This window comes from Streptomyces canus 299MFChir4.1 (genome assembly GCF_000383615.1).
GTDB classification, from domain to species: Bacteria; Actinomycetota; Actinomycetes; order Streptomycetales; family Streptomycetaceae; genus Streptomyces; species Streptomyces canus_C.
Window position 1 is genome coordinate 1 of record NZ_KB911626.1, and the last position, 52,256, is coordinate 52,256.

Below are 52,256 nucleotides of genomic sequence, written 5' to 3' on the forward strand. Positions count from 1 at the left end.
CATACCCGCCACCCGCTCCCGGCGCGGGCCTCGTCGGCGCCGCCCGGTCAAACTCCGTGCCGATAAGGCGTACTTCTCCGCCCACCACCTCTCCTGGCTGCGAGAACGGGGACTGGTCCCGCGCATCGCCCGGCCGGGAATCGAGTCCGGCGAACGACTCGGCCGGCACCGCTGGAAGATCGAGAGGTCGATCGCCTGGCTGTTCGGCTACCGACGTCTCACCGTCCGATACGAGCGAAAGGGCTCCCACTTCCTCGCCTTCCTCGGTCTGGCGGCCGCCCTGATCTGCTACAAGAAACTTGCGAAGCTCACCACATGAGGCTCACCACATGAGACACCCTCTTAACTGACAGTCAAATGACCGACTGCTGGCGAGGAATTCGGGTTGTCGGGGCTCCCGATTCCCGCGTTCGGAAAGAAACGAACGCGGGAAGGGGAAGGAAGCCAATGGCCTGTGACTTACCCGATCACGATCCCGACGGCGGCAGCGAATTCCGTCGGCTGCTCAAGGTGACCGAAGTGGCCACTGTCCTTGAGTTCGACCAACTGTGCACGGGGGATGGAGGATTGCAGCACCTCTGCCCACCGGGGTCCGCAAATGAAGTCGTGGGTGCCGACGATGACGACTGTCGGTGCCTTGATCTCGCCGAGCTGATCACGCAGGTCGAACGCTTCCGGGGTCTGAGGCACCAGCCACGCACGGATCCCGGCGATCAGGTCGACGAACTCCGTCTTTCGGCCGGGGAAGTCAGCGAAGTAGCACGGAAGCGCATCGCGCAGTGCGGAGGTCATCGTCTCGTCGTCGGTCGCGGACGTGAGCCGCTCGAAGGCAGCCGGCATACCGGGGTCGATGGCCGCGTATGCGGCCACACCCGCCATGGCCTGCGCAAAGAACTCCTGGTCGGTCACCGCGGTCGTGTCGTACAGGATCAGGCCCGCCACCCGATCCGGATACTCCAGGGCGTAGCGCTGCATCACGAAGCCGCCGTGCGAGTGCCCGAGGAGGTGCACCTTGGGTTCGGCGAGGTCGTCGACGATGGCGGCGAGGAAGGTCACGTAGGTCTTGAGGTCGTAGTTCTCCAGGCGCCCCGAATCACCGGTGCCGACCGGCTCCAGGTAGACCATGGTGTAGTGCCGCTCCAGCGCAGGCATCCGCAGGTACCACCAGGCGGTGCCGGGACCGCCTGAGTGGGCCACGCAGACGGGGCCTTGGCCCGCGACGTGGTAGACCTGCCGGACGCCACCCACCGAGATCTCGTGGGTACGCAGAGTGGGGTCGGTATTCAACTCGTTCTCCTCTTCCGATGGTGCTGACCCGACCTGATGCACGTGCCACTGGAAAAGTTCGCTCGGGCTCAGGATTTTTCTGCGTCGGACGGAGTCGCGTGGAAGAGCGTGACGGAGCGGACGCGTCCTTTGTCCAGGGTCTGCAGCCACACCGCGTGCGGTGGGCAGTGGTCGGGGTCCGAGCCGAGGCTGAGGAGATCGAATTCCCAGATCAGTACATCGTCGCAGGCTACGACCTCAATCGGGCCGGGCCGGACCCCTGCGGCCAGGTCGCTCTCCATTGTCTGTTCGGCCAGCGCGGTGTCGCCGCGCACGGCCGCAGCCGGCACGATCAACTGGGTGTCGGGCCACCACAGTTCACGGACTACCTGGTGGAAGTCGCCGCGCGCGGTGGCTCGCATGGCGTCAGCGGCCTCGCGTGTGCGGGCCGCGGTCGTCGTCGACGCATCGGCGTACGCCATGTCGGCTGTGGCGCGCAGCGCGGTCGCCAGCTTGCGGTGGGCGTGGTGCAGTCGGCTGCGTACGGTCCCGACGGGAACACCGCACACGGTGGCGATGTCCGCGTATGAGCGAATGCTGCTGAAGTGACGGAGCAGGGCGATCAGACGGTCCTTCTCCGACAGCGTTGCCATGGCATGCCACACCCAGTCCCGCAACACCGTCCGCTCCAGCAGAGCTTCAGCGCCGAAGGCCTCATCAGCAGGCAGGAACCACTCGGGTTCGGCGACTGGCACGACCCGCCGCGAACGCACCTGCATACGGCAGTTGTTGCGCACGATGGCACGCAGCCACCCACCGATCGCGGTCGGATCGCGTACGTCACCGATCGACACGAGAGCGGTCACCATCGCGTCCTGCACAGCGTCTTCGGCATCCGGCCCGGCACCGAGCACGCTCAGCGCCACTGCCCGCATGCCGGCCTCATGCCGGGCCAGCAGTGCACCGAGTGCACCGACCTCGCCTCGCAGAGCTCTGCCGACGAGTTCGCTGTCGTCCATCGCCCGATCATATTGAGCGGCGTCCGTCGAAGTGCCGCCCTGTCCGCCCGACTGGAACATCGGCGAGCACGGGCGCCGCCGCGCGCCGCGCCCGACAAAGACGTCGACAACGATGAGGAACTGCGGCTCCTCGCCGCACCCTGCCCAGCGAGTCCCCCGGCCTGGCACACGACAGGTCGGGGGGCACCTGACCTGGCACAGTACTCTGACGCGTCGTCAGGAAGCTGTCGCCTCGATGATGGAGTAGGGGGAGGGTGTGGCGACAATCCGGTCCAGGGTGAAACCGTTCGCGCCGAGCAGTTGCGCGTACTCTTCCGCGGTACGTTCCCGGCCGGGCAGCATGCCCAGCATGGTCAGGTCGACCATCTTCATGTGATGGGGCGCGTCACCCGGCGGGATGACGCCCTCCACGACGAGCAGCCGGGCGGCGGGGCCAGCGGCGCGGCAGACCGTCCGCAGGATCTTGGCCGCGGACTCGTCGTCCCAGTCGTGCAGGATCTGACTCATCAGATAGATGTCGGCCGTCGGCACCGCCTCGAAGAAGTCGCCCCCGACAGCATCGACACGGTCGGCCAGCCCGCGCTCCGCCATCGCCGCCGTCGCGTGCGGGACGACCTCGGGCAGGTCGAAGACGATGCCGTGCCGGTCCGGACGCGCGGCGATCAGCTCGGCGAGCAGGCTGCCGTCCGAGCCGCCGATATCCGCCACGGTCTGGCCCGGGGGAAGGTCGTAACCGTCGAACATTCCCCGGCGCATCGAGCCCGTGAGGTCTGTCATCGCACGTGCCATCTGCTCGGTTCGTTCGGGCTTCTCGCCCAGCCACTCGAAAGCGGGCATGCCGAAGTACCGGTTCGCACCGGGCTCACCCGTGCGCACGGTGTGAAGGAGTTCGCCGAACGGGCCGTAATGCGTCTCCATCCACATCTCGGCGACATTGGCGAGCGTCGCCGGGTGCCTCCGGGAAAGCAGGGCACCCAGTGGGGTGGTCTCCACGAACTCCCCGTCCGTGCGGAACAGGCCGAGCATGGCGAGCGTACGGACGAGCCGGCTCAGCTGCTGCGGCCTGGCACCACTGCGTTCGGCCAGTTCACCCACGCTGAGCGGACCGTCCTCGAGCATCGTGCAGATGTCGAGCTTCGTGACCACGTACAGGGCCTGGGACACCTGGAATCCGCCCAGCAACTGTGTCATGACGAGGGAGGGGGCGGGCGCGGGGCCAGGTGCTGTCTCGGACATGCTGTTCGCCTTTCACAGATCATCGCTTGCCCTGCAAGCATCTGCGCAAGACGTTCATGTGACGTAGATGCGGCGTATACGCATGCTCACTGCCGGGCGAGAAGCCGGGCCAGTTCGGCGCCGAGTTGCGAGGCTCCGGGATCGTCACTCGTCGCCACCCCTTCCAGTGCCTGCCGGTACACGTCCTCCGCTTGCCGTGCGCGGCCGGCGCGTTGATACGCGTCACCGAGGGCGCGCAATGTTCCGGCCTCCCGGAAATGCGCCCCGTGCCGGCGGTAGATCGCGGCCGCTCGCCGGTAGCTGTCGGCCGCGTCGTCAATACGTTCCTGCCGTGCCTGGATGAAGCCGAGCGTGTCCCACGTGTCCGCCAGGGCATAGGGGCTCAGGTGCGCGTCCAGGGCGAGGGCTTGGCGAACGTGGTCGGCTGCTTCCTCCAGTCGGCCGAGCTGGGCGCACAGCCAGCTCACCGAGTTGAGTGCGCCGGCCCGCCGAGCGGGGTCGGTTCCCGGTGGGTAGAGGGCCAGAGTCTCGTGTGCGTGTTCCAGGGCTGCGACGTGGTCACCCTGCTCGGTCAGCAGGTAGCCGATCCGGGAACGGGTGACGGCGGCATCCTCCCGGGCACCGGTCTCCGTGAAGATCGCGAGTGCGCGACGCAGGTGGGCGCGGGCCGCCTGATGACGTCCCATGTTCGCGTCGGCCAGGGCGAGCCCCCACAGTGCGCGGCCTTCGGCCGCTGGGTCACCGCTGCGGATGGCGGTGGCCACACCGGTCTGCTGGGAGACCTGCAAGTGGTGCCACATCCCTTGCCGGTTGAGGTGGTCGCGGAGCAGCGCGGCGAGCTGCCAGGCGTGCCGGTCGAACTGTTCCCGGTCGGTCAGGTCGAGGGCGGCCAGCAGGGCGGTGTACTCGCTCTGGTACCAGTCCGCGGGCTCGGGGGCTTCGCAGATCACGCCGTCCATGGGACGCTCGGGCAGGATCTGGTGCCGGATCGCGAAGAGTTGATGCGCCGCCAAGCGCGTCGTGTGGACGTAGTGGTCGAGCAGGCGGTGGACGACCGCTCGTCGCTCTTGCTCGTCGTCCTGGTCCCGGCTCCGGTCCTGCCCGAACGCCCGGACGAGGTCGTGCATCGCGTACCGGCCCGGCCGCTCCTCGATGAGCAGGGCCGCCGCGGCGAGCTCGTCGAGGAGGATACGTGTCTCGGTCCTTGTCAGGGCCAGCATGCTCGCGGCGGCGTCGACGCTCAGGCGGGGGCCCGGATGCAGGCAAAGCCGCCGGAACGCCTCAGCAGGGCGTGCGCCGAGTGCGCGGTAGGACCAGGAGAGCACGACGCTGACGTCGACCGACGCGTCGGGGGTCCGGAACGCGGCCAAGGTGCCGTGCGCGGTGTTCAGCTCGTCTGCCATCACGCCGAGGGGAATGTGCTCGGCCACCACCGCGCGGGCGGCCACCACTGCCAGGGCCAGCGGGAGCCGTCCGCTGCGCTCGACGATGTCACGGGTGGCACGGGGCTCGGCCCGGACGCGGTCTGGGCCGACCCTGGCGGCGAACAGCGCTACCGCCTCGTCGTGTCCGGGTGGCAGCAAGGTCAGCAGCCGCGCGCCGTCGCGCACCAGCAGGCCGCTGAGCGTGCCCCTGCTGGTCACGATCGCCAGGCAGTGTCCGGTGCCGGGCAGGAGTTCCCTGACCTGGTCCGTGGTGGCGGCATTGTCCAGCAGGATGATCATCCGGCGGTCGGCGACGAGACTGCGGAATAGACCGGCACGGACCCCGGGATGGTCCGGCACGTCGGCGGCGGCCACACCGAGGGCCTGCAGAAATCCGCCGAGGACGTCGGCGGGTGCGGCAGGATCGCGGCCTGGCCCGTATCCGCGGAGATCGGCGTAGCTGCCCGTCGGCGTAGGCCGGTGCGACGCGGTGGGCCCAGCGCAGCGCCAGCGTGGTCTTGCCCACGCCGCCCATGCCCGAGATCACCGCGATCACCGGCCCCGGACCGTCGGCGGCCAGCAGAGCGTCGGCGCGCCGTAACGCCTCGTCGCGGCCGACGAACACGGCTGGTGACGCGGGCAGCAGGGCCGGACGGCCGACAGGTGAGGAGGCGGCGCCCACCAGGTCTGGATCGCCTCGGACGAGCCGCAGGTAGCACTGCTGCAGCTCAGGACCGGGGTCCACCCCCAATTCGTCGGCGAGCAGCCGGCGGCACTGCTGGTATGTGGCGATCGCGTCGGCCTGGCGCCCACAGCGGTACAGGGCGGTCATGAGCAGTTGCCGCAGATGCTCATTCAGCGGATGGGCGAGGACCAGGGAGTGCAGTTCCGCCACCACTGAGTGGTGGCGGTCCAGCTCCAGATCGAGTGCGAGACGTGTGGTGAGCGCCGACAACTGCCGCTGGGCCAGCGCGCTACGATGCGGTCCGCGCCGGGCCCGGCGACGTCGGCGAGCGCCGGTCCGCGCCACAGTCCCAGCGCCTCACGCAGCCGATCAGCGGCGGCCACCCGGTCGCCCGCTGCCCGCGCCCGGTCCGCGTCCGCCACGAGTCGCTCGAAGACCTGCAAGTCGAGTACACCAGCGGCGATCTCCGCGAAGTACCCGCCGGAGGACGACTGGATCGCGACTCCGGCCGCCGGGTCGGATCCCAGTGTCCGGCGCAGCTGGTGCACGTACGACCGGATAACGGCCACCGCGCTTGGCGGGGCCTCCTCGCCCCACAGCTCATCGGCGAGCTCCCGCACCGAGGCCGGAGTACCGCGGCGCAGGACGAGTGCGCTCAGCAAGGCACGCCGCTGGGGCGGCCCTGCGGATACCTCTGTCTCCCCACGCCTGAGGAGAAGCGGGCCGAGCACACCGACGCGCAGACGCTCACTCATCATCACTCCCGGGATGCAGCCTGGTGGAAGCGTGCCGTGAGGATATAGCGGGCCATGCGCATCGCTTTCAGTGGGCGGACAAGGTGTCTTGGACATGGAGTTCGCGCAGGTACGCAGTCTCTGCATACCGAAGTGACCACGTATGACCGCAGCCGAGCATGCGTGCACACGTCCGGACCGTGTGCACGCTTCGGTCGGTATCGCGCAGCGCGGCCTTCAGCGGACATGGTGGGGCACGAGTCCTTCGACCAGCCCCTACCCACGACGGCGCTGCTGAGGGCGAGTTGCCCAGCCCTGAGCAGCATCCCGGCCGAACGTCGGTCTCAACACCCGGACGCTTCTTGCCGTGTGGCGCGGGGCGGTTCACCGGACGCTCCCTCGTGCTCCACGCGCGCCGCAATGGGCCCAGTACCGCCGCGTTCCACAGGTCTGCGGTCCGCATCACGGATGCATCGGCATCTCTGGTGTGCCACCACACGGAGCAAAAATCCAGTCTTAATGCAAGCTGAAAGAAAAGTCTGCGCACCACCTTGACCGCCCCTGACGCGGCGGGCATGGTTCCGGAGAGCGCTCTCCCACTCATTCTGTGTGAAGGAGTCTCGCCATGTCTGCTGTCGGCACACCCAGCAGCGTCAGTCCTCCGCAAACCCGGCCGGCGCAGCGTCATGGGCGTGTTGGTCCCCGAACAGGTCATGTCCCTCTTGGCCGCGCCGTGAGGACACGGCGGTCACCGAGGCGGTCTACGGCGCCCGTTGGCCGAGCCCCGCCACCAGCCCGCAGTGGATCTACGACGATCTCGGTACCCCGCCTCACCCAGCCGGATCGAGCCGCCCCGCGAGGCCGCTCGTGCCGGGTTCCTCTGAGCGAAAAACGTCGACGACAACTCCCCCTGCAGGACGACCGCGCACCGACCCGGCGGGGCCATCCCGCGGTGGTCCGGCAGCGTCGCCCCGTCGGCTCTCCCCCCCACCCAGTAGGAGCAGATGTGTCCACAGCCGCCCCGTACCGCAGACCAGCAGGCCGCCGCGCCGTCCCCGCGCTCGCCCTCGGTGCACTGATCGCGTCATCACTCGTCTTCGTCGCTCCACCGGCCCAGGCGGCCGAGACCCTGCTCTCCCAGGGCCGGCCCGCCACCGCCTCGTCCCAGGAAGGCGACGGATACAGCCCCTCGGCGGCCGTCGACGGCAACCTCACCGGCACCCGCTGGGCCAGTAACTGGAGCGATCCGCAGTGGTTGCAGGTCGACCTCGGACAGCGGTCCGACCTCAGCCGGGTAGTGCTGACCTGGGAAGGCGCGTACGGCAAGAGTTACCAGGTCCAGGCATCCGACAACGGCACCGACTGGCGGACCTTGAAGACCGTGACCGGCGGCGACGGCGGCACGGACGACGTCGCCGTCTCCGGCTCCGGCCGCTACGTCCGCATGCTGGGCACGGAGCGTTCCGGCGCCTACGGCTACTCCCTATGGGAGTTCCAGGTGTACGGGAGCACGGACGGCACACCACCCGCCTCAGGCGCGGTCGCCGTCACCGGCTCGCAGGGCAACTGGCAACTGACCGTCGGCGGCCAGCCGTACACCGTCAAGGGGCTGACCTGGGGACCCGCCATCGCCGACGCCCCGAAGTACATGCCCGACGTCAAGTCCATGGGCGTCAACACGATCCGCACCTGGGGCACCGACGCCTCCACCAAGCCACTCCTCGACACCGCGGCGCAGCACGGTATCCGCGTCGTGAACGGCTTCTGGCTGCAGCCCGGTGGCGGCCCCGGCTCCGGCGGCTGCGTCAACTACGTCACCGACACCACGTACAAGAACAACATGCTCACCGAGTTCGCCAGGTGGGTGGAGGCGTACAAGAGCCATCCGGCGACGCTCATGTGGAACGTCGGCAACGAGTCGGTTCTCGGCCTGCAGAACTGCTTCAGCGGGGCGGAGCTGGAGACCCAGCGCAATGCCTACACCAGCTTCGTCAACGACGTCGCCAAAAGGATCCACGGCATCGATCCCGACCACCCTGTCACCTCCACCGACGCCTGGACGGGAGCATGGCCGTACTACAAGCGCAACGCGCCCGACCTGGACCTGTACTCGATGAACTCCTATGGCAACGTCTGCGGCGTCCGGGGCGATTGGGAGCAGGGCGGCTACACCAAGCCGTACATCATCACCGAAGGCGGACCGGCAGGCGAGTGGGAGGTGCCCGACGACGCCAACGGGGTTCCCGACGAGCCGACCGACGTGCAGAAGGCCGAGGGGTACACGAAGGCGTGGAACTGCGTCGCCGGACACCGGGGCGTCGCGCTCGGTGCCACCCTCTTCCACTACGGCATCGAGCACGACTTCGGCGGGATCTGGTTCAACCTTGTCCCCGACGGGCTGAAGAGGCTCTCCTACTACGCCATCAAGAGGGCGTACACCGGAACGGCCGGCAACGACAACACCCCGCCCGTCATCTCGAACATGAACGTCAACCCCGCCTCATCCGCCCCGGCGGGCGGTGAGTTCACCGTCCGGGCGGACGTGCGTGACCCCGACGGCGACCCGGTCACGTACAAGATCTTCCTCAGCGGCAACTACGCGAGCGGTGACAAGCGCCTGGTCGAGGCCAAGTGGCGATCCACCGGGACCGGGACCTTCGCCGTGACGGCGCCCGAGAAGCTCGGTGTCTGGAAGGTGTACATCCAGGCCGAGGACGGCCGCGGCAACGCCGGCATCGAGACGAAGTCGGTCAAGGTCGTCGCCCCGCCGGTCACCGGCACGAACATGGCGCTGAACAAGCCCACCACAGCCTCCTCCTTCCAGCCCTCGTACGGCGACTGCCCGTGCGAACCCGCCAAGGCGACGGACGGCCGGGCCGACACCCGATGGGCCAGCGACTGGAGCGACCCGCAGTGGATCAGGGTCGACCTCGGCGCCGCCACCCCCATCCGCACGCTCCAACTGGTCTGGGATCCCGCCTACGCCAAGTCCTACGAGGTCCAACTCTCGGACGACGGCACCACCTGGCGCACCGTCCACTCCACGACCACCGGCAACGGTGACGTCGACACCGTCGACGTCGGGGCGACCGCACGATACGTACGACTCAACCTGACGGCGCGTGGCACCGGCTGGGGCTACTCGCTGCACGAGTTCGGCATCTACAGCTGACGACGGCGAAGGGCGCCCGGCGGCGCCCTCTCGCACCACCCCCACTCGGCACCTCGGCGGGCAAGGAGGCCCCATGAGACCACGTTCGAAACTCCCCGCGCTGCTGCTCGGCACCGCACTCCTCGCAAGCGTCCTCGGAATCGGTACCGTCGCCACGGCGGCCGGCCCCGGCGACGCCCCGGCCGCCTCGGCCGGCGGTCACACCGGGCACACGATGGCAGTGTCGACCCAGGCGTCCGGCGACGACCCCGACGGCGACGGGTACATCCCAGCCGTACCCCCGGTCACCGGCGTGACCCCGTCCGATGCCACCCCGCCGGCGCGCTACCACAAGGAGTTCCAGGCCAACTGCGCTGTCACGCACACCGCGCCGGACGACCCGATCGTGTATCCGGGGCAACCCGGAAAGTCCCACGACCACACCTTCATGGGGAACACGACGACGCACGCAGGCAGCACGACGGCGAGCCTCTACGGAGGCAACACCACCTGCCTGGCCCCGGCCGACGCCTCCGCGTACTGGATGCCGTCCCTGTACAACGGGGACAAGAAGATCCTTCCGGTCGGGCCGCAGGTCATCTACTACAAGGCAGGCGTCACCGACTACACCAGCGTGCGGCCCTTCCCCAGGGGACTGCGGTTCGTGGTCGGCGACCCCATGCAGAGCGCCCAGGAGTTCCGCAGCCACAAGGGTTTCGTCGAGGGCTGGGAGTGCGGTGACAGCTTCTTCAACGTCGACTTCCCGGCGAGCTGCCCGAGTCGTCCCGAGGTCCAGCTCAACATCCGCTTCCAGGCGCCCAGTTGCTGGGACGGCCGGTACCTCGACACCCCCGACCACAGGAGCCACATGGCCTACCCGATCGTCAAGCCCGGCACCAACGACAACATGTGCCCGGCCTCTCACCCCGTCGCCCTGCCGATGATCGAGTTCAAAATGGCCTTCCCGGTCAACGGCGACATGAGCCAGGTCCGCCTGGCCAGCGGACGCGGGTACTCCTTCCACTACGACTTCTTCAACGCGTGGGAGGAGCGGACCCTCAGCGCGTTGGTCGACCACTGCATCGTGGGCGGCCTCCAGTGCGACGCGCGCGGCTACGACCAGAACCACCCGGAGCGCGGCGCGGTGCTGAACGAGGACTACCGACTGCCCTGACCCGGCGAGCGCTCACGAGCGCGACGGCATTCGCGTGGCGCGGGTGCCGTCGTGCTCCTTCCGCTGCCGGCCGGGACCAGGAAGGACCCCAGCGGTGTGCCACCGCGGGTGGACACGCGATGCCCTGCCCCTGCCGGCCACGTCGGCCGAACCGGCTGGGCGCCCAACCGCCACGAGGGTGCCGGTCAGCCGGATTCGCGTACGACCAGCACCGGCTCGAAGAGGAGGGCGCGGGGTTCGGTGCGGGGACTCTGGACCTGCTCGTCCAGCATCCTGGCCATGGCCGCCGCCATCTCCTCCACCGGCTGGCGAACGGTGGTCAGAGGCGGGCGGCACGTCACGGCGATGCTGGAGTCGTCGAACCCGACGACGGCGACATCCTCCGGTATGCGCCTGCCCAGTTCTCGAAGAACCTGGCAGGCGCCCTGTGCCATCAGGTCGTTGGCGGCGAACACGCCGTCCACCGAGGACTGGTCCCGCAACAGCGCGACCATGGCAGCCGCCCCACTGTCCAGAGTGAAGACACCCTCGGCCGTCGCAGGGCTGCCATGCCCGGCGTGAGCCAGGGCATCACGGAATCCGGCGAGGCGTTGCCGGCCGGCCCTCAGATCCGCGGGTCCGCCGATCGCCGCGATACGTCGGCAGCCGCGAGCCAGGAGACGCTCTCCGGCCAGACGTCCCCCCGCATAATGATCCAGATCGACGTAACTGACCGGTGACGTCCGGGCGGGGCGGGCGAACAGCACCGTGGGGACGTGGGCGGCAAGGAGCATGCGCGGCAAGGGGTCGTCCGATTGCACGGAGACCACCAGCGCGCCGTCCGCGCTGCCTTGCCGCACATAGTCGACCACCTGCTTCCTGGCCGCCTCCGACTCAGCGAACAACAGCACCGGTTGGATCATGCGCGCCCGGAGATACCCGACGACGCCGTTGACGACGCGACCGAAGAAAGGGTCGGCGAACACGCGGCCGGCGAAGGCGTCGCCCGCACCGGAGATGATCAGGGCCACGGCTCCGATGCGCCGGGTGACCAGTGCCCTCGCCGCGCGGTTCGGCGTGTAGCCCGTCCGTTCGATCGCACTGCGGACCAGGTCCTGGATGTCGGGATCGACGTTGCGCACGCCGTTCACGACCCGCGACACGGTGGCGCGGGAGACCCCGGCCTCCCGTGCGACATCCTCCAGCGTCGGGGCCTGCCTGTTCATGGGAAAACTTTAGCGTCGGGCACTGCAGGGCACATGCTCCGAGCGCAAGTCTGAAACTCCCGAGGTTGGACTCGTGCTGACCGCTGACAACGCGCGGTCAGGTGACAACAATCGCCTCTTCGCGGCCGCACGCGAAGACACTCGGACCGCCCACGCCTCGGCCGAGTCCGGCCACGGCGTCCGTTACGCCGCAGCGGCAGCCCTGGTGGATGAGTTGGTGCAGTGGGCTTGATCCGCTTTGACGGACATCCTTCCGGGGCGGAACCCCTGATCTCGGATGTCCGTCAAAGCGGATCAAGCCCACTGGCCGCCTCATGACCAGGGCTACGCGGAGATCGCTGCTGCACCACTCGGCGGGACATCATCACTGGCGCAGGTGATCGACGCGGTGCGCCACCTCGTCGACAACGGCATCAAGTGGCGGGCGATGCCAGGCGACTTTCCGACCTGGCCGCAGGTACGACCGGCTCGGGCAGTGGGCAGCAGGAACCGCCAACGGCACCTGTACCGAAGGAAACTCAGACCGATCCCGCGTGCGGCAGATCGCGGACCCGGGTGACTGCGGAGCTCGTGACCCGGATGGGGAGGACCCTCAGGGCGGGCGTAGCGTGGGCCGACTCGAACGTTTGATGTGCTGGAGGGAACGTAGATGGTTCAGGCGTATTCGGTCGAAAGGGCGGGCGGACCGGTGGTGCCGCGCGAGGTGGAGACTCGGCCGCTGGGCCCGCTCGAGGTCGATGTGGCGGTGACCCACTGCGGGGTCTGCCGCTCGGACATCACCCTGATCGACGACGAGTACGGGTATGCCGCCTTTCCGCTGGTCGCCGGGCACGAGGCAGTTGGCGTGGTAACCGCGATCGGCGAGGCCGTGCCGGAGGGCCGCCTCAGCGTCGGGCAACGGGTCGGCGTGGGCGCCATCGCCGGGTCGTGTTTTGCCTGTGAGTGGTGTCTCACCGGGCAGCACGGCATGTGCCCGGACAGGGATGACCCAGTCACGCGCGGTCTCGGCGGCGGGTTCGCCCAGCAGATTCGGGCCGGCGACTGGCGACACGTTCCGGCAATCCCAGAGGCGATCAGCTCCGAGCACGCAGGCCCGTTGTTGTGTGGCGGGGCCACCGTCTTCGCTCCGCTGCTGCGCTACGGGGTCAAGCCGATTGACCGAGTCGCCGTCGTCGGCATCGGCGGCCTTGGCCACCTGGCGATCCAGTTCCTGGCGGCCTGGGGCTGCCACGTCACGGCGATTTCTGCCACGAACTCGAAAGAAGCCGACACGCGCCGCCTCGGCGCGCACCACTTCATCAACTCTGACAGCGATGAGTTGGAGCAGGCAAAAGGTGAATTCGACTTCATTTTGTCGACCGTCTCCGCTGACCTCCCCTGGGAAAGCTACCTCGCCGCGTTGCGCCCTCGCGGTATTTTCTGTTCAGTCGGTGTACCTCCGAGCGACATGTCGCTGAACTCGGTCGACCTCGTGTCTCGCGAGTTGAGCGTCGTCGGCGCCATCGCCAGTTCGGTTCATGTCACACGGCAGATGCTTGACTTCGCCGCTCGGCACGAGATCCGCCCGCAGATCGAGGTCTTCCCGGTCAATCGAATGGACGAAGCCCTGGAACAGGTCCGCAGTAACCGAATCCGCTACCGCGCCGTCATCGAGCTCTGACCTCCCATTTCATTCGCCGCGCCGTCCGGATCTTGGTCGGCGACGCGAAAGCGCCTCCTGCGCCGAAATGAGGAGGCCGGCCCAATACGACGCGGGCACGGGCCCTTGATGAAAACTCAAGGGTTTCCGTCTCACCGCTCGCGTGGTGCGTCGCCTCAGGGTCAGCAGCTCGCCGCGCACGCCCTGGCAGCCGACCGGGGTACGCAAGGGCACAGAACGTGCTGCTCGTCGAGACCGCAAGGGCGCCGCGGGCAGGGGGATATCCGTGCGGTCGCCGCCGTGATGCCTTTGTGGGCAGCACCTGATCCGCATGTCCTGGAGGAATTCCGCGCATTGGGAGGGGCGACAATTCTCGGCTCGATCCGGGTAACCCGCCTGACGCCTCTCGGCAGGGGCGTTCTCAAATCCTCAGGATCCAGTGCCTCGTGTGTCCAGGATCAAGGGCCAAGGTCCCACCAGTCTCAACCCCCTGGGACCAACCCAGGCGCCGCGGGCTGGACCGCGTCCGCGGCGTCGTCAGTGGCGTCCGGTGCCCGTTACAGCCAACCTCGGCGGGCGGCCTGCCAAGCCAACTGCATGCGGGTCCCCGCTCCGGCGAGTGCCATCATGCGCTGGATGTGCCGTTGTACCGTACGGCGGCTCAGGCCCAGTTGGGTGGCCATTGCCTTGTCGGTGACCCCCACCACCAGGAGGGCGAGCAGGCGCCGGTCGAAAGCGGACAGCGGGTCCGGCCCGCCGGCCCCGTCCGTACCGGTGACCGTGCTGGATTCGTCGATGGCCAGGGGGACGGCGTCCTCCCAGTAGCGTTCGAAAAGGGCGATGAGGGCGGCGACCAGACTGCTGTCGCGCAAGAGGGCCGCGGTCGGTTCGTCGGGATTGCCCTGCGGGCCGCCGGGCACGAGTGGGCAGACCGCGATGGCGCGGTCCGCGATCGCCAGGCGCAGCGGCAGGTGCGGGACCGCGCGGGCGACCTCCCCGGCGCGCATCCCTGCAACAACGTTGTCAACAGCCTCTTCGTCATCGAAGAAGGCCTTCTCGTACAGCACCCGGTAGTGCACGCCGCGACCCAGGGCCTCAAATTCCGAGTCATTGCTGCCCGAGGGCATGGCGACGTACTGGGCCTTGCAGAACCAGAGCATCTCGTGCTGGGCACTCGCCTGGATCTGTCGCAGGTGCTGGCGCAGCGCTTCGGCGCCCGTGATGACCTCGATCAGCTCGCTGGCGTCCCGCCGACGCATCGTGTCGCGGTAGGTCTGCAGCAGATTGGTGACTTCGGCCCGGGCGACGTCGAGTGCGTCGGCGTTCTGTCTGAGCCGGGGCAGCAGCGCCACATCGGGGGGAGTGGCGCGGAAGTGCCGCGGCAGCGTGTCGGTGTGGCTCGCCATTCCCTTGGCGGCCAGCGCATCGAGGACCGCCGCAGCCTCGACCAGGCTCAGACCGGTATGCGAGGCAACATCCTCGGCTGAGGCCTGGCTGACCGTCATGAGATGCCGGTAGACGGACTCCTCGGCGCCCGACACCCCTGCAGGCCCCAGCGTCATGGCATCCTCCCCGCGACCGGCCGACTTCGATGGTTGAACACCGTACTGCACGGTTGTTACTGCAGGGTGAGGGTGAGGGTGAGCGGGGCTGTCCTTCGCCCGCCCACCCTTCTCTGAACCCCAGGAGGACTGTGTCCTACGTGGTGAGGCGGACGAGGTGCTTCTAGCAGCAGAGGGCAGCGGCCGAGAAATGCCACGTACTTGCGGGGATAACGTTCGTAGCGGGACCGGGTCTGCGGTCCGGGACGGACTGTCCGCCCACTGGAGTCGGGCCATGCGGGCCTGGGCTGCCGAGCAGGACTGGCTGACACTGGAGCGGCTGTCGGCCTGCGCACCCGAACTCAATCCGGTCGAACCGCTGTGGTTGGCCGTTAAGACCCGCGAGCTGGCCAACCTCGTCGGCGACCACCTCGCCGACGTCGCCGACGCGGCCGAACGCGGCATCCATAATCCATCCCTAACCACCACAGAACTTGCGAAAAGCCCAGTAGGGCACATTTCCTTAGCCCGAGTTGGCCAAGGTGGCATCATGGATCGACGGTTCATGCTGTAAGGAGCGTTCCATAGTGAAAGCCACATCATCTTCGACTGATCTGAACATTGACTGGCTGTTCATAGGGGGTGCCCGTGTGAGCCCTCGCTCGGCCGAGCGCATCACGGTGACCTCTCCGAACACAAGCGCAGTGATCGGTTCTGTACCGCATTCAGGTGTCGAAGATGTCGATGCGGCTGTCGGTGCTGCGCGTGCCGCGTTCGATGACCCGGAGGGCTGGACTAAGTGGGCCCCCGCACGGCGGGCGCGCGCGATGCGCCGTTTCGCCGACTCCATCGAGAGGAGGGTGCCGGAGTTCGCTCGCCGTATCAGTAGTCAGAACGGCATGCCCCTGACCACCGCCCTTGCCACTGACGGCCGTACGCCTGTCGACGTTCTGCGCCTGTTTGCGGATTTCGCCGACCAGCTCGTGGACGATGAGGAGAGGAGATCTTTTACCGGTGGCAGGACCGTGGTGCGCCGGTTGCCCCTGGGCGTGGTCGGGGCCATCGTGCCGTGGAACTTTCCGCAGACGCTTGCCGTGTTCAAGTACGCGCCTGCGCTGGCGGTGGGCTGCACTGTCGTGCTCAAGCCGTCGCCGGAGACCGTCCTCGACGCCGCCCTGCTGGCCGAGGCGGCTGAGGAAGCGGACTTGCCCGCAGGCGTGTTCAACATCGTGCCCGGCGGCCCGGAGACCGGGAAGCATCTTGTAAGCCACCCCGACGTGGACAAGATTGCCTTCACCGGCTCGACCGAGGCCGGGCGGAGCATCGGCGAGGCATGCGGCAGGCTGATGCGCCCGGTGACGCTGGAACTGGGCGGCAAATCTGCCGCCATCGTCCTTGACGACGCGGACCTCGCCGAAGCTGCGGGTGACGGCAGGCTGGCCAAGGCGACCATGGGAAACAATGGCCAGACCTGCCACTTGTCCACGCGTGTGCTACTCCCACGCTCGCGCTACGACGAGATGGTCGACGTCTTCGCCGAGTTGGCCGGTTCCTTGGTCGTGGGTGACTCACTCGATCCGGCGACGCAGGTCGGTCCGATGGTGACCAGCCGCCATCGCGACAGGGTGGAGAGCTACATTGCGATGGGTCATGCGGAAGGAGCCCGCCTCGTGGCTGGTGGAGCCCGGCCGGATCGGCGGGGCTGGTTTGTGCGACCCACGGTGTTCGCCGATGTATCCAATGCCTCCACGATCGCGCGGGAAGAGATTTTCGGCCCGGTTCTGAGTCTGATCCCCTATGACGGCGTGGAGGAGGCTGTCAGGATCGCTAATGACTCGCGCTACGGTCTGGCGGGCACGGTCTGGACATCCGACCCCGAGCGCGGTCTCGATGTCGCGAAGCAGATCGTAACGGGCGGTGTGGGACTCAACGGATTCCGCCCGGATCCCGCTTCTCCCCTGGGGGGAACAAAGGACAGTGGCCTCGGTTCGGAGATGGGCCCCGAGAGCATGGCCCATTACCAACGATTCCAGTCGATCTATCTCTGAACCCGCCGCAGCCGGAAGACGCCGCAGATGGGAGTGCCGCGCGAGGCACCGGCGCCGGGTGGCGTACTGTCCCTTTGCCCGGCTCAACAGGACGGCCGCGGCCTGCGGTCCCGCACCTGCTTCGCACGTTGCGCGGGACCGCACTCATCGTCCCCGCTCTGCGCCCACCCAGGTCCTCGGCCGCCGTGGGATGTGGCGCAGGTGTTCCCCGTCGCCCGTTCCACGGGCCGACGCCGCGCGCCCCATCGGCGGCAGAGCACCGTGGACGGCAGGCAATACGTCCAGCCGAGGCGTCAGCCCACCGCGCCGCGGACATCTCGCACAGAACAGGCATACCGCGACGATCACACATGGCCAGCCCTCAACGACATCACGCCGCAAATGTCAGTAACCACGGGGCGTGGCCATCGGGCTCACCAGCGTGCCGTCACAGGCGAGGAATCGCCCTCACCGGGCGGGCTCTAGCGGCGACCAGATAACGAGGTGGATGACATAGGCCGTCCGGGTCTCAGAGGCCCAACGAGGGTGCGGTGTCGACGTACGGCGACGCGCGTCTGGAATCCGCCTGCAGAAAGGCGATTGCGGTCGGCGACCGTTCCTACTGCACAAGCAATCCTGGTCGCCAAGCACCGAGGCCGATCCGGAGACCGGCGACGCCGGAGCCGCGGCCGTCATGCACGGCCCCGCGGGGCTGTTCGCCGTCACTCCCCGCTCGGGCGGTGACGGCCTATGGGGGAGCGGGTGCGGGGTGGCCATGGGCCACGGCATCCGGCCATGCAGCTCGATCAGGTCGGTGGCTCGCCCAGGTCCACTGCCGGCTCACTCAACACCTTGACCAGAACGGCATTGGCGACCTGCGCCAGTCGGCTCAGCTGCAGCGCCTCGAACTGGAAGTACGGGTTGACCTGGAACGGCCCCGCGTGGCCGCCGTAGCCGAGGACCTGCTCCGATCCGAACAGCGTCCCTCGGTACCCCGTATGCGCACGCTGGTTGTACAGCGGGCCTGTGAGCTCCTTCACCTGTTTCTGCGTCAGCACGGTCTTGAGTGCTTTCCGGAAGCGCTTCTCGGCAACTCCCTTGTGGTGCTTGCACTCGGGATGGCAGTCGCACATGGAGTCAGGGACGGACCTCATGCCGACGCCCTCGATTGCGGCTACGAAGGTGAGCAGCGAGAGCGACGGATGACGTCTCTCCAGTCGTACGGCCTCGTACGCGCACGGCCCACTGCAGCTGCAGAGAGCCTCCGCCATCTTGGTTTCGGCTGGTCGCGGGCCCTGGCGTGATGGTGGGTGGTGTTCGGGCTGGTGGTGGGGAAGTGTCCAGCATGTAGATCATCTGGCAGGGCAGTTCGCCTGTTCCAGTCCGCTGCCCCGCCCTCTTCCCTACGATCCGGCACATGGTGGATCCCGAGGTGACCGAGCGGATCGCAGTACGCCGCGTGGAGTTGGACGATTTGGAAGAACAGCTGGTCAAGCAGTTAGCGGAGGTACGGGCCGAGCGCGATGACCTCGCCGCGGCCGAGCGGGTGCTGACCCGGATGAGCGAGCAGATCGCCGCGGCACGGGCCGCGGCGGCGCCGGCTGCCGCACAGGTGGGTGGGAAAGTGATGCTGCTGATCCCGCACCCCCGGAGGTCACCGGGCCTCTGAGGCAGTTCACGATCGCCACCTCCCACCACGCAACCACGGCGTGCAGACCCGGGCCCTGCACGCCTACCTGCGCTGGCGCAACGCCAACGCCCGCCACCCGGGCGTCCTGGTCGCCGAACGCAAGGAACGCGCCCGCATCCGCAGCGAGAAGGGCATCCGCTGGGGCGGACGCTCCCTCGCCGCCGCGGCCTGAACGACCCGGCGAACCCCATGCGCTCACAGCACTAGCCAGCCGAACCGACCAAGGTCTCGAAGCCTGAGCTGTCGCAGTAAGACACTGCACGACCCTCAGCCCCGATGTCGCCTCCGACCGCGTTGACAGTGTCATCGAGGATGTCGGTGCCACCGTGTTCCAGGCCTGCCCGGTCAAGCCTTTTCGAGGCCTCGATGACCGCATGCCCTGCCGATTCGGTGTTGTCGAACTCGGGCGACTGGACACTCTGTCCGTCACCGGCATCGTCGTCTGGCTCGCCGGTTGTCGTGGCGTGCGCCGTGTCCTGCCAGGACCCCAGCTTGGTGCAGTAATCCCGTTGTCGCTCCTTGGCCTGCGCTGGGTCGTCCGACGAACAACTGCTCATCAGGACAGCGGCGACGACAACGACCGCTGCTCGCCCGACTGCTCGTGTAATCCCACTGCTGTGCTGCAAGGACATGCCCTCCCCGAAACTGCCGCCACAGAGTATGGATCAGGAAGGTGTCACCCTGCGCCGATCTCCAAGCATCATCAGCACCGGATCGGCGAGGAGTTGAGCAGTGCACGGTCAACCGGCGAACCTAATTCGTTCTCAACGGCCCACACAGAGCGGTTGTCGCTCCAGCGGGCTGTTCGAGTACGGGGCTGCGATGCCTCCGGCGAACCGGGTTCATTGAGACCTCCGCATAGAGCGGCGTGCAGTTCCCGTGCTCGTGGTGGTGGTCTCGTGGGCGTCGGACGGATTCCTACACGAAGCCTGGCGTGAGGAGCCTTGAGCGAAGAGCGAAGAGCGAAGAGCGAAGCGCTCGCGCCTGTGTGACCGCCGCCACCCCAAGCCGTGCTTGCTCGTTGACGTTGGTGGTGCGAGCCTGCTGCGGTCCAGACGCGGGGCGCTGGCGGCGAGCAGGTGGATCATCTCGTCGCGCCAGCGGCGGACGGTGGATTCGGCGACGTTGTTTCCGCCGGCCATGTCGGCCAGGCGCTGGTCGTGGCGGAGCATGGCCAGGACGATCACTGCCCAGCGCTGCTCGGCGACGTTTCGTCGGGCGCTCCTCGTGCTTTCGGGTTGTGATGCCTGCCTATCTCTCCTCCCGCGATGTGCGGCGGACGCATCAGTCGGACGATAGGCAGGCCAACCGGGCGCCGACCAGTCCAGGGGAGTCCGTCTTCCGCATGCCGCAGGATGCGAAGAAGGCCATGCGCCCTTCGTACCCGGATTCTTGCGGATCCGGGTAGAGCACCAGGCTGTCCACGTGCGCCGCCCGGGCGTCGACGACGAATTTTCGCACGAGCGCGGTGGCGACACCCCGGCGCCGGAAGCGTGAGGAGACGACCAGCTTCATGATGCGTGCTCTCGGGGCTGGGTATCCTCCGCCGGGCTCGCTCATGTCCACGAAGGTCCCCTCGAGGAAGCCCACAACGTCGGTGTCTGTCAGGGCGACGTAGAGCTTCTCGTAGGGGCGATACCTGTGGTCGATCAGGCTCAGCGCATCGTGCGTGCATTCCTCAGCGACGAGCAGGGCACGCAGCCCAGCGTCATGGGCGTCGTCCAGCTCGATGACCTTCGCAATCATGTGCGTCACGGTAGAGCAACGAGCGATCAAGTCGCACTTGCCAGTGCTGGAGTTGGCTCATGCTGGCGTGAGGAGGGCGGGTTACGTTGCAGTGAGCAAATCGTTCAGGCGGCGTGGGTGAAGACGAGGTGGCGGAGACGGAGCATGTGCGGCCGGTCGACGGCGTCGGCTTCGATCAGGTCGACAGCGAACGCCTGGAGAAGACGCCACAGTGGACGGCCCGCGGATCCTCGTGTCAGGAGCCATGTGTGGGAACGTGGAGCACCGGCCCGCGACAGCGACCTCGCCGCAGACTTCGTCAATGAACTTGAGGGACTCACACATCAGCAGGTCATCGGCGTGTTGGAGCGGGTATGCCAGCGAGTCACCGACCCGCGAGAACCCGTAGGGCGACCTGTATCCGTGTGGCGAAAGCCGCCCCCGGATCGGCGAAAGCTGCCCCCGGGCCCCGAGTCTCTTTGCTCAGCCGGACAACCGGGAAGATGAACGTACCGTCTCGCCGTGAGCCTGCCGAGAGCATGGGGCCTCTGCGGCCCATGACTGCCCGGTGCCGTGGGCGGCGCGCCCCGGCTCCTCCCCTCACGCCGCGGAAGGTTCCAGGCTATATGTCTGGCCTGCCGGACATGGCGATGCGATGCTCGTGCGGGACGCTCACCCGCCGCCTTGTCAGTGCGAAGCGGGCGGATGTATAACGTTGTAAAAGCCGCCGTGGCAAGAGCCAGAGCTGGCACTCGACGCCAAGCGCATCGTACGGACACCGTGCCCGGCCCCGACCGCCCGAGCCGAGCCGCTTTGAAGGGGAATGCCGTGCGGGTCAGCCTCAAGGACGTCGCCGCCCACGCGGGGGTCTCGATCAAGACCGTCTCGAACGTGGTCAACAACTACCAGCACGTCACTCCCGCGATGCGCGAACGCGTCCAGCGGTCGATCGACGTACTCGGCTACCGCCCCAATCTGGCCGCCCGGCACCTGCGCAAGGGCCGTACGGGCATGATCGCACTGGCCCTGCCCGAACTCGGCAACCCCTACTTCGCCGAACTCGCGGCCGCGGTCATCAACGCCGCCGCCGCCCATGACTACATCGTGCTGCTCGACCACACCGGCGGACGCCGTGAGCAGGAGCTGCTGGTCAGCCAGGGGTTCCGCGCACGCGTGATCGACGGACTGATCCTGAGTCCTATCGAGTTGGAGACCGAGGATCTGCGCGACCGGGCGGAGAGCGTTCCACTGGTGCTGCTGGGAGAGCGGGACTATGACCTGCCGTACGACCACATCGCCATCGACAATGTCGCCGCGGCCCGCGCCGCCGTCCGGCACCTGATTGCTCTCGGGCGCCGGGAAGTGGCCTTCATCGGTGCCCGTCGCGGCCGCAGTGAGCCCGCCCAGCTGCGGGTACGCGGCTGGCGGGAGGAACTCAGCGCCGCCGGACTCCCGGCAGACGACGGGCTGGTGGCCGCCACCGACGGGTGGGGGCATGCCGACGGCGCGGCGGCCATGACGCGCATCCTTGATGCCGGCCGGCGCCCCGACGCGATCTTCGCGTACAACGACCCGATGGCCATCGGCGCGATGCGCGTCCTGCACCAGCGCGGACTGCGTGTTCCCGAGGACATCGCGGTCGTCGGCTTCGACGACGTGGTCGAAGGCCACTTCGGCGCGGTGTCGCTCACCTCCGTGTCGCCCGACAAAGAGGCCATCGGCCGGCTCGCCGTGGAGTCGGTGCTCGCCCGGCTGGGCGGCGCGGCACCCGAACCCCGCCGCGTCTGGGCGGGCTACCGCCTCGTCGAGCGGGAGAGCACCCTCGGACGCGAGGCGCCGGAGCACGGGGCCCAGGACCGATCGGTCGGGCCGCGGCCTGCGGGTCGGCCGGCACCCTGAGACCCTCCGTCGGAACCTGTCCACGCTCTCCGTGCCCTTCGCCCCCGATCGGCGCGCTCCGGCCTGCGTCCGGCCCTTCGCGCGCGGGCTCGACATGGCCTGTGGGGACCCAGGCCCGAGGGCTCGCGGCACCGCCGGCCCCCGCCACCGGTGTGCCCCGCCCCTGACCTCCCGACAGTGCCGACGGGGCGGGGCCGGGAAGCTCTTGGGCTCGCTCCCCGGGCACAGCCGTCGGCGGCAAACCTGCCAGGCCGTCTCGGCGTTCGCGGGTGGACAGCGGCTGTGCGAACGGCAGAGCGCCGGTAAGCGCTTCCCCGGTACCTCCGGTTTCTCACGATGCACGCAGGTGTGTGCACAGGGGGTTTACAGCATCCTTCCAACGATGTAAAAACCTCTTGCGCGGGCCCGACAACGTTGCCCGCCAGGGGAGAAGCACCGTTTCCGTTCCTGGTTCAACTCCCCAGTTCCTTTTCGGCGTCACCCGGATCGGGGTCCCCATGCAGCGCACCACTCACCGTCCTCGTCTCCTCACCCGGCCCGGGGTCGTGGCCCTGGCCGCCGCGGTTGTCTTGACCGCCGGCGCCTGCGCCAAGTCGGAGGACGACGCCTCGAAGGACACCAAGCCCTCGGCCGCCGCGGGCGCGGAACAAAAGGCCGTCGCACCGAAGCCGGGCAGCAAGTCGTGCACCATCGACGCCTACGGCGCCGAGAAGTTGGACCTGACGAAGGCGACCGTGGGCTTCTCCCAATCGGAGAAGGAGGCGAACCCATTCCGCATCGCCGAGACCCAGTCCATCAAGGACGAGGCGAAAAAGCGGGGCGTCAAGCTGCTGACGGCCAACGCCCAGTCGCAGTTCTCCAAGCAGATCAGCGACGTGCAGGACCTGCTCGCCAAGGGCGCCGACCTCCTGGTGATCGCCCCGCTCAACTCCGACGGCTGGGACCCGGTACTGCAGGCCGCCGCCGCCAAGAAGGTGCCCATCGTCACGATCGACCGCAAGATCAACGCCACCGCCTGCAAGGACTACGTGTCCTTCATCGCCTCCGACTTCGTCGAACAGGGCAAGCGGGCCGCCGACCAGATGATCGAGGCCACGGGCGGCAAGGGCGAGGTCGCCATCCTCCTCGGCGCGGCCGGAAACAACGTCACCACCGAGCGCACCAAGGGCTTCAAGGAGCGGATCGCCGAGAAGGCGCCAGACCTGAAGGTGGTGTTCGAGCAGACCGGTGACTTCGCCCGCGAGAAGGGCCAGCAGGTCACCGAGCAGCTCATCCAGTCGAAGCCCGGCATCAAGGGCATCTACGCCGAGAACGACGAGATGGGCCTCGGCGCGGTGGCCGCGCTCAAGGGCGCAGGCAAGAAGGCCGGCGACGTCAAGATCGTGACGGTCGACGGTACCCGCAACGCCGTCCAGGGCATCGTGGACGGCTGGATCAGCGGCGTCATCGAGTCCAACCCCCGGTTCGGCCCGCTGGCGTTCCAGACGCTGGACACCTTCACCAAGGGTGAGGCAGTGCCGCAGGACGTCATCATCCAGGACAGCGCCTACGCCGCGGACAACGCGAAGGCGGAGATCGGCAAGGCCTACTGATCTTCCGGTGGGGGCCCGGGCACCCGTGCCCCCACCGCCTTCCCGGCACCACGTTCCGCACCCTTCTCTCCCTGGAGGCACAGGTGGCACCCCCCGCCGAAGTCCTCGCCGTCCGCGGACTGAGCAAGAGCTTTCCCGGCGTCCGGGCACTGGACGATGTGGACCTCACCCTGCACGCCGGCGAGGTCCACGCGCTGATCGGCGAGAACGGCGCCGGCAAGTCGACCCTCATCAAGCTCCTCACCGGCGTGTACCGCCCCGACGCGGGCGAGATCACCTTCCAGGGTCACGCGGTCTCCTTCGGCACACCACTGGAGGCGCAGAAGGCGGGCATCTCGACCATCTACCAAGAGGTCAACCTGATCCCGTTGCTCAGCGTGGCCCGCAACCTCTTCCTGGGCCGCGAACCACGTAACCGCTTCGGCGTGCTGGACCTCGCCCGGATGAACCGGGAGGCCGAGGACACCCTGCGCGGCTACGGCGTCCAGGTGGACGTGCGCCGGCCGTTGCGCACCCTGGGTGTCGGTGCCCAGCAGATGGTGGGCCTGGCCCGCGCCGTGGCCACCGACGCGCGCGTCGTCATCATGGACGAGCCGACATCCTCGCTCGAACCACGCGAGGTCGAAACCCTGTTCTCGGTGATCCGTCGCCTGCGCGACGCGGGGATCGCCGTCGTCTACGTCAGCCACCGCCTCGACGAGCTGTACGCCGTGTGCAGCACGGTCACCGTGCTCCGCGACGGCCGGCGCGTCCACCACGGCAGCCTGGCCGACCTGGACCGTCTCGCCCTGGTGTCCACGATGCTCGGCCGGGACCTGGGGGAGGTCCGCGAGGAGGGCCTCACCAAGTTCACCGGTGATCACCAGAGCGCCGGCTCCGAACCTGTGCTGGACGCGGCGGATTTGACCGTGCCGCACAAGCTGCACGGGGTGTCCCTGAGCATCCGGCCCGGCGAGGTCGTCGGGCTGGGCGGGCTGCTCGGCTCCGGACGCACCGAGACGGCGAAGGCCATCTCCGGCGCCCTGCCGGTCCGTTCGGGCCGCGTCACGGTCGCCGGAGTGCCGCTGCGCGGCGGTTCCGCGCCGGCCGCCATCCGTGCGGGCATCAGCCTGCTGCCGGAGGACCGTAAGAGCGAGGGCATCGTCCCCGGGCTGTCGGTCCGGGAGAACATCGCGCTCGCTGTTCTGCCCCGCCTGTCCCGCTTCGGCCTCGTCTCCGAGGCCCGCGTCGACAGCGTCGTCGACACGTTCATGAAGCGGCTGCGCATCAAGGCGTCCTCACCGCACCAGAAGGTGGGCGAACTGTCGGGCGGCAACCAGCAGAAGGTGCTGCTCGCCCGCTGGCTCGCCATGAACCCCAAAGTGCTGCTGCTCGACGAGCCCACCCGCGGCATCGACGTCGGCGCCAAGGCGGAGGTGCAGAAACTCGTGGACGAACTGGCCGCGGACGGGCTGGGCGTCCTGCTCATCTCCTCCGACCTGGAGGAACTGATCGAAGGGTCCGACCGGGTGGTCGTGCTGAAGGACGGCGCCGTCGTCGGCGAACTCACCGGGGACGACGTCACCGAGGAGAGGCTCATGCGCACCATCGCCGGTGACACCCTGGCGGAACCCGTCAAGGAGGTGACGAGCGATGGCTGAGGCCACCTTGCGCACCGCCCCGCTGGACAAGACCCGTGTGCTCCAGTGGCTCCAGACGTACGGCGTCTACGCAGGCGTCGCCGTCCTGCTCGTCGTCAACATCGTCATCACCCCGCACTTCCTCTCCGCGGAGAACTTCCGCACCCAGGCGGTGCAGGTCGCCCCCGTCATCATCGTCGCCCTCGGCATGGCCCTGGTCATCGGCACCGAAGGCGTCGACCTGTCCGTCGGCGCCGTCATGGCGCTGGCGGCGTCCGTCACGGCGCTCTACCTCGGCTACGGGCTGCTGCCCGCGCTGCTCGTGGTCGCGCTGTTCGCCGCCGCCGTCGGACTGGCCAACGGCGCGCTCGTCGCGCTCGTCGGCGTGCAGCCCATCGTGGCCACCCTGGCACTCATGGTCGGCGGCCGCGGCATCGCCCTGGTGCTGCTGCCCCAGTTGGAGGACCTGCGCAACCCCGCCCTGGCCTCCCTGGGTTCAGGCGACATCCTCGGCATCCCCTACCTCATCCTGATCGCCACGGTCCTGGCCCTGCTGGTGGCCTTCGTGGTGCGCCGCACCACCTTCGGCCGTCAGCTCCTCGCCATCGGCGACAGCCGGCCCGCGGCCCAGCTCGCCGGTCTGCCGGTGCGCCGCGTACTGATCATCGTGTATACCGTGTGCGCGCTGCTCGCGTCCGTGGCCGGTGTGCTGGCCACCGCCCGTCTCCAGGCCAGCGACCCGACCTCGCTCGGCAACCTGATGGAGCTCTCGGCGATCACGGCAGTCGTCGTCGGCGGCACACCGCTGACCGGTGGCCGGGTCAACATCGCCGGCACCGTGGCGGGAGCCGTCCTCATCCAGCTGCTCACCGCCACCCTCATCAAGCACGATCTGCCGCCCTCCTGGACCCAGATCGCCCAGGCCATAGTGATCGTCGCCGCGGTGTACGCGGCACGGGGACGGGGGAAGCGATGACCGTCACGAAAGCGGACGCACCCGTGACCACTGCGAGCAACGACCCGGCGGGAACGGGCGAGCCGGTCGGCTCGGCCCGGTCCGAACGGCTGAGCGCCCTCGTCCAGCAGCACGGCGCGCTGGCCGTGCTGGTGATCGTCTCCCTGGTGGCGTCGCTCTCCTTCGACTCCTTCGCCACCGGCGACAACGTCAGCAACATGGCGACCAGTTCGGCCTTCCTGGCGATCGTCGCCCTCGGCATGACCTTCGTCATCATCACCGGCGGCATCGACCTGTCGGTCGGTTCGCTGTTCGCCCTGGGCGGGGTGCTCGCGGCCTGGGGTTCACGGCATGGCACCCTCGTCGCCCTGTTGCTCCCCTTGGCCGTGTGCGGACTGATCGGAGTCGTCAACGGCCTGCTCGTGGCCCGATCCCGTCTCGCGCCCTTCATCGTCACGCTCGCCGCCATGCTGGGCGCGCGTGGCCTGCTGCTGGCCATCACCGACGAGGGCGCGGACACGTTCCTCATCGGCAAGGGCTCCCTCCTCGCCGAGCTGGGCCAGGGCACGACACTCGGCCTGGGCAATCCGGTGTGGATCACCCTGGCCCTGTTCGTGGCGGGCGCCGTCGTGTTGCGCCGCACCCGCTTCGGGCAGCACGTGTACGCGGTCGGCGGGAACGAGGACGCGGCGGCCCTGATGGGTGCCCCGGTCGCCCGCACGAAGATCCTCGTCTACACCCTGTCGGGCCTACTCGCCGGCCTGGCCGGTGCACTCAACGCCGCCTGGCTCGCCTCCGGCGTGACGATCCTCGGCAACGGCATGGAACTGGAAGCCATCTCCGCCGTGGTCATCGGCGGGACCCTGCTGACCGGTGGTCTCGGCTACGTCAGCGGTTCCCTGGTCGGTGTCCTGCTGCTGAAGGTCATCCAGAACGTCATCAACCAGATCGGCTCCCTCGACTCCTCCTACCAGCAGGTCGTCAGCGGTGCCTTCCTCGCCGTCGTCGTCATCGCCCAGACCTGGCTCGGCCGCAGACGGCAACTCATGTGACGGGCCGGTCCCGGTGGCCGAGCCCTCACGGCCCGGCCACCGGGACCGGCCAGGGCGGCCGGACTCCCCTCCGGCCGCCACCCTGCATGCGCACGTCTCCCCACCCCACGATCCAAGGAGGCACGATGCGTCAAGTACCCGCAGACAGAGGGCCGTTGGGCCGGCTGAAACGAGGAGCGCGGTGGGCCACCACCGCGCTCCTCGCTCTCACCCTGGCCGGCGGCACGGCCCTGACCGCCACCGGCCCCGCGACCGCGGCGCCCCAGGCGTGGACACCCAAGCCGTCCCCCATGACCACCCCGTGGACGAACCAGGTCCCCACCGACACACCGCTGCCGGAGTACCCCCGCCCCCAACTGACCCGCCCGGACTGGGCCAATCTCAACGGCATCTGGGACTTCGCCGTCACCTCGGCCGACGCCGGACAGCCGGCCGCCTTCACCGAGCAGATCCGGGTCCCGTTCGTCGCGGAATCCGCGCTCTCCGGCATCCGGCGCAAGATCACGCAGAACGACAAGCTGTGGTACAAGCGCACGTTCACCGTCTCGCCCGACTGGAATGGCCGCCGCGTCCAGCTCAACTTCGGCGCCAGTGACTGGCGTACGACCGTCTGGGTCAACGGCCGCCAGGCGGGTGCCACCCACAGCGGCGGATTCGACGGCTTCTCCTACGACGTCACCGACCTCCTCAACGGCGGTACCAACACGATCGTCGTCTCCGTCTGGGACCCCACCGAGACGGGTGGCCAAGCCGTGGGCAAGCAGCGGATCCGCGATGTGGCCACGCACCCCGGCGGCGGCATCTTCTACACCGCCGCCTCGGGTATATGGCAGACCGTATGGCTCGAACCGACCGCCCCCGCGTACATCGCGCGCCTGGACATGGTGCCGGACCTGGCGAACAGCCGCCTCAAGGTCACCGTCCGGGGCGCCGGTACGAGTGGTCACCAGGCCCGCGTCACCGTCTCCACGGGCGGTACCACCATCGGCACCGCCACCGGCCCGGTCGGCACCGAGTTCACCGTGCCCGTCCCGAACCCGCATCTGTGGACGCCGGAGGACCCCTTCCTCTACGACGTGAGGACCGACCTGCTCTCGGGCGGCACGACGGTCGACTCGGTCGGCAGCTACACCGGCATGCGCTCCATCGGCATCGCCCGGGTCGACGGTCTCCTGCGGCCGGTCCTCAACGGCCGGTTCGTCTTCCAGACCGGCACCCTGGACCAGGGCTACTGGCCGGACGGCATCTACACGGCGCCCACCGACGCCGCGCTCCGTCACGACCTGCAAAAGCACAAGGACCTCGGCTTCAACATGGTCCGCAAGCACATCAAGGTCGAGCCGCAGCGCTGGTTCTACTGGGCCGACCGGCTCGGCCTGCTGGTCTGGCAGGACATGCCGTCCATGGAGCACACCCCGGACGCCGCCGCCCGCACCCAGTGGGAGGCGGAGTACGACCGCATCATCGACCAGCACCGCAGCGCCCCGTCACTGGTCATGTGGGTCAACCAGAACGAGGGCTGGGGCCAGTACGACCAGGCCCGCATCGCCGACAAGGTCAAGGCGTACGACCCGTCGCGCCTCGTCGACAACATGAGCGGCGTGAACTGCTGCGGCGCCGTGGACGGCGGCAACGGCGACGTCGTCGACCACCACGTCTACGTCGGCCCCGGCACCACCGTGCCCACTTCCACCCGGGCCGCCGTGCTCGGAGAGTTCGGCGGACTCGGCTTCAAGGTCGCCGGCCACGAGTGGTACCCCGGCGGCGGCTTCAGCTACGAGGACCAGTCCGACCTGGCCCACCTGAACAACCGGTTCGTGGGTCTCATCGACGCGATCCGCGAAGTGCGCATGCCCCGTGGCCTGTCCGCCTCGGTCTACACCGAGATCACGGACGTCGAGAACGAGGTCAACGGCCTGCTCACCTACGACCGTCAGGTCGTCAAGGTCGACGAGGCCCGGGTGAGAGCCGCCAATCAGGCCCTGATCAACGCCTCCCGCGGGTCGACGGCCCCTCCCACCCTGCCCGTCAACGAGTACCGGTCGCTGCGGGTGACGACCCCGGGCTACACAGACCGGTTCGTGCGCCACAAGGACGGAGCGGTCTTCACCGAGATCGTGAACGGCGGCAGCGACGCCCTGCTGAAGAACGACGCCACCTGGAAGGTCGTCCCCGGGCTCGCCAACAGCTCCTGCTACAGCTTCGAGTCGCGCAACTACCCCGGGCAGTACCTGCGCCACCGCGACTTCCGCGTGTACAAGGAGGCCGGATCGGGTGACGTGTACCGGGCCGACGCCACCTTCTGTCCCGTTCGGGGCGCCAACGGCGGCGTACGGCTGTCGGCGTACAACTTCCCGGAGCAGTACCTGCGCCACTACAACGCCGAACTGTGGCTCGCCACCCCGGGCGGCACGCACACCTGGGACAACCCGGCACTGTTCGCGGAGGACACCACCTGGGCCGTCGAGGCCCCGTGGGCACCGTGACCGGGACGCGGTGACCTTGTCCCGACGGGGGCGGCGGCCGGTCGCGGGACCCGCCGCCGCTCCTGCCCGCCCGTCGACGGTGGGCCGGTGAGCGGGAAGTGGCATCGCTCCTTCCCGCCCTACGGGGCGGGGAGGGTGACCGTCGTCCACTCGCGGTCGTGACCACGGCGGTGCGATCGGCCGGGCGGTAATCGCTTCAGCCGGGGTCGGGGCGCCGCAAGGAGGGCGTGTCGTTCACTGTTCACCGCATCCTGGCCTCGGTCGTGGACGAGGACGAGCGGTGGGCGGCGATCGAGGAGGCGCCGTTCAACCCGCGCACGGGGGCGAGGCAGTGGACGCCGGACGGCGCGAAGCGGGTTGTCGGCCAGCGCGTCAGCGGGGATGAGACGGGGCAGGAGCTGGGCGGTGCCGGACTGCCAGTGAATCCACTCCGTCGCCCCGCCCTTGGCAGTGATTTTCCCTCGCTTGTCCTGCGGGCACGGGTCTTCGACGTTCAGGCACAGCACCTCGTCGGCCCGTGCGGCGGACTCGTAGAGCATCTTCCACTGCGTCTTCTCCGCAGTGAGACGTCCAGGCGCCACAGGGCGGCGATCTGGTTCTCGGCCAGGGCCGTGGTGCGGTCGGGCGGCGCCGGCCGCCGCTCGATGCCGATCGTCGGGTCGCCGATGATCCAGCCCTGGCGCTGCCACCATCCGATCGCGGCGACGGGGAAGACGGGCGGCTTCGCGCCCCGGCGGGCGGGTCGGTCGGCGCCGGTTCCCCGGTGAGCATCCATCCCCACGTCGTCAGCGAATTCCGGTATATCCGCGCGGAGGACTTCGTGATGCCCACGCCGGTGAGGTACCGCTCGACCGCCGCGGTGTACGACGCGGGCGGGGCCGGCAGGGGCACCACGCCCTCGGTCCCGAGTTCGGTCGCCGGTTCGATCGCCACGTCCGTCCCGCCCCCCTCCGGTCCTGCCGCAGTAAATCCGGCATTTACCGCGACGGCGGCCCAGGGCGGTGGCACGGGTGCGCAGTTCTGCTGCTACGGGGACGCCGTTGCGTGTCGGAGCGCTTTCCGGTGCGCCACGGTGACGTGCATCTGTCAGCGGGTCGTCGTTCGCGTCGGCCCCGTGCCTGCCTGGTGGTCGGCTCAGACCGGGAGCGGCAGACCGGCGGCATGGAAGAGCCGGTCACGGGAGGCCGCGGCCTCGTCGAAGACGGCGTCGCCTCCCTTCAGTACACCGTGCTCCTTGAGGATGGCACCGGCCACCACGACCAGGTCGACGTTGCCGGCGTGGCCGCCCGCGACGATCGTGGCCGCGGCGTCCGTGGCGGGCAGCATGTTGGCGTGATCGAGGCGGATCATGATCAGGTCTGCCTCCTTGCCCGGGGTCAGGCTGCCGGTGCGGCCGTCGATCCCCGCAGCCCGTGCGCCCTCGATGGTCGCGAAGGACAGCAGGTCGGCGGCGTCGAACGTGGGCAGGCCGGGAACACGGTCCATGGGCCCGGCCGCACCGGCGAGGATCAGCTGCTGGTAGGCGAGGGTCGCCCGCATGACGCCGAACATGTCACCGCTTACGATCGTCTCGGTGTCCACGCTGAGGCTCGGGCGGACACCGGCGGCCAGCAGGCGGTTGGTGGCAGGCTGGCCCAGGCCCGGCATGAAGACCTCGAGGGCGCCGGCCACGGACGCGGTGGCGCCGCGTGCGGCCAGCATTCTCAGCTCCTCGTCGGTCGACGTGCACAGGTGGATGAACGTCATGTCGGAGGCGAGCAGCCCGGCCTCCTCCAGTTGCCGTACGGCCTGCTGCTCCGCCCCCCACTCGCCGAGGCCCACGTGCATGCTGATGCGCAGGCCCAGTTCACGGGCGAGCCGGATGTCACGCTCGGACACCTCGGGGGTGGACAGCTCCGGTCCGCGGAGCATTGCGTTGAGCGTCACCCGCGCCGAGTCGTCGGAGAGCACCTCGTTGCGGATGCGCCGAATGTCGTCGGGGTGGGTGCGGTCGCTGCCGAACTGCCACTGTTCGGCCTCCGTCGACGGCCAGCCGTGGTCGAAGACGGCACGGATGCCCGACTCCCAGTGCGCGGCGATCGCCGCGTCCGAGTGCTCGGGGCTGTTGCTGATGTGCGATTCGTCCCGAACGGTCGTCACCCCGGAGTCGAGGGACATCAGGTCCGCCGCCAGGTTGCCGATGTGTACGTCCTGGGGGTCGAAGTACTGTCCGAGGCCGATTTGTACCTGGCTGCGGTACTCCTGGTAGGTCCAGGCGGGGCCGAGATTGCGCAGCGCTCCCTGCCAGTTGTGGCGGTGGGTATCAATGAAACCGGGCAGCACGGCGTTCCCTGTGCCGTCGATGACCCTGGCCCGGTCGTCGGACAGGTCCCGGCCGACCTTGAGGATCCTGCCGTGGGCGATGAGGATGTCGCCCACGAAGTTGCCGAGCTTGGCATCCTGTGTCATCAGGTATGCGCCCTTGATCAGGATGCGTTCGTAGTTCTGCGGCTGGTTCTGGGACACCTGTGGTTCCTTTCGTGCCGTGGGCGGCACTGTGTTGCTTCTCCATCGAGAGGGGGGTGGTGGGTCGGGTCCGCGTCCGGTCCGGGCGCGGACGTGGATCACTTCGCGGTGGTGTCACGAGGGCGTCGGGAGGCAATCCAGACGGCGCCAAACGTGAGCAACGCACCGAGGACGGTGAGGACGGAGGGGGAGCGACCGCCCGTAGGGACCAGGAAGTCCAGGGCGATCGAACTGGCGAGCTGCCCCGCGATAGAGGCCATGCTCAGCAGCAGGACACCGATCCGGCGCACCAGGAACGCCGAGGCGCCGATGAACACCACGCCGCACAGACCACCGAGGTAGACCCACAAGCTGGTGGGCAGCGGGTCCCCCGCGGTCCCCTGCACGAGTGTCTTCACCCCCCAGGCCGCGGCGAGGAACACCGTACCGACAAGGAAGTTGAGCCAGGTCGCTGCGATCGGCGAGCCCGATGCGGCCGTCGTCGCTCCGTTGAGGGCCTGCTGCACACCGAGGAGGAAGCCGGCGGCGATGGCGGCGAGGGCCGGCAGGATGATCGTGGCCGGCGCGAGGGTGTCGGCGAAACGGGGCAGGGCGGACACGATTGCGGCCACCAGGATGACGGCCGCTCCTGTGAGCCGGGCAGCGCCCGGGCGCTGCCGCAGGCCGCCGCCGATACCCCGGCTGTCCACTATCAGACCGCCGAAGGTCTGACCGGCGATGGCCGACACGGTGAACACGGCGACGCCGGTGACCAGCGCGGCGGTGGACTGGGCCAGGGCGAACGTGCCGCCGAGCACACCGGCCAGCAGGTACCGGCGGGGGAGCCGGCCATCCCGTGAAGCGCCGGCCAGGCGGCGCAGCGCGCCGCGCAGCCCGGGGGAGAAGAGTGCGAGGAGGGACAACAGGACGAATCCGCCCGAGAAACTGATCGCCGCCGCGGCGATGCCGTCGTCGAGGCGATGACTCAGCTCGCCGTTCAGACGGGCCTGTACCGGCACCACCATGCCGGCTGCGATGGCCGCCGAGACGGCCGGCGAGCCGCCGCGAGGCGCGGATGGGCGGGACTGTTCCGCCGACTGGGGACCGGGCCCAGCAGGACGGCGACGACCAGACCCGGTTGGAGCGGTGGGAGTACTCATGTCGAAGTTCCTCAAGAAGGGTTGCGGCCGGGCAGGGCCCCGGTCGGCCCGGCCGCCGATGGCCGGTCGGGTCCCGCCTGCGGCGGGGCCCGGGGCGCGGGCCTTTCTCAGAAGTCAGTACGCGCGATGTCGTCGAGGATCGACGGTCCCGTGGGGGTCCAACCCAGGACACGCCGGGCCGTGTCGCCCGAAGCCTGCTGGTCGAGGAGAAGGGCCTCGCCGAGCAGGCCGAGCCGGTCGAGCGTCTGCACGACGGGTTCGGGCTCGACGCGTCCGGCCAGGCCGACAGAGCGGCTCACCGCTTCGGTGATCTCCCGTACGGTCGGGTTCGCGCCGCCGGCGCCGATGAAGTACGAACCGGCCGGGGCCTTCTCCAGCGCGAGCACGTAAAGCTGCGCCAGGTCGTCCACGTGCACGGTGCTCCAGTGCTGGTCACCGGGACCGATCATGGTGAGCGCCGGGGTGTTTCCGGTGGTTCGAGGACCGGCGGCGACGAGGTTCAGCAGCCCGCCGCCGTGGCCGTACACCACTGCCGGTGCGATGACCGAGGTCCGGACGCTCCGCGCATCGCGCACGAGCTTGTCGAGCGGCACCCGCCAGGCGGTCAGCCGCGGGGCGTTCATTCCGGACGACTCGGTTATGGCCGAACCGCTGCCGTGCAGCCAGACGCCGGTGGTGTGCACGAACGGCCGGTCCGTGTTCCGCAGCGCGTGCAGGAAGCTGGTGACGGCGACCTCGTCGACGGTCGCGCTGGTCTCGTCGCCCGGCGACGCCAGGTGGATCACGCCGTCGCTCGCAGTCGCGAGTTCCTCAAGGACGTGGCCGTCTGCCAGGTCGGCAACCGCAGGCTCGGCGCCCTTGGCCCGCACCAGCTCGGCCTTCTCGGCTGAGCGGACCAGGGCAGTGACCTGGTGGCCGCCGGAGATGAGCCGGTCGAGCACCGCGGCTCCGATGTAGCCGGTGGCGCCGGTGAGCAGTACGCGCATGGTCATCCTCTTTCGCTGACATTTCCTGGTCCGGGCGTTGGCCCGCACGACAACAGTCGCCCTGCCCGGCTATCGTGTCCAACGAATGTTTTCGAATACTCGATCGGATATACCGATGAATGAGGTGAGCGTGGACCAGAAGCGGCTGGAGTACTTCATCACCGTCGCCGAGGAGCTGAACTTCACGCGGGCGGCCCAGCGCCTGCACGTCACTCAGTCCACGCTCTCGGCCGGCATCAAGGCCCTGGAGCACGAACTCCGGGCCGAACTGCTCCTCCGCTCCACGCGGTCGGTCAGACTGACGGAGGCCGGCTCGGCATTCCTCCCCGAGGCGCGGACCGCGATCGAGGTACTCGACCGGGCCCGGGCGGCAGTGGAGCCGCTCTCCACGGGGCTGCGCGGCAGCCTCACCGTCGGCGTCCTCAGCGGGCTGACGGTGATCGACGTACCCGCGCTGGCCGGTGAATTCCACCGCCGTCATCCCGAGGTCCGGTTGCGTACCGAGACCTCCCAGCGGGGAACCTCCGGGCTGATCGAGCGGATCAAGGAGAGCCACGTCGACGTGGCCTTCGTAGGAGCCGACATCAAGGACGAACACCTCAGATCGAGGGCCATCAACAGGTACGAGGTCCAGCTGCTGGTCCCCGCCGATCACCCACTGGCCCGCCGGAAGAGTGTGCGACTCAGAGACATCGCCGGGGAATCCTTCGTCGACATGCCCGCCGGTTTCGGGCAACGCCAGATCGCGGACGACGCGTTTACGAAGGAGGGGCTGTCCCGGCGGGTCCTCATCGAGGTCTCGGACATCACCACGATCGCGGACTACGTGGCGCACGGCCTGGGCGTAGCGCTGTTGCCCCCGGACTTCGCCGCGGCGGCCGGGGACGCCGTTCGCACCGTCCCTCTCGCGGACGTCCGACTGGCCTGGACGCTCAGCGTGGTCGCCTCCGCGACGCGTCCGCCGACGCGGGCGCTGCATGCCTTCCTCGACCTGATCCCACACCACATCCGGCGCGACCGCGTGTTCTGAACGGACGTCCCCGGCCGTGTCCGGACAGGCACTGCGCCCGCAGGCAGGGACGCCCGCGGGGTCACCCAGCACCACGCCGTCAGCCGCCTCCGTCCAGGAGTTCGGCGTGACACCGGCGCGCACGAGCAGGGCCCCGGCGGGAGGGACATCCCGCCGGGGCCCGAGCCGTCGTGATCGCTACGGCTTCTCGTCCGCGTAGAGCGCGCTCACCTCCTCGGCGGTGAGCGCCTTGTCGTAGGCGTGGACCTCGTCGACCGCGCCGTTCCAGAAGTCGGTGTCGTTGCCGCCCCACTGGGCGCGGCCGACGGCCAGGGAACCGGTGCTGGGATAGGCGGGACCGCCGGTGGCACTCGCCGCCGGTTTTCCGTCGACGTACAGCTTGATCGTGTTGTCAGCGCTGTCGCGGACGCCGACCAGGTGGTACCAGCGGCCCTTCTCGGGGGTGGTGACCAGACGGGCCCGGGCTTCACCCGGAGTGCTGAAGGCGAACGCGCCCTGTCCGTACTGGAGGTAGAAGGGGCTGGCCTGGCGCCGGGTGTCCTGGCTGACGGCGGTGGCGTAGTTGCCGGGCAGCTCGTCCAGCCGCACCCACGCGGAGACGGTGTAGCTGCCGGTGGTGTCGATCACCGGACCGTCGGTCTCGGCGTACTGGCCCTGCCCGTTGAACTTCAGCGCACCGCCCCTGACGCCGGGCGTCCAGGTGGTGCCGTCGCTGAGGGTCAGGGCCTTGGCGTTCGGGCCGTCGTCCTTCGCGGTGGTCCCGGTGCCCTCGTCGAGGGCCCAGTGCCCGCCGCCCTTGAGCGGAAGCCGCTCGCCCGCGGCGGCGCCGGCCGCGATGACCTCGCGGTTGATCTCACGGACCCGGACCGGGTCGACCTTGATCTGGCGACGGTCGTAGGTGTAGAGGCCGTTGAGCTCGTTCTCCAGGTCGGAGATCTGGGTGTACACCGAGCCGGACAGCTCGGCGGCGGCCTGGTCGAGGTAGAACTTCGCGGTGTTCTCAACGTACTTGCGGGTCAGCGCGTCCTTGTCGTCGACACCGCTGTAGATCGCCGCCGGGGCGCCCGGCCACATGTGTCCGGGGACGCGCAGGGTGAAGCCGCCGTGCTCACCGTCGATCGCCGCCCGCTTGTCGTCGGGGAACGGCGGGTCCACGTTGTTGTAGTCGTGGTGGTCGATGATGTCGCCCTTGCCTGAATCACCCTTGGAGTCGCAGCAGTTGACTCCGCTGTGGGCGTTGACGACGCGAGAGGGGTCGGCTTCCTTCAGCGCCTCGGCGACCTTGCCGGTCTCGGTGCGGTCCCACTCGCCCCAGCCCTCGTTGAAGACGGTCCAGCCCACCACGGACGGCGAGTCGTGATGCTCACGCGCCATCTCCCGGCCCTGGTCGACGAAGTCGCGCCGGGCGGTGTCGGTGGTCAAGGCGCCGGAAACGAAGTCCTGCCAGACCAACAGGCCCAGCCGGTCCGCGTGGTAGAACCAGCGCGCGGGCTCCACCTTGATGTGCTTGCGCACGGCGTTGAAACCGAGCTCCTTGTGCGCCTTGAGATCGAACGCGAGGGCCTCGTCGCTCGGCGCGGTGTACAGGCCGTCGGGCCAGAAGCCCTGGTCGAGGGTGGCGAGGGAGAAGATGGGCTTGCCGTTGAGCACCAGCTTCTGGAATCCGCCTACCTTGGCGATGCCGACGGAGCGCATACCGAAGTAGCTGGCGACCTTGTCGGTCGACCCGCCGTCGGTCAACTTGACGTCCAGGTCGTAGAGGTAGGGGTCGTCCGGGCTCCACAGGTGCTGGTTCGCCACCCGCAGCCGCAGCTGCTTGTTGGCCGGCCCGCTCACCTTGCCCACGACCTTGCCGCGCTTGTCGCGCGCGACCGCCTCGACGTGCGCCCCGGTGGACGCCTTGTCCGACTTCACGGTCATGGCGAGGCTGCTTGTGCCGATGTCCGGAGTGGTGACGACGTCATCGATGGCGGCGTCGGCGACCGGCTCCATCCAGACGGTCTGCCAGATCCCGGACGACTGGGTGTAGACGATGCCGCTCGGGCTGGGGGACTGCTTGCCCCTCGGCTGGTTCTCGCCCCCGGTGTCGGTGACCGCGACCACGACCTCCTGCGGGCCGGCGCCCTTGAGGGCGTCGGTGATGTCGGCGCTGAAGGCGTCGTAGCCGCCGGTGTGCTCGGCGACCTTGGTGCCGTTGACGAAGACCTGCGCCTGGTAGTCCACGGCGCCGAAGTTCAGCTTCAGCCGGTTGCCCTTGCCGTCCTTGCGGACCTTCCAGTCCTTGGGGACGTTCACCAGCTTGCGGTAGAACATGTGGTCCTCGTGCCGCTCCACCCCGGAGAGAAGCGACTCCACCGGGAACGGCACGACGATCTTCTCGTCGAGGTTCTTGCCGAACACCGGCTGCTCGCCCGCCTTGGCGCCGCTGAACTGCCAAGGGCCGTTGAGGTTCTTCCACTTGGAGCGCACCTGCTGCGGACGCGGGTACTCCGGCAGAGGGTTGTTCTTGTCGAGCTTGTCGCCCCACTCGGTGGTGAGCCGGTGGGTGGAGGCGTTCTCGGCGTAGCGGACGATCTTCGGTACGGTCTCGCCGCCGGACGTCAGGCCGCCAGTGCCGTCGTAGGTGACCCGCACTCCCTGGTTCTTCTGGATGGGCTCGGCGAGTGTGACGAGCAGAGAGTTGCGGTCCTCGGGAGCTGCGGCGACCGACTTCAGGGGCATGGCCGTGGTGTCGGCCTCGACCTTCAAGTGGTCCTTGACCGCCGCGATGCCACCGACCGCGCCCTCGAACCGGGCCCGCAGGTGGCGTCCGTCGGCCGTCAGGCTCAGCTCCACCGGGTAGACCTCGAAGCCTTCGGGCGGGGTGAACGCCGACATCGGCACGAGTTGTTTGGCCAGACCCGGGCCGGACCAGCGCAGGTACATGTTGGATCCGCCGACGTCCTGGAACAGCTCCAGACGGAAGTCGTGCCTCTCACCGGCGTTCAGCCGGATCGCGGCGCTGGTCTGCTCGCGGTCCCAGTCCGGCTCCCAGTGGTCGATGACCGGCTCACCGTCGATGAAGAGGCGGAAGCCGTTGTCGCCGATGGCGTAGAAGGTGTAGTCGCCGGTGGCCGGTGCCTCGATCTGTCCCGTCCAACGGGCGGTCGTGTGCTCCGTCTTGCCGGTCAAATCCTGGAAGGTGCTGGTCAGGCCGGAGAAGTTGATCTGCGGTTCGAGCAGCGTGCCACCGAGTTCGGCGAAGTCCCGTGCGCCGGGGGCCGACATGCTGAAGTACTCGCCCTTCAGGCCGTGTACCTCGACATCGGCTGCTTCGGTGGAGCGCACAGAGGCGCTGCCGGTCGGCTCTGCTGCCGACGCGGTGGCGGCCAGACCGCTCGGGGGCACAACAAGAGCGGCTGCGGCCAGCAGCGCCCACCATCTGGCCCGGGGGCGGATGCGTTGTCTTGTCATCGAACCTTTCCTTGCACGCGCGGGGGCCGGCTGGCAGGACCAGGCCACAGGGCGACGGAAGACCGGTGCGGACGCGGAGTAGGGGCGGCTCTTCCAACGTTGGAAATCTCGTGCCAGCCGAAATGACAGCACGCCCCCCGACCGCTGTCCAGACCTCGCGCACCACTCGCTTACCCCGCCTTCACGAGGCCCGGGCCATAGGCGCCGCCGCTGGAGAGCTGCTCCACCCATGGGAAGAGGGCCTTCGAGTTCAGCGTGAACCTGCCTCGGTGGAACACCGGCGCCGTGGGCGTGCTGCTGTCCGGTGCCATGGCCGCCATGCGGGTAGGAGGCCGTTATTTCCTTTACTTCACGGCGGGGCGCGGACCGGCCCACCAGATGTACGGCATCAGCTCTGCCGCCCCGCACGGCGGGTACACGGCCGAGACCCAACTGGCCCTGCCCGACGGCAACTGGGCCATCGGCGGCACCCTGTCCACCATCAACGGGCAGCGCTTGGTTCGCGTAGGCCCAGCTGCACGCCGGCCAGCGCACACCACGTCATCTCGCAACCCCGGGAGAGCCGGGAGCGGGTGATCGGCAACCCCGACCCGTCAGTGATCACCGGCTACAAGGCGGCCCGGAACCGGCCCCTGACTCATGGGCAGAAGCTGTCCAACCAGGTGCGGGCCCCGGTCGAACACGGCCCATCTCAAGAAGTTGCGCCCCCTCGGCAAGGTCCGCACGAACCCGAGGTGGGCGACCGCGCTGGTCCGGCCCCTGCTGGTGCTGACGAACCGGGAAGTCTCCCGGCGACCGACGATCCTCGCCGAAGTCATCCGCCCGCCACCGGCCCAAGTGCCGCTGAATACCCAAGGTCAGTGGGGCCCGGCTCACGCGAGGCCCCACGACGGCATCAGACGGTGAGGACGAGCTTGCCCTGGAGGTGACCGCGATCGAGCAGCCGGTGCGCGTCGGCGACGCGCTCGAACGGGAACGTCTCCTGCACATGGACCCGGAGCTTTCCCTGTTCGACGAGGTCGACGAGACCGCGCAGGGCGCCCCGGTCGGGGTCGACCGCGATACCGCTGAACCGCATGCCCGCCGCCTCGTACTTGGCGATGAGCTCCGGGTCGTCCTCGGAGGTTGCCGTCACCAGGTGACCGCCAGGGCGGAGCACTCCAAGGGACCGCTCGACGGTGTCGCCGCCGATCGTGTCGAGCACGACGTCGATGTCACGGACCGCGTCGGTGAAGTCGACCGCCGTGTAGTCGATCACTTCATCGGCGCCGAGCCCCTCGACGAATTCCCGCTTGCTCCCGCTGGCGGTCGTGATCACATGCGCGCCAAGGGCTTTCGCTATCTGGATCGCAACGTGCCCGACCCCGCCGCCACCGCCGTGGACCAGGACGCGATCGCCCTTGCCGACGCCGGCGAGGTCGACGAGCCCCTGCCACGCCGTCAGCCCGACGACCGGAAGCGCGGAGGCTTCAACGTGCGAGAGCGAGGCCGGCTTGCGTACCAGGTGCACCGCCGGCGCCGACACGACCTCGGCGTACGCGCTCGCCGCCCGCGGGAACAGCGGCATCCCGAACACCTCGTCGCCGGGCCTGAACCGCCACGTCTGCGGGGCCTCCTGGACCACGCCGCTGATGTCCCAGCCGAGGATGAACGGCGGCTGGCCGAGCAGCGGGAACTCGCCGGCGCGCAGGCGCGCCTCCAGCGGGTTCAGCCCGATCGCCTTGACGCGGACGAGCACCTCGCCCGGGACGGGCCGGGGCTCGGGCGCGTCCACGATGGTGAGCACCTCGGGACCGCCGAGCGACTGCTGGTTGATGACTCGCATGACTCTCTCCTGTGCTTTGAAAGGGGGAGAGCACCCAAGCTAAGTTTCCGATAGGAACCAGCGGGTGCCTAAAGGAGCCGGCAGGTACCTTTGGCGCCATGAGCGGTTTCCGTCCCGGTGATTTCTTTCTCGCCGACTGTCCGGCGCGTCTGGCGGTCGAGCTGATCGCCGACAAGTGGACGGTGGTCGTGCTCTACGGCCTCAGCAAGGGACCGGTGCGCCATGGCGAGTTGATCGAGCTGATCGGCGGCATCTCCCGCAAGATGCTCACCCAGACGCTCCGCCGGCTCGAGGCGCACGGACTCATCCGCCGCCACGCCTACGCCGAGGTGCCGCCCCGCGTCGAGTACGAGCTCACCCCGCTCGGGGCGACGCTGATCGATCCGATCCACATGCTGACCGAGTGGGCGAGGGCGAACGGCGAAGCGGTGCTCGATGCGCTCGACGCCGATCCCGAGCCGGTCGCCCAGAGCGACTGAGGCCTCCGCCAGGACACTGAGCATCCTCTCGGGCACTACGCCTCGCTGACTTGCGTCCCGCGGGCAGCGGAGCGCCTGCTCCTGTGTGGCCGGGCCGTTGACGCGGCCGAGGCCGACGGGTCTTCGGCCTCGCTCGCAGTGCAACTCTCCTGGCTCGGACCCGCGCACAAGGAGCCACAGAGACCGTGCCGGGGCTCAGGCAGTCGTCGGCCGGCACGCCGCCGAGCGTGCGCCGGCGCCTTCCGTGCTCTCGCGCAGTACCAGTCGGTGCGCGACCACGAGGTCCTGGGGTGACCGCGGGCCGGGTGCGGAGGCGTCCGCCGGGGTGGGTCCCGCGACCTCGTCCATCCTGCGTTGCAGCAGTTCGACGGCGACCCGGGCGATCGCGGCCTTGTCGGGGGCGACGGTGCTCAGCGTGGGGACGCTGAAGCGTCCGGCCTCGACGTCGTCGAAGCCGATCACGGCGACCTCTTCGGGGACCCGGATGCCGTGCTCGTACAGGGCGCGCAGCGCCCCCAGCGCCAACTGGTCGTTGAGGCACAGCAGCGCGTCGGGGCGGCCGCCCTCGCCGAGCACCCGGTTGACCGCCTCGGCGCCGTCGGGCATCCCGAAGGACCGGACGGGCAGCAGGGCGGCCGGGTCGTGGTCGACGCCGGCTTCCCGAAGCGCGGCGAGGTAGCCCCGGGTGCGGGCCTCGGCGGTGCCCAGGCCGGCCTCGTCGCGTCCACCGATGACCAGGATGGAGCGGCGGCCGAGGCTGAGCAGGTGCTCGGTCGCCTCCCGTGCCGCCTTCTCGTTGTCGATGGCGACGTGATCGGCGCCTTCCTCCAGCAGTTCGCCGATCAGCACGGTGGGTGGGGCGTCCGCACGGTCGCGCAGGTCGTCCGGGGTGAGGGCGAGCGGGCTGAGGATGACTCCGTCGACGAAGCTGGAACCGAATCCGGTCAGCGCGGCGAGTTCGTGGTCGCGGTCGGCGCCGGTGTCGTGGATCAGCACGGTCAGGGAGCGTTTCTCCGCCTCGCGGATGACGTGCCGGGCGAGCTCGGCGAAGTACGGCACGTCCAGTTCGGGGACGACGAGGGCGATGATGCCGGTGCGGCCCTGGCGCAGATGGCGACCGGCCAGATTGACCTTGTAGCCGAGTTGCTCGATGGCATCGCGCACGGCGCGCCTGGTCCGCTCGGAGACGTGCGTGTAGTCGTTGATGACGTTGGAGACCGTCTTCTCCGACACGCCCGCGAGCCGTGCGACGTCCTTGATCCTTGGCCGTGTCACCGGAACCTCCCTGCCTCTCGGCGCTGCTGAGCTTATGTCCCGGCAGGTCGAGCATCGGCGGCGCGTGTGCCCCATCCGATCGGCCCTTGATATCCGGCCGTTTCGCCTGGCCCTTTACAGCCAATGTACATCGATGTAAAAACAAGCGACGCATCGGCTCGGCCGATGCGCCCTCGCCTGAGCCGGGCGGTGGATCACTCTTCCGTGAGTGTTCCTCCGTCGGTTCGGCATGCGTCTCCGGCCGTCGGAAGGTCCGCGATGTACACCCGCTTCCCCGCCTCATCACCAGCACCCGCACCCGGTGCGGCATCCGCTCTCACCCGTCGTCGGCTGCTGCGCCACGGCACGGCCGCCGCAGGTGCGCTGCTCGCGGCCGGTCCGCTGTCCGGCTGCGCCTCACCGGCCGCCGCCGACCCCTCCGCGCTGAGCGTCTGGGACCTGTTCCAGGGCGGCGACGGCACGCTCATGGACGACATGATCAAGGCCGTCTCCAAGGGCCCGCAGGGCTTCGATGTCAAGCGCACGATCCTCGACTGGGGACCGTCGTACTACACCAAGCTGGCCATGTCGGCCGCCGGCGGCCGAGCCTCCGACGTGGCGATCATGCACCTGTCCCGGCTGGCCGGATATGCGCCCGCCGGCCTCGTGGATCCCATCGACCTGGACGTGCTCGCCGGATTCGGGGTCTCCGAGAAGGACTTCACACGGGCCGTGTGGGCGCGGACGCAGCACGACAAGACGGTCTACGCCGTTCCGCTCGATGTCCATCCCTTCATCGTGTTCTACGACAAGGAGGCCGCCGACAAGGCGGGCCTCCTGGACTCCTCGGGTGAGCTTGCCCCGATGGGTTCCCCGGAGGCTCTGATCGACGCCGGCAAGGCGCTCGCCAAGGCGACCGGTCAGAAGGGCATCCTGTTCGGCCACGTCACCGACCCATCGCAGAGCTGGCGGCTGTTCGCCGCGCTCTATGCGCAGACCGGCGCCTCCTTCACTCTGCCGGACGGCGGCCCGCCGCAGATCGACATCGACGCCGCCGTCCGCGTGGTCACCTTCATGCAGCAGCTGTTCGACGGCCGCACCAACCCCAACAACCTGGACTACTACGGCGCCGTAGCCAACTTCATCGGCGGCCGCGCCGGCATGGTCATGCTCGGGGAGTGGGAACTGCCGGCGCTGAAGAAGTCCGGCATCCCGCTCGGCGCCGCGCCGTTCCCGCAGGTCTTCGACAAGCCGGCCGTCTACACCGACAGCCACAGCTTCGTCCTGCCGCATCAGGACAACCCGGACCCGGCGAGGCGCCGCGAGGCCCACCGGTACATCGCGGAGATCATCAAGCAGAGTCTCACCTGGGCGAGCGCCGGTCATATCCCCGCCTACCAGCCCGTCATCGCGGAGCCGGCGTACGCCGCCCTCGACCCGCAGTCCTCCTACGCCAAGGCGGCAGAGGTGGCGGTCCTCGACCCGCCGAACTGGTTCGCCGGGGCCGGTTCCAACTTCCAGAGCCGGATGTGCCAGCCGCTCCAGTCGGCGCTGCTGCGCAACACGTCCGCCGAGAAGGCGGTGCGCCAGATGGTCCGCGAGGCGGACACGCTGCTCCGGCAGCCCAACCCGGTGGCCTGACGAGCAGAAGGAGTGAGCCACGTGACCACTACAGCACCCCCCGGCGCCGAGGCTGTGACCGGCCCGGCCGCCGGCCGCCCCCACGGCCTCGGCCGCAAGGGACTGAGCGGCATCCGGGCCGCCAAGGGCCCCGGCCTCGTCTTCGTCCTGCCGTTCATGCTCGTCTTCGCCCTGTTCCTGGTGTGGCCCATCGTGCACGGGCTCTGGTTGAGCTTCACCGACAGCTCACTGGCCCTGCGCGCCACGACCTTCGTCGGCTTCGACAACTACGCCGAGGCGTTCGGCGACGCGGACGTCTGGACCAGCCTCGGCAACACGGTCGTCTTCACCGCCATCTCCAGCATCCCGCTGGTGCTGATCGCCCTGGCGATGGCCCTGCTGGTGCACAGCGGCCTCGCCGGACAGTGGGTGTGGCGGCTGGCCTTCTTCGCCCCCTACCTGCTGCCCGTGACCGTCGTGACCTCGATCTGGATGTGGCTCTACCAGCCCGACCTCGGATTGGCCAACCAGTTCCTCGACACCCTCGGCATCGGGCCCGTCGGCTGGCTCTCCGACGAATCCGTCGCGAAGTGGGCGATCGCCGCTCTCACCGTCTGGTGGACGGTCGGTTTCAACTTCCTGCTGTACCTGGCCGCGCTCCAGTCCCTGCCGCAGACCTACTACGAGGCCGCCGCCCTCGACGGCGCCGGTGCCTGGCGTCGCCTGTGGTCCATCACCCTGCCGCAGCTGCGCCGCACCACCGCCCTGGTCGCGATGCTCCAGGTCCTCGCCTCGCTGAAGGTGTTCGACCAGATCTACATCCTCACCAAGGGCGGCCCCAACGGCACGACCCGCCCGGTCCTGGAATACGTCTACGACGTCGGGTTCACCGGCTACCGGCTCGGTTACGCCTCCGCCGTCTCCTACCTGTTCTTCGCCTTCATCGTCGTCGTCTCGCTCCTGCAACTGCGTCTCTTCCGCCAGGAGGGCTGACCGTGTCCGCCACCGCTACGCCCCTTCGCCCGCTGCGCCGTCCGCCCCGGGCAGCCGCCGAATCCTCCCTCTTCCTCGGACACGGCCGACTGCCGCGCGTCCTGGTCGGCATCGCCCTGGTCGTCCTGACGATCGTCTGGCTGCTGCCGTTCGTCTGGGCCATCGCCACCTCGCTGCAGAGCGCGCAGGACGCGGCCTCGCCCGGTCTGTCCCCGATCAAAGGCGCCCTCACGACGGGGGCGTACGAGCAGATCCTCGAACGCGGGAACATCACCCGCTGGGCCCTCAACAGCTTCCTGATAGCCGGGCTTGTCACGCTGATCACCGTCGCGGTCTCCACCCTCGCCGCATACGGCTTCTCACGCGGCACGTTCCGCGGCCGCCGGGTCCTGCTCGCGGTGACCGTCGCCTCGATCCTCGTCCCGCCGCAGCTGCTCATCGTCCCGCTCTTCAAGCAGATGCTGCTCTTCCACCTCGTGGACACCTACGCGGCGGTCGTCCTGCCGCAGGTCGTCGCGCCCATGATGGTCTTCATCCTCAAGCGCTTCTTCGACGCCATCCCACGGGAACTGGAGGACGCGGCCCGGATTGACGGGGCCTCCGAGTTCCGGGTCTTCCTGTCCATCGTGCTGCCGCTGTCGCGCCCGATCGTCTCCGCCGTGGCGATCTTCGTCTTCATCGGGGCCTGGAACAACTTCCTGTGGCCGTTCATCGTCACCAACGACGCGGACCTGATGACCCTTCCCGTCGGCCTGGCCACCGTCAAGGACGTCTACGGCATCGAGTACGCCCAGTCCATGGCGTCGGCGCTGCTCGCGGCCCTCCCCCTGATCGTGGTCTACCTCTTTTTCCAGCGTCGCATCGTCAACTCCGTGGCCACCACCGGCCTCGGCGGCTCCTGACCGCATCCCCTCGCCGCACCCACAGGCTGGCGGTATCTCCGCCGGCCTCTGATCGACTGGAGCATGTGTGCCCACTCACTCCGTACCGCGCCCGGAGTACCCGCGACCGCAGTTCGTGCGCCGCGACTGGCTCAACCTGAACGGCGCCTGGCAGTTCGAGACCGACCGAGGGGACAGCGGGCTGGAACGCGGCCTGCTCGGCCGTGAACTGCGCGACGAGATCCTCGTACCCTTCCCGCCCGAGTCCGAGCTCTCCGGCATCGGCGACACCGACTTCCTGGAGGCCGTCTGGTACCGGCGTGCCGTCACCCTGCCCGCCGAATGGGCCGGCCGCCGAGTGCTGCTGCACTTCGGAGCCGTCGACTACGACACCACCGTATGGGCCGACGGGAAGGAGGTCGCCCGGCACCGCGGCGGCTTCACCCCCTTCACCGCCGACCTCGGTGACATCGCGGGCAGCGGCGAGGACGTCGTCATCACCGTCCGGGCCCGCGACCCCAAGTCCGGCCCCCACGCCCGTGGCAAGCAGGCCATCCAGTACGCCAACCACGCCGCGAACTACACACGCGTCACCGGCATCTGGCAGACCGTCTGGCTGGAGCCCGTCCCCGAGACCCACCTGCGGCGCCCGCGCATCACCCCCGACCTCGCCGGCTCCGCCTTCCACCTGGAACTCCCGCTGTCCGGCAACCGCCCCGGCCACCGGGTACGCGCGGTCCTCAGCGACGCCGGCGGCGAGGTGAGCCGTGCCGAGGCACGCGCCGACCTGGACCTGGCCCCGCGCCTGCACCTGCCCGTTGCCCATGACCGGCGCCGTGAGTGGAGCCCGCAGGACCCGCACCTGTACGACCTACGGGTGGAACTCCTCGACGCGTCCGGCGAGGTGGTCGACAGCGCGGACAGCTACGCCGGTCTGCGCGCCGTGGGCCTGCGCGGCAAGGCGGTCCTCCTCAACGGCCGCCCGGTCTTCCAGCGCCTGGTCCTGGACCAGGGCTGGTACCCGGACGGGTTGATGACCGCACCCACCGACGAGGCCCTGGTGGGGGACATCGAACTGGGCATGGCGGCCGGCTTCAACGGCGCCCGGCTCCACCAGAAGGTCTTCGAGGAGCGCTTCCTCTACCACGCCGACCGGCTGGGCTACCTGGTCTGGGGCGAGTTCGGCGACTGGGGCTGCGAGGTCGGCGGCTCCTCGGGCGACAACCAGCAGCCCGACGCCTCGTACGTCGCCCAGTGGCTCGAAGCCGTCGAACGCGACTACTCCCACCCCTCGATCATCGGCTGGTGCCCGCTGAACGAGACGTACCAGAAACTCCACGACCGCATCACCCAGCTTGACGCGGTGACCCGCGCGATGTTCCTGGCCACGAAGGCGATGGACACCAGCCGCCCGGTGATCGACGCCTCCGGCTACGCCCACCGCGTCGACGAAACTGACATCTACGACTCCCACCACTACGAACAGGACCCCGAGACCTTCCGCGAGCTGATGTCGGGTCTGGCGAAGGACGTCCCGTTCGCCAACACCCACGAGAGCGGCGCCGCCTACTCGGTCCCCTACCGCGGGCAGCCGTACTTCGTCAGCGAGTTCGGCGGCATCTGGTGGGACCCCGAGGCAGCCGCCGCGGACTCCGGCGAGGACCGCAAGGAGTCCTGGGGCTACGGTGAGCGGATCCGCACCGAGGAGGAGTTCCACGCCCGCTTCGCGGGCCTGACCGGCGTACTCCTCGACGACCGCAACATGTTCGGCTACTGCTACACCCAGCTGACCGACGTCTTCCAGGAACGCAACGGCATCTACCGCTTCGACCGCAGCACCAAGCTCGACGTCGACCGTGTCCGGACCGCACAGCTGCGCCCGGCGGCGATCGAGGAGACGGACTGACCGCCGCTTGCGTCACCCACGTCCCTAGGGGAGGCGGGCCCCTGCCCCGAGAGGGCCCGCCCGTGGTCAAGGCGCCGGTCGCCGGAGTGGTCGTAGCACCCGCGGGAGGCGGCCGGCGCGTGGACGCCGACGCCCCCTGCCGCTCCAACCGGACATCGCGGTGTCATGACGCGGCGTGTCCCGTCCGGCGCCGAAGGGCACCGTGGGCGGCGCGACGGCGAGGCCTCGGGGCCGCAGGCCGCCATGGCGCCCCCACTGACACGCGGGGAACCGGTGTTCCATACGGCGGCCGGGCATGCGGTGAGGAATCGCAGCACCGCGGGCAGAACGGCGAAGTGGTCGTGAGCCGGGTCGGGGACTGTGTCGAGGCGTGCGTCGATGCCGTGCTCACACCAGTTCGCCCGCAGCGCGCGGATGCGCTCGATGCGGTTGCCGCCCGCCGGGGCGGGACCGTGCGGCAACGACCACTTGGGCCCCGGCTCCCGCTTCTGTCTCGCTGGGCGATGGCCGCGCCGATGTGACCAGTACCGCCAAGTTCGCCAGCGAGCACGACTGGGCCTGTTACAAGACCCAGTCCCGCTCCTGACCGACCGGTGGCTCTCCTGGGCGACCGGGAGACCACCCCCCCCATGTCCCGGTCGGGAAGCCGGTGACCGGGCAGTCACTCGGCGACGCTGCTTCAACGCGAGTCCGCGAGCGATGTGCTGGACTCATAGGATCCTGCAGCAGGTTGGGCTGTGATTCTGTGATCGGAGTACCTGATGAGTAGTAAGCCGTGGCAACTGCTCGTACTGGCGCCGCTCGGTGCCGAGCGAGTTCATGAGACCTTTGGGGCACTGGATGCCGAGATCGTGCTGCCGGCCAGCCGGGATCGAGAGGGGTTGCACACAGCGCTGGCCGAGGCGGAGCTGGTGGTCGCCGACTTCACTTTCACACTCGCCATCGACGCCGATGCCGTGGCCGCGGCTCCGAATCTGGCGTTCGTGCAGATGCCGGGTGTAGGCACCGAATCCTTCGACCTGCAAGCGCTGACTGCCGCGGGCGTCCCCCTGGCCAACACCGCTGGAGCGAACACGCAATCAGTTGCGGAGTGGGCGCTGGCGGCTGCCTTCGATCTGTCGCGCGGCATCACGTGGGCGGACCGCCAGGTACGTTCGGGCGCTTGGCCGCAGCTGGAGGCCGCGGCACGTGGTGCGAACATGCTGAGCGAACGTCGCGTGGGAATCCTCGGCATGGGCGCGATCGGAACAGAAGCCGCGCGTCTGTTTGAGGCGGTCGGCTGCTCGGTGTCGTACTGGTCCCGTCGTCGTCGCACGACAGGGGTCTACAAAGAGATCGACGAACTGCTGGCGACCTCGGATGTCCTTGTCGTCTGTCTTCCGCTCACCCCGGACACGCGCGGGATGCTGCACTCGCAGCGACTTGCGCTCCTGCCGCAGGGCGCCTTGCTGGTGAACGTCGCACGCGGTGGTATCGCGCCGGACGAGGCGATCTTGGAGGCACTGGAGAGCGGGAGGATGGCCGGGGCGGCTCTCGATGTGTTTGAGCAGGAGCCCCTCCCAGCCGATCATCCGCTGCGGCGTCACGAAGCCGTCGTTCTGTCGCCGCACACAGCAGGCGCGACTCGCAGGGCGCAACGCAACATGTTGACGGCGGTGGTCGACAACATCAAGGCCGCTATGGAGGGCCGGCCGGTGGCCAATGTCGTCAACGACGCCGACGCTCTTGTGCGACGACGCTAGTCTTCTGAGTCAGGAGTTCCGTCGGACGAGGAACGGGCTGCGCTGGAGGGGTGGGTGCGGCGCCGTTCCACCCCGCAGGCGTGGGTTCTGCGGTGTCGAATCATTCTGGCCTGCGCGACCGGCTCGTCGAACAAGGACGTGGCCGCGCAGGTGGGTTCGACACCGTTTTCGGGAGACGGGAGTAGTGGACTCAACCTGGACCATTACAATTCCCGCCTCACCGGCGCAATTCCTTCTTGTAAAGAATAAAATCGCAGGGTACTGCAAGGAGCGGAGCGAGATGCGGGTACTTGTCTTCGAGGGAACCCCGACCGACAATTTCGTATCCGTCCCGCTCGTTCCATGATGCCATGAAGTCCTTGGATTCGACCCTCAAATCCCTGGGAGTCAGCAACTCGATCTGAAGTGCAGAAATTCCGCGCGATTTGAGGAGTTCAAAAACAAACTGCCGAATCTGTCGGCCGATGCCTTGATTGCGCATCTCCGGGTGGGACACCAGCATGCCAGTCTCAGCCGTGTCCGCGTCCAGGACGGCGACATGTATGGACCCGACCACTCGCCCATCACACCGCGCTACGACAACCTGTCCCTTCCCGGTGTACTTGGTGATCTCCTCCACGGTCGTGCGCGGGGTACCGGGTAGCCATATGTCGGCCTCTGCGCTGGCGTACACCCGGTTGATCAAGTCGGTGATCTCGGTCATCAAGGTTTCGTCTGAGTTCGCTTCGGGCGGAAGTACCTGAATGTCGAGAGGCGTAATACTCATGAGTTTACTCCGAGACTCGGGGGTCGCGCTGTGTAAGCAGCGTACCGATGACTCTGAGTCTGCAGGTCAAGCAGTAAGAAAACTTGCCGTTCTTTGTGATTTGTTAGTTCTGTGGGTGCAGGAGCTTCAGCGGTGTGAGGCTGTTGGTGTGTCAGTTCCTCGTCGGGACCCGTGCTTTCCGATGTGTCCGTTCCGCCCCTGACACGACCCCAGTTGGCCGAGGCCCGTCGCATGCGGGCGGTGGAGTTGTTCGAGCAGGGACGTTCCACATCCGAGGTTGCAGGATGGTGGGGCTGCATCCCGAGAGCGTGCGCCGGTGGAAACGCTGATGGGAACTGGGCGGTGCTCCGGCACTGCGGCTGCGTCCGGCGACCGGTCGGCCGCCGAAGCTGAGGCATGGGAGTTGTCCGGCGCAAAGAAGGCCGTCGGCGAGACCACGGTCATCGCGGACGGCGGCAACCGGGGCACCGGCCTGGTCATGCCGCACCGCCGCGAGAAGGACCAGACCGAACTGAGGTTGGTGCGCCAGCACGCGGCGACCAGCAGAACCCGGTCCTCCAGTGTCAGGCTTCACGGCCTGCCCCTGTGCACCGGATCCGCACCCTCACGTCGCAACGCGGCTATCAGCTTGCTGAACTGACGCGGGCTCAACCCGGTGAACGGGCTTATCCAGGACGGCTCCGACGCCGTGATCACACCAGCCACGGCGAGATCATTTCAGTTGCCGTCGCCCGTTCCTCAGGCCGATCCTGTGGGCTCGGTCAACGAGGAGGACACGTGGGGCTCGTTCTGTTCCCGGGAGACGACGACACCAGCAGCCCGGATGTGTCCTGGTCCTACACCGGCTTCGGAGTGTTCCGGCGGTGGCTGGCGCAGGCCGAGGGGTTCGAACTAGACGAGATGGACGGCTTCGGTGGACAGCGCCCCTGGAACGACGTCTCCACCACCCTGGCACCACTCCTCAATCATCCCGACGACGACGGCCCCGACCTGACACCGATCCAGTGCGCCGCGATCCTGCCCCGCCTGCAAGAGATCGCCGACCAGCCGCAAGAGGGAAGCATCGACCCGCTCCTCCAACGGCACCTCGACGACGCCCGCCAGTTCGCGGTCGTCCTGCAGCTCTGCATCGAGAAGGACGTCGACCTCCTCATCGGCTGACGTCGGCCGACGGCACCGGCTCACTGGGACCAGCAGTTTCGCGACAGGACTTAGACCTTGTCTCATGTGGTGATGGTGTGTGCTGCGGCATGATGTCTCTTCGTGAGTGCCGATCTGTCGCAGCGGCTGGTTCCTGACGGTCTGTGGGAACTGGTCGCCCCGCTGCTGCCGTCGTTCAATTCCCGTCCGCAGGGCGGCGGGACCGCGCCGTTGGACGAGCGTGCCGTGTTCACGGCGGTGGTATACGTGCTGACCAGCGGGTGCGCCTGGCGGTATCTGCCGGAGACGTTCGGGGTGTCGCCCGCAACAGCACACCGCCGGTTCACAGCGTGGACCGAGGCCGGGTTATGGCGCCGATTGCACCGGGCGGTCCTGGACGAACTCGGCGCCCAGGGCG

The 52,256-nt window shown here is 68.7% G+C and carries 39 protein-coding genes and 5 pseudogenes; 26 read left to right on the forward strand and 18 right to left on the reverse strand.

What is annotated here, in order from left to right:
* On the forward strand, positions 1-319 hold a 319-nt coding region (locus tag H293_RS60870), incomplete at its 5' end, for an IS5 family transposase (RefSeq protein WP_020123977.1).
* 140 nt (positions 320-459) lie between these two features.
* Here H293_RS60870 and H293_RS0143105 read toward each other — a convergent pair.
* The 5 genes and pseudogenes from H293_RS0143105 to H293_RS54040 form a co-directional block, all read right to left on the reverse strand.
* Positions 460-1,287: an alpha/beta fold hydrolase gene (locus tag H293_RS0143105; RefSeq protein ID WP_020123978.1), complete on the reverse strand. Its 828-nt coding sequence runs from the start codon at positions 1,285-1,287 to the stop codon at positions 460-462.
* 68 nt (positions 1,288-1,355) lie between these two features.
* Positions 1,356-2,453, reverse strand: coding sequence for an RNA polymerase sigma factor (locus H293_RS0143110; protein ID WP_199790266.1), 1,098 nt, complete (start codon positions 2,451-2,453; stop codon positions 1,356-1,358).
* Positions 2,454-2,501: 48 nt separating this feature from the next.
* Positions 2,502-3,521 (reverse strand): methyltransferase, encoded by a 1,020-nt coding sequence (locus H293_RS0143115; RefSeq protein ID WP_033416433.1) that lies wholly within the window; start codon positions 3,519-3,521, stop codon positions 2,502-2,504.
* A gap of 86 nt (positions 3,522-3,607) precedes the next feature.
* Positions 3,608-5,320, reverse strand: coding sequence for a tetratricopeptide repeat protein (locus H293_RS54035; RefSeq protein WP_020123981.1), 1,713 nt, complete (start codon positions 5,318-5,320; stop codon positions 3,608-3,610).
* Positions 5,321-5,717: 397 nt separating this feature from the next.
* A pseudogene (locus tag H293_RS54040) lies at positions 5,718-6,511 on the reverse strand (AfsR/SARP family transcriptional regulator); the annotation flags it as partial.
* 859 nt (positions 6,512-7,370) lie between these two features.
* Here H293_RS54040 and H293_RS0143130 point away from each other — a divergent pair.
* Both H293_RS0143130 and H293_RS0143135 read left to right on the forward strand, forming a co-directional pair.
* Entirely contained in the window at positions 7,371-9,536 is a 2,166-nt protein-coding gene (locus tag H293_RS0143130) for a discoidin domain-containing protein (RefSeq protein ID WP_020123982.1), read from the forward strand.
* Between the two features lie 73 nt (positions 9,537-9,609).
* Complete coding sequence (locus H293_RS0143135; RefSeq protein ID WP_020123983.1) at positions 9,610-10,689, forward strand: DUF1996 domain-containing protein; 1,080 nt, start codon at positions 9,610-9,612, stop codon at positions 10,687-10,689.
* 185 nt (positions 10,690-10,874) lie between these two features.
* Here the strand turns inward: H293_RS0143135 and H293_RS0143140 are convergent, their stop codons facing one another.
* Positions 10,875-11,894 carry a LacI family DNA-binding transcriptional regulator gene (locus H293_RS0143140; protein ID WP_020123984.1) on the reverse strand — a complete coding sequence of 340 codons (1,020 nt, stop codon included), beginning with the start codon at positions 11,892-11,894 and terminating at the stop codon, positions 10,875-10,877.
* Positions 11,895-12,543: 649 nt separating this feature from the next.
* Between H293_RS0143140 and H293_RS0143145 the strand changes: the two genes are divergently transcribed.
* Entirely contained in the window at positions 12,544-13,554 is a 1,011-nt protein-coding gene (locus H293_RS0143145) for an NAD(P)-dependent alcohol dehydrogenase (RefSeq protein WP_020123985.1), read from the forward strand.
* A gap of 536 nt (positions 13,555-14,090) precedes the next feature.
* Here the strand turns inward: H293_RS0143145 and H293_RS0143150 are convergent.
* The gene (locus H293_RS0143150) at positions 14,091-15,095 is read right to left on the reverse strand and encodes a helix-turn-helix transcriptional regulator (RefSeq protein ID WP_028808712.1); all 1,005 of its coding nucleotides are present in this window, start codon (positions 15,093-15,095) and stop codon (positions 14,091-14,093) included.
* Positions 15,096-15,285: 190 nt separating this feature from the next.
* Here H293_RS0143150 and H293_RS60875 point away from each other — a divergent pair, with 190 nt between their 5' ends.
* Together H293_RS60875 and H293_RS0143160 are read left to right on the forward strand one after the other, a co-directional pair.
* Positions 15,286-15,648: a transposase gene (locus H293_RS60875; protein WP_051138250.1), complete on the forward strand. Its 363-nt coding sequence runs from the start codon at positions 15,286-15,288 to the stop codon at positions 15,646-15,648.
* 13 nt (positions 15,649-15,661) lie between these two features.
* Positions 15,662-17,122, forward strand: a complete 1,461-nt coding sequence (locus H293_RS0143160) for an aldehyde dehydrogenase (protein ID WP_033416434.1) — start codon at positions 15,662-15,664, stop codon at positions 17,120-17,122.
* A gap of 785 nt (positions 17,123-17,907) precedes the next feature.
* Here the strand turns inward: H293_RS0143160 and H293_RS0143165 are convergent.
* Positions 17,908-18,255, reverse strand: a complete 348-nt coding sequence (locus H293_RS0143165) for a hypothetical protein (RefSeq protein ID WP_158694531.1) — start codon at positions 18,253-18,255, stop codon at positions 17,908-17,910.
* A 263-nt stretch (positions 18,256-18,518) separates the two neighbouring features.
* Between H293_RS0143165 and H293_RS0143170 the strand changes: the two genes are divergently transcribed.
* Together H293_RS0143170 and H293_RS56065 are read left to right on the forward strand one after the other, a co-directional pair.
* Positions 18,519-18,770 (forward strand): hypothetical protein, encoded by a 252-nt coding sequence (locus tag H293_RS0143170; RefSeq protein WP_020123990.1) that lies wholly within the window; start codon positions 18,519-18,521, stop codon positions 18,768-18,770.
* Positions 18,761-18,963, forward strand: a pseudogene (locus H293_RS56065) (IS630 family transposase); the annotation flags it as partial. The gene H293_RS0143170 and the pseudogene H293_RS56065, both read left to right, overlap by 10 nt.
* A gap of 31 nt (positions 18,964-18,994) precedes the next feature.
* On the opposite strand, the gene H293_RS0143180 reads toward H293_RS56065, so the two are convergent.
* Together H293_RS0143180 and H293_RS0143185 are read right to left on the reverse strand one after the other, a co-directional pair.
* Complete coding sequence (locus tag H293_RS0143180) at positions 18,995-19,423, reverse strand: hypothetical protein (protein ID WP_020123992.1); 429 nt, start codon at positions 19,421-19,423, stop codon at positions 18,995-18,997.
* A 652-nt stretch (positions 19,424-20,075) separates the two neighbouring features.
* Complete coding sequence (locus tag H293_RS0143185; RefSeq protein ID WP_158694532.1) at positions 20,076-20,537, reverse strand: GNAT family N-acetyltransferase; 462 nt, start codon at positions 20,535-20,537, stop codon at positions 20,076-20,078.
* Positions 20,538-21,344: 807 nt separating this feature from the next.
* On the opposite strand from H293_RS0143185, the gene H293_RS51425 reads away from it, so the two are divergent.
* From H293_RS51425 to H293_RS60880, 7 genes are all read left to right on the forward strand, one after another.
* Positions 21,345-22,415 (forward strand): LacI family DNA-binding transcriptional regulator, encoded by a 1,071-nt coding sequence (locus tag H293_RS51425; RefSeq protein WP_020123994.1) that lies wholly within the window; start codon positions 21,345-21,347, stop codon positions 22,413-22,415.
* A gap of 497 nt (positions 22,416-22,912) precedes the next feature.
* Positions 22,913-24,007 (forward strand): ABC transporter substrate-binding protein, encoded by a 1,095-nt coding sequence (locus tag H293_RS0143195; protein WP_020123995.1) that lies wholly within the window; start codon positions 22,913-22,915, stop codon positions 24,005-24,007.
* A gap of 83 nt (positions 24,008-24,090) precedes the next feature.
* A complete protein-coding gene (locus tag H293_RS0143200; RefSeq protein WP_020123996.1) occupies positions 24,091-25,647 on the forward strand; it encodes a sugar ABC transporter ATP-binding protein in 1,557 nt (518 codons plus the stop codon).
* On the forward strand, positions 25,640-26,602 hold the full coding sequence (locus H293_RS0143205; RefSeq protein ID WP_020123997.1) for an ABC transporter permease: 963 nt from the start codon (positions 25,640-25,642) through the stop codon (positions 26,600-26,602). Before H293_RS0143200 ends, H293_RS0143205 begins: the two co-directional genes overlap by 8 nt.
* Positions 26,599-27,633, forward strand: coding sequence for an ABC transporter permease (locus tag H293_RS0143210; RefSeq protein ID WP_020123998.1), 1,035 nt, complete (start codon positions 26,599-26,601; stop codon positions 27,631-27,633). The genes H293_RS0143205 and H293_RS0143210 overlap by 4 nt, the downstream gene beginning before the upstream one ends.
* Before the next feature lie 125 nt (positions 27,634-27,758).
* A complete protein-coding gene (locus H293_RS0143215) occupies positions 27,759-30,119 on the forward strand; it encodes a glycoside hydrolase family 2 (RefSeq protein ID WP_051138251.1) in 2,361 nt (786 codons plus the stop codon).
* A 227-nt stretch (positions 30,120-30,346) separates the two neighbouring features.
* Positions 30,347-30,886, forward strand: a complete 540-nt coding sequence (locus H293_RS60880; protein ID WP_020124000.1) for a DUF6192 family protein — start codon at positions 30,347-30,349, stop codon at positions 30,884-30,886.
* A gap of 367 nt (positions 30,887-31,253) precedes the next feature.
* Here H293_RS60880 and H293_RS0143225 read toward each other — a convergent pair whose 3' ends face one another.
* From H293_RS0143225 to H293_RS0143235, 3 genes are all read right to left on the reverse strand, one after another.
* Entirely contained in the window at positions 31,254-32,624 is a 1,371-nt protein-coding gene (locus H293_RS0143225; protein WP_020124001.1) for an amidohydrolase family protein, read from the reverse strand.
* A 98-nt stretch (positions 32,625-32,722) separates the two neighbouring features.
* Positions 32,723-33,640 (reverse strand): DMT family transporter, encoded by a 918-nt coding sequence (locus H293_RS51435; protein WP_259294677.1) that lies wholly within the window; start codon positions 33,638-33,640, stop codon positions 32,723-32,725.
* A gap of 230 nt (positions 33,641-33,870) precedes the next feature.
* Positions 33,871-34,749 carry an NAD-dependent epimerase/dehydratase family protein gene (locus tag H293_RS0143235; RefSeq protein WP_028808714.1) on the reverse strand — a complete coding sequence of 293 codons (879 nt, stop codon included), beginning with the start codon at positions 34,747-34,749 and terminating at the stop codon, positions 33,871-33,873.
* Between the two features lie 115 nt (positions 34,750-34,864).
* Between H293_RS0143235 and H293_RS0143240 the strand changes: the two genes are divergently transcribed.
* Positions 34,865-35,779: a LysR family transcriptional regulator gene (locus tag H293_RS0143240; protein WP_259294675.1), complete on the forward strand. Its 915-nt coding sequence runs from the start codon at positions 34,865-34,867 to the stop codon at positions 35,777-35,779.
* A 177-nt stretch (positions 35,780-35,956) separates the two neighbouring features.
* On the opposite strand, the gene H293_RS0143245 is transcribed toward H293_RS0143240, so the two are convergent.
* Positions 35,957-39,232: a LamG-like jellyroll fold domain-containing protein gene (locus H293_RS0143245; protein ID WP_028808715.1), complete on the reverse strand. Its 3,276-nt coding sequence runs from the start codon at positions 39,230-39,232 to the stop codon at positions 35,957-35,959.
* Between the two features lie 318 nt (positions 39,233-39,550).
* Between H293_RS0143245 and H293_RS61825 the strand changes: the two are divergent.
* Positions 39,551-39,727 (forward strand): annotated as a pseudogene (locus H293_RS61825) (hydrolase); the annotation flags it as partial.
* A 400-nt stretch (positions 39,728-40,127) separates the two neighbouring features.
* Here the strand turns inward: H293_RS61825 and H293_RS0143265 are convergent.
* A complete protein-coding gene (locus H293_RS0143265) occupies positions 40,128-41,057 on the reverse strand; it encodes an NADP-dependent oxidoreductase (protein WP_020124009.1) in 930 nt (309 codons plus the stop codon).
* A gap of 98 nt (positions 41,058-41,155) precedes the next feature.
* Here H293_RS0143265 and H293_RS0143270 point away from each other — a divergent pair, with 98 nt between their 5' ends.
* Positions 41,156-41,536 (forward strand): winged helix-turn-helix transcriptional regulator, encoded by a 381-nt coding sequence (locus H293_RS0143270; protein WP_020124010.1) that lies wholly within the window; start codon positions 41,156-41,158, stop codon positions 41,534-41,536.
* A gap of 195 nt (positions 41,537-41,731) precedes the next feature.
* Here H293_RS0143270 and H293_RS0143275 read toward each other — a convergent pair whose 3' ends face one another.
* Positions 41,732-42,811 (reverse strand): LacI family DNA-binding transcriptional regulator, encoded by a 1,080-nt coding sequence (locus H293_RS0143275; RefSeq protein WP_020124011.1) that lies wholly within the window; start codon positions 42,809-42,811, stop codon positions 41,732-41,734.
* Between the two features lie 258 nt (positions 42,812-43,069).
* On the opposite strand from H293_RS0143275, the gene H293_RS0143280 reads away from it, so the two are divergent.
* The 5 genes from H293_RS0143280 (at position 43,070) to H293_RS0143300 (ending at position 49,932) form a co-directional block, all read left to right on the forward strand.
* Positions 43,070-44,431 carry an extracellular solute-binding protein gene (locus H293_RS0143280; protein WP_020124012.1) on the forward strand — a complete coding sequence of 454 codons (1,362 nt, stop codon included), beginning with the start codon at positions 43,070-43,072 and terminating at the stop codon, positions 44,429-44,431.
* Positions 44,432-44,452: 21 nt separating this feature from the next.
* Positions 44,453-45,403 carry a carbohydrate ABC transporter permease gene (locus H293_RS0143285; RefSeq protein ID WP_020124013.1) on the forward strand — a complete coding sequence of 317 codons (951 nt, stop codon included), beginning with the start codon at positions 44,453-44,455 and terminating at the stop codon, positions 45,401-45,403.
* 2 nt (positions 45,404-45,405) lie between these two features.
* Positions 45,406-46,305 carry a carbohydrate ABC transporter permease gene (locus tag H293_RS0143290; protein ID WP_020124014.1) on the forward strand — a complete coding sequence of 300 codons (900 nt, stop codon included), beginning with the start codon at positions 45,406-45,408 and terminating at the stop codon, positions 46,303-46,305.
* Positions 46,306-46,372: 67 nt separating this feature from the next.
* Positions 46,373-48,190, forward strand: a complete 1,818-nt coding sequence (locus tag H293_RS0143295) for a glycoside hydrolase family 2 protein (protein WP_020124015.1) — start codon at positions 46,373-46,375, stop codon at positions 48,188-48,190.
* 761 nt (positions 48,191-48,951) lie between these two features.
* The gene (locus tag H293_RS0143300) at positions 48,952-49,932 is read left to right on the forward strand and encodes an NAD(P)-dependent oxidoreductase (protein ID WP_020124016.1); all 981 of its coding nucleotides are present in this window, start codon (positions 48,952-48,954) and stop codon (positions 49,930-49,932) included.
* Positions 49,933-50,149: 217 nt separating this feature from the next.
* Here the strand turns inward: H293_RS0143300 and H293_RS0143305 are convergent, their stop codons facing one another.
* Positions 50,150-50,635: a GNAT family N-acetyltransferase gene (locus tag H293_RS0143305; protein WP_020124017.1), complete on the reverse strand. Its 486-nt coding sequence runs from the start codon at positions 50,633-50,635 to the stop codon at positions 50,150-50,152.
* A 451-nt stretch (positions 50,636-51,086) separates the two neighbouring features.
* Between H293_RS0143305 and H293_RS56100 the strand changes: the two are divergent.
* Positions 51,087-51,212, forward strand: a pseudogene (locus H293_RS56100) (IS5/IS1182 family transposase); the annotation flags it as partial.
* Here H293_RS56100 and H293_RS57940 read toward each other — a convergent pair.
* Positions 51,209-51,403, reverse strand: a pseudogene (locus H293_RS57940) (IS5/IS1182 family transposase); the annotation flags it as partial. The pseudogenes H293_RS56100 and H293_RS57940 overlap by 4 nt on opposite strands.
* Positions 51,404-51,475: 72 nt before the next feature.
* Between H293_RS57940 and H293_RS0143315 the strand changes: the two are divergent.
* On the forward strand, positions 51,476-51,859 hold the full coding sequence (locus H293_RS0143315; RefSeq protein ID WP_020124019.1) for a hypothetical protein: 384 nt from the start codon (positions 51,476-51,478) through the stop codon (positions 51,857-51,859).
* A 102-nt stretch (positions 51,860-51,961) separates the two neighbouring features.
* Positions 51,962-52,256 (forward strand): transposase (locus H293_RS56110; protein ID WP_020124020.1); only part of this gene is annotated, 295 nt, incomplete at its 3' end.

Coding starts and splice junctions, on each gene's coding strand:
- H293_RS0143180 (WP_020123992.1), bottom strand. CDS start 19,423: ATGTCCTTGCAGCACAGCAGTGGGATTACACGAGCAGTCGGGCGAGCA.
- H293_RS0143305 (WP_020124017.1), bottom strand. CDS start 50,635: ATGACCGAGATCACCGACTTGATCAACCGGGTGTACGCCAGCGCAGAG.
- H293_RS0143245 (WP_028808715.1), bottom strand. CDS start 39,232: ATGACAAGACAACGCATCCGCCCCCGGGCCAGATGGTGGGCGCTGCTG.
- H293_RS0143210 (WP_020123998.1), top strand. CDS start 26,599: ATGACCGTCACGAAAGCGGACGCACCCGTGACCACTGCGAGCAACGAC.
- H293_RS0143145 (WP_020123985.1), top strand. CDS start 12,544: ATGGTTCAGGCGTATTCGGTCGAAAGGGCGGGCGGACCGGTGGTGCCG.
- H293_RS0143165 (WP_158694531.1), bottom strand. CDS start 18,255: ATGAGGTCCGTCCCTGACTCCATGTGCGACTGCCATCCCGAGTGCAAG.
- H293_RS0143140 (WP_020123984.1), bottom strand. CDS start 11,894: ATGAACAGGCAGGCCCCGACGCTGGAGGATGTCGCACGGGAGGCCGGG.
- H293_RS60875 (WP_051138250.1), top strand. CDS start 15,286: ATGCCACGTACTTGCGGGGATAACGTTCGTAGCGGGACCGGGTCTGCG.
- H293_RS0143170 (WP_020123990.1), top strand. CDS start 18,519: ATGGTGGATCCCGAGGTGACCGAGCGGATCGCAGTACGCCGCGTGGAG.
- H293_RS0143235 (WP_028808714.1), bottom strand. CDS start 34,749: ATGCGCGTACTGCTCACCGGCGCCACCGGCTACATCGGAGCCGCGGTG.
- H293_RS0143240 (WP_259294675.1), top strand. CDS start 34,865: ATGAATGAGGTGAGCGTGGACCAGAAGCGGCTGGAGTACTTCATCACC.
- H293_RS0143215 (WP_051138251.1), top strand. CDS start 27,759: ATGCGTCAAGTACCCGCAGACAGAGGGCCGTTGGGCCGGCTGAAACGA.
- H293_RS0143280 (WP_020124012.1), top strand. CDS start 43,070: ATGTACACCCGCTTCCCCGCCTCATCACCAGCACCCGCACCCGGTGCG.
- H293_RS0143135 (WP_020123983.1), top strand. CDS start 9,610: ATGAGACCACGTTCGAAACTCCCCGCGCTGCTGCTCGGCACCGCACTC.
- H293_RS0143195 (WP_020123995.1), top strand. CDS start 22,913: ATGCAGCGCACCACTCACCGTCCTCGTCTCCTCACCCGGCCCGGGGTC.
- H293_RS0143115 (WP_033416433.1), bottom strand. CDS start 3,521: ATGTCCGAGACAGCACCTGGCCCCGCGCCCGCCCCCTCCCTCGTCATG.
- H293_RS0143265 (WP_020124009.1), bottom strand. CDS start 41,057: ATGCGAGTCATCAACCAGCAGTCGCTCGGCGGTCCCGAGGTGCTCACC.
- H293_RS0143205 (WP_020123997.1), top strand. CDS start 25,640: ATGGCTGAGGCCACCTTGCGCACCGCCCCGCTGGACAAGACCCGTGTG.
- H293_RS0143185 (WP_158694532.1), bottom strand. CDS start 20,537: ATGATTGCGAAGGTCATCGAGCTGGACGACGCCCATGACGCTGGGCTG.
- H293_RS0143300 (WP_020124016.1), top strand. CDS start 48,952: ATGAGTAGTAAGCCGTGGCAACTGCTCGTACTGGCGCCGCTCGGTGCC.
- H293_RS0143150 (WP_028808712.1), bottom strand. CDS start 15,095: ATGACGCTGGGGCCTGCAGGGGTGTCGGGCGCCGAGGAGTCCGTCTAC.
- H293_RS0143270 (WP_020124010.1), top strand. CDS start 41,156: ATGAGCGGTTTCCGTCCCGGTGATTTCTTTCTCGCCGACTGTCCGGCG.